This is a genomic window from Globicatella sulfidifaciens DSM 15739 (assembly GCF_900167405.1).
Classification (GTDB): domain Bacteria; phylum Bacillota; class Bacilli; order Lactobacillales; family Aerococcaceae; genus Globicatella; species Globicatella sulfidifaciens.
The window spans coordinates 1-57,671 of record NZ_FUWO01000007.1; the positions used below are offsets into that span (position 1 = coordinate 1).

Genomic DNA, 57,671 nt, shown 5'->3' on the forward strand with positions numbered 1-57,671 from the left:
TGATGGGGTGCCAGTCAACCATCCCTTAGTGTCTTTAAACGGTTGGAGATATGACATCGTTTGTACAACCACCATGTTTAGGACAAACTCTCTGTTTTAACAGAGAATAGTTGATTCTTTAATCTACTACACAAACCTAATTGATATGCTATTGTTATTTTTCTACTTATTATTATTTTGTTGGTCTTTCATTTTTAGCTGTAGTTTAGCATAAGTACGGTTAATGTAAGGAATTAAGAAGTTATTTTCTTTAATCTCTGCAATTAACTGTGCTTTATTACAAAATTCAGCTGCTTTAGTAAAATCATCTGCTATGATTGCATTATCAGCCAATAATAAATACAATGAATCGATGCGTTGTAAATCTTTTGTTTGAGCAGATAGATGAACCGCATTTTCTGCATAAAAATTAGATTCCATTATCTTTAATAGATAGGAGTTTGAACGTGCAAGTCCAAATAGAATTTTAATCTGATAGTGTAAAAAATTTGTTTTATTTTCAACTAATTTTAGTGCTTTTTCAAAATATTCAATCGCCTCATTGTAGTTTTCAAGCGAAAAATAATAATCAGCAACCGAATTTAATAAATTAATATGAAGTTCAAGGTCACCTAGTTCGGGGCGATTTTTATTTTCTAAGATCCTAATCGCCTGTTCACAGTTTGCGATTGCCTCCTCTATGAGATTATAATTATTCGCTAAGATGATGGATTCAATCCATAGTTTATAAGTTGAACTGATTGGAGAAAAGCTTGCGTCATTCACCACTTCTTTAAAGAAATGTTCGAGAGCTAAATATCTTTTTTCTTCAATAAAAGTATTTATTTTTTGTTGAAATTTTGGAATAGAAGCCGTAATATTTTGCCCGACATCATCTACTTCACCAATCAAATAACCAACCGTTACATCAAGTTTTTGCGCTATTTTATGTAAAATTTTAATATCAGAATCGACTTCGTTTTTTTCGATTTTGGAAATCAGTCCCTGACTACAGATGTCTTTCGCAAGGTCTTTTTGTGTCATGTTTTTTTGGAGACGTAGTTTTTTGATTTTTTCCGCATAATTAATATCCATTTTAATCTACCTCTATTTAGTAATTTCAAATGGATTATATCGAAAAAACGCTTTAAATAGCAAGAAATTAGGTTTTTAACAAGGCATAATATTATAAAACAAAATACGGGACTTGCTAGAAATTTATTCATTTCTAGTGAGTCTCGTTTTGGCTGATACAAAATTCGTAGAAAGTACTAGCAACTAGCGTCTTTAGCACCTTATTAATGACCTATTGGGAAGGTGAGTAGGCAAGTCAGATAATATCACCATAATAAACGGCTTAGATTGGTTTTATTTACCTAAAATCTTCTGGGTATTAGCAAAATGCAATTTAGCTGTTTTATCTAATACTTTAGGGCCAAATTGTTTAATTAAACGTCTTCCAATCTGATCAACATTTAAACCCGCACCGGATGGTAGGATGATGTTGTAAGGTTTACCTAATTCAGTTAGCGATTCTAGAAAGGCAGCCCGTGCAATAATAGAAGCACAAGCAACTGCTAGGTGACGACTCTCGCCTTTTTTTTCAAAATAAATTTTATCTTTATATGGATTTGCTTCGTTTTTTAAATATTGATAATAATTTTTTTCGCTAGTGAATTCATCAATTAAAATACCTTGTAATTGATTTTTTTCATTGTCTGATAGTTTGGCTATTAATTTTTGTAAAGTAAAATTATGTAAAGATACTTTGATGGCATTGGCATTACGTGTTTGATTGGCTTCATTGTATTTTTCAGGAGAACATACGGTTAAATGATAAGGCACACATTCTTTAATTTGCCAAGCCAGCTCAATAATTTGTTTATCAGTCAATAATTTTGAATCTTTAACTCCTAGTTCTTTCATTAACGGCTGCTTTTCTTTCGGTAAATAGACGGCACAAACGGTTAAAGCACCAAAATAACTGCCATTCCCTACTTCATCACTCCCAATGATCGTCCAATCAGCAAAATCATGAGGTAAATGACTAGTGGGAGGGGTTTTTGACGAGGGTGTTTTTTGACTGGCAGTTCCCCAAATAGCGGCTTCATTTTCGGCACCATGACCTTGAAAAAGAACTTTACCACTTTGATACGCGGTAATGACAATGCCGTTTTTTTTGGCACGGAAAATACTATAAGGAACTGGAGACTGCATATAATGTTGATAATATGTGGCCATTTCCTTAATTTTTTCAGGACTTAATACGAGTGTTTGACTAGACAATCGAATCCCTCCTTATTTATAAATGCTCTTTTATTATATCATAGGGTTAGTAAAGATTAAATTATATATGAAACTTCTTAGAAAACGTGCAATAAACGCTGTTTTCTGATAAAATGTAGTGTATATATAAGACTACTATAACAGAAGGGAAGAAGATTGTGAGCGAGAAACGTCGTTTTAATGTGACGATTGCTGGGCGACCATATACAATTGTTGGTGAACGTTCAAACGAACACATGGAGGCAGTAGTTGAATTAGTGAATACTCAATTAAGTCAATTATCTGAATTAGCCCCTCAGTTATCTATTATGGATCACAGTATTTTAATGGCAGTCAATGCTGTCAGTGATCAACTCGTAAAAGAAGCTAGAATTATGGAATTAGAAGCAGAGCTTGAACAGTTAAAAGCGGCTTCAACATCATCTAAATTAAATGCTAATATTCCATATCGAAAATAATTTTAAAGAGGAGGCTGTCTGATGTTAACTTTTATAATTTTAATTATCTTAGCCTATAGTTTTTATACCGGATTTAGACGTGGTTTAGTAATGCAATTGGTGCAATTATTAGGTTATGTTATTACTTTTATCTTAGCTACCAAATATTTTGAACCCTTATCTCAATATGTTGAGATGATTATTCCATTTCCATCCGTTCAGCAAAATACTAATTTGATATTTTATGATGAAGCACAAAGTTTCTTAGTAGACCAAGCATTTTATCGCGCTGTTACTTTCGTTGTTATTGGACTAATCGGTTGGTTATTGACGAAGTTTTTAGCCGTGTTTTTCACTAGAATTACATATTATAATGTTTTAAGCATTGTTAATTATATTGGTGGTGGCTTAATCAATCTACTGATTGCTTTTGTCATGATTTATATCTTTTTATTTATTTTATCGTTAATTCCAATTGAGTTTATTCAACAACAGTTTGTTGATAATCCACTCGCTTATCGCATTGTTGCTGATACGCCTTTTCTATCAAAATGGGCGGCAGAAACGTGGTTAACGGTTAATCCTTTTGGATAAACAAATGATAAGGCTGGACAAAACTTTAAAAATTCTATTTAATTCATCTGTTTATTTTATAGCGCAGTGAAGAGTGGTCTCAAACTGTGTCTGAAAGAGGCTGGTCATCAACATAAAAATTCTATTTGGTTCCAGCTGATTATTTTATAGCGTAGTGGTGAGTGGTCAGACGAAGCGAAAATCAATTGATTTTCAACTTCTTGCCCACTCCTTTATTGTCTTTTTGAAGGAGAGTGTCCGATGAGTTCCAATACAAAAATTTATGAAACATTAGAATTTGCTAAAGTACAAGCACAAGTACAACAATATATTCAAACAGAATTAGGAAAAGATAAAGTACAAGCCATGCGGATTAGTGCGGATTTAGATCAACTTGAAGAATGGCAACTAGAAACTGAACAAGCATTAGGCATTTTAACACAACGTAAAGTCATGCCGATACCTCGTTTAAATAATTTAGCACCGGCTTTAAGACGTTTAAAATTAGAAGCTAGTTTAAATGCACTGGAGGTTGCACAAGTAGGTCGCCTGTTAAAAACTATCAAACAATTAATTACTTTTTTTGACGAGTTGGCTGAGGATGATAAAGTTTATCCGGCTTTGTCAAAGTGGGTCGACCAATGCGTTCATTTGCCTCAAATTGAAAAATTAATTGAACAATCGATTACTGAAGAGGGTAATGTACTGTCGACTGCTTCCACTGAGCTAGCTTCAATTCGCCGTCAACAAACACAAACAGAAGAACAAATCCGTAATCAATTAAATCAATTAGTCAAATCAAAAGCGAGTCAACTATCCGATACATTAGTGACCATGCGTAATGATGTGTATGTTTTACCGGTTAAAGCAGAATACCGTAATCAATTTGGCGGCCGTATTCATGACCAAAGTAGTACGGGACAAACGCTCTATATTGAACCACAAGCAGTGATGGTATTAAATCAAAAACGTTCTGAATTATTAGTGGCTGAACGTAAAGAGATTGAGCGTATTTTGATGGAAATTTCAGTCGAATTGATGCCGCATTATGACTCTTTAAAACACAATCAATTAATGGTGAGTGAATTAGACTTTATTCAAGCAAGAGCAGAACATGCTCGTGCGTTCGAGGCAGTAAAGCCGAAATTTTCAGTGGAAAATCATGTAGCGTTGTGGCAAGCGCGTCACCCATTAATTGATGTTAAAGATATTGTAGCAAATGATATCATTATCGGCGAAGAGTATCGTGCTCTGATTATTACGGGACCTAATACCGGTGGGAAAACCATTCTCTTAAAAACACTAGGTTTACTACAAATGATGGCGCAAACGGGATTGCATATTCCAGCTGATCGAGGAAGTCAAGTGGGTGTGTTTGATGATATTTTTGCAGATATTGGAGATGAACAGTCGATCGAGCAAAGTTTATCGACGTTCTCGAGTCACATGACCAATACGGTCCGTATTCTAGAACAAGCGACTTATCAATCACTAGTCCTATTTGACGAATTAGGTTCAGGTACCGATCCGCAAGAAGGGGCGGCTTTGGCGATGGCGATTTTGAATTATTTCCGTAAAGTCGACGCGACAGTCATGGCCACTACACATTATCCAGAACTCAAATTGTATGCACATGATACGCCAAAAACCATTAATGCCAGTATGGAATTTGATGTCACGACATTATCGCCAACTTATCGTCTATTAATTGGTGTGCCAGGCCGTAGTAATGCCTTTGACATATCTCAACGTTTAGGACTACGAGCGGATATTTTAGAAGAAGCACGTGGAGGCATTGACACTGAAACTCAGTCCGTCAATGAAATGGTAGCGAATTTAGAACGGGAGCGTCGCGAAGCTGAATTAGCCCATGAAGAAGCTTTAGAACAACTTGCTTTAGCTGAACAACTTCATAAGGACTTACGAACAGAGTACAATCGTTGGTTAGAGCAAAAAAATCAAATCGTTGAAAAAGCGAAACAAGAAGCGAATGAAAAAGTAGAAGACGCTAAAAACCAAGCAGAAAAAATACTTCAAGAAATTCGTGAGTTACAATTAGAACAAGGTAGTCGTGATAATATTAAGGAACATGTCTTAATAGATAAGAAAAAAGCCTTTGATGATTTGAAAATGCCAGAAAACCTTAAGAAAAATAAAGTACTTCGTCGTGCGAAACGTCAACGCCAATTTCATGAAGGCGATGATGTCGAAGTCATTTCTTATGGACAACGAGGTACCATTGTTGAACAGACAGGTGCCGAAGAATATATTGTCCAAATGGGTATCTTGAAGATGAAAGTAAAAGCTGATGAATTAGAACCACTGGATAAAGTGGAATCGAAAGTAAAAGTGAACGTTCAGCGTAGCGCAGGTCCGAAAGTACAAACCACCTTGGACTTACGTGGCGAACGCTATGAAAATGCCTTACATCGCTTAAGTCAATATTTAGATAGTGCCTTATTATCGCATCACCCAATGGTGACCATCATTCATGGAAAAGGCACAGGGGCCCTCAGACAAGGGGTTCGTGAAGCTTTAAAACGCCATCCACAAGTCGATCATTTTGAATATTCAGCGCCGAATGCTGGCGGCAATGGTTCAACCGTGGTCTATTTTAAATAATTAAGCGAAGTCAAAATTATCACTCAATATTAATAAAATAGCTTATCGATCAATCTTGAGAGACATTTCTCATTAGGTACTCTTTTTCGCTGACGCACATCAATTTCTAATCCATTCAATAGAATAAAAAACGAGCAAGCTCTCAGCAATAAAGAGTATGCTCGTTTATTTTATTGGATTATTTACTTAGTTTAGTACGATTAAATTAAGTTCTTTTCAATGACTAAGTTTAAAAGATTAGTATTCGAGTCATTAATAACACTGCAATAATTATATGGTATGCTGATTGAGACAGAACCTCGTTCGAATTCCCGTCAAAGTACGAAAATTTGTGATGGAACTAGGTGATTATTCTAAGTACGTAAGTTTAGGCTAGAAAAATAGGGTAACTAACTTGAGTGAGATATTGATGTTAGACCAATAGGGTGATTATCCTTCGTAAAATAAATAATCGCTAGCAAATTCAGATTCACTGGTCATCATAATTCCTAAGTTACGATAAGATTCTTCATCAGATTTTGCTGGAATGACCGTACTATGAGCTTGTAATGTTTTTAATTTATCGAGTTGCTTTAAAGCCAAGTCAGCAGTGGGGTTGGTAACGGCTGAAATACTTAATGCAATTAGAATTTCGTGGGTATTTAAAACATGATTACGGCGTTTTAAATATGTACTATTTAAATCGTCAATCGCTTTTAAAATCATTGGTGTTAATAAATGTAAATCATCACTGATATTGGCTAAAGCTTTAATCGTATTAAGAACACACGCAGCCGAAGCCGTCATCATTTCACTGCTTTTACCGGTTATAATGGTCTGATTTGGTAATTCAATGGCTACAACCGGAACGCCTTCTTTTTCCGCTTTTTGCAGTGAGGCCGCAACTACTGGACGATCATCAGTTGTCAATGCCATTTCGTCCATAATTAATTTACTTCTTTGAGCAGTTGCGAGGGTAGCAGTCCCTTTTTTATAAGCGGTTTGAGATTCAAAATAGCGTCGAATAATTTCTTGTTTAGCGGCATCTTCCACGACATTTTGGTCAGTAATCGCAAACCCTACTCGGTTAACGCCCATGTCCGTAGGGGAGTGGTATTCAATTTCGGCACCGCCATTAATACGTGTTAAAATTCTTCTTAACAATGGGAAAGCCTCAATATCTCGGTTGTAATTGACCGTTGTTTCGCCATAATGCTGTAGGTGGAAGGTATCGATCATATTGACATCTTCTAAGTCAACCGTAGCGGCTTCATAAGCGATATTTACTGGATGGTCGAGAGGTAAGTTCCACACAGGGAAAGTTTCGAACTTGGCATAGCCAGCTGAATGACCATGTTGTACTTCATGATAAAGTTGATTTAAGCAAGTAGCTAATTTACCACTATTTGCTCCTGGTGCAGTTACAACAACTAAAGGTTTAGTGGTTTTGATATATTCATTTTGACCATAGCCTTCTTCTGAAACAATAGTATCAATATCCATCGGATAACCTTGAGTATGCCCATGTGTGTAAACTTTAATTCCGCGACGTTCTAACTTAGTTTTTAATTGTTGTGCAGGTGATTGGCCAGTAAAGCGAGTAATGACAATACTGTTGACACTTAAATCCCAATGACGTAAATCATCAATTAATTTTAATAGATCTTGGTCATAGGTAATTCCATAATCGCCACGAACTTTGTTACTTTCAATGTCTCCGGCATAAATACAAATGATAATTTCAGCTTGTTCACGTAAACGGTATAATAGCTTAATTTTACCGTCTGGATCGAAACCAGGTAAAACTCTAGATGCATGATAATCCCCGATTAATTTTCCACCAAACTCGAGGTATAATTTATCATAATGATTAACACGTTCCATAATGTATTGACTTTGTTCATCAAGATACTTTTCACTATCAAATCCAATTTTCATATTATCATTCCTCTCGCTATAACTCATTTAACCATTGTACCAAAATTAATCTAAAATAAAAGTCCTATAGTTGGGTAAAAACGAAAAAATATTTTTGGTTCCATCTATTTTATGTTAGCACTGTGGTTGAGGGGATCAAACAGCTTCTAAAGGCGACGATCATAAACTTGATCAATTCAGCCAATTTATAGTTCGTTTATTTGATAGCGCTGTGCTAGTGTAGTTATTGCTATCCTAACGCGATGTCAATTAACCTCAAATATTATTAAAAAAATATAACATAAGGTTCCAATATGAATTTCAACTTTTTCAAAACTATTCGCTACTAATAGTTGAATCATTTACTGTTGGACGTACTTTTTATTTCATGATGGCATTAAGTGAGAATGATCTCTAATACTTGAAGATTGATGAGGGATCAAGCTTGATTAGTGCTTGAAACTATCCGGTTATTTTGTTAGAATGTAAAACATAATATGAATGCGATGAAGAGAAGAGTAGTCAACGCTTTTTCAGAGAGAAAACAGTCGGTGAAAGTTTTCATAGTTGATGAAGGTAGCTTGGAGCTTTAAAGTGTGAACTAATAGTAGTACTTTACGCAGAAGATACTGTGTTAACAACATGGAGAGACACTCGGATTTGTGTCTGAAATTAGGTGGTACCACGTTATTTAAACGTCCTTTGTTCAACAAGGGGCGCTTTTTTATTTTTAAATAACTAGCATCCAACTTAATCAGTAAATCGCAATGAATGAAAGAAAGGAAGTTTCTTATGAAAAAAGAAATGTCAACCAAATATAATCCGCAAGCGGTAGAAGCGGGAAAATATCAACAATGGGTTGAATCAGGTGTCTTTAAACCTTCTGAAGACCCGAATGCGGAACCCTATTCAATTGTCATCCCACCACCAAATGTCACTGGTAAATTACACTTAGGTCATGCTTGGGATGTAACGTTACAAGATATGATTATCCGACAAAAAAGAATGCAAGGCTATGATACTTTATGGTTACCAGGTATGGACCATGCTGGTATTGCGACTCAAGCTAAAGTAGAAGAAAAATTAGCTAAAGAGGGGATTAGTCGTCATGATTTAGGTCGTGAAAAGTTCATCCAACAAGTATGGGACTGGAAAGAAGAATATGCTAAAACCATCCGTCAACAATGGGGTAAAATGGGCGTTTCTGTTGATTACTCTCGTGAACGTTTTACTTTGGATGAAGGTCTTAATAAAGCTGTCAATCGTGTCTTTGTTGAGTTATACAAAAAAGGCTTAATTTATCGTGGTGAGTATATTATTAACTGGGACCCGAAAGCGATGACTGCTTTGTCAGATATTGAAGTCATTCATAAAGACATTGAAGGAGCATTTTATCATATTAATTATCCGGTTGTGGGTAGTGATGAAGTATTAGAAATTGCGACAACACGTCCAGAAACTATGCTCGGTGATACGGCAGTCGTTGTTCATCCTGAAGATGAGCGTTATCAACATCTAATAGGTAAGACCGTGATGTTACCATTAATGAATCGTGAAATTCCAATTATCGCCGATGATTATGTCGATGTAGAATTTGGAACGGGAGCGATGAAAGTAACACCCGCTCATGATCCAAATGACTTTGAATTAGGCAATCGTCATAACTTGCAACGTCTAAATGTAATGAACTTAGATGGTTCAATGAATGAAAATGCGGGTCAATATGCTGGAATGGACCGCTTTGTTGCACGTAAACAAATCATTAAAGACCTTGAAGAATTAGGATTAATGGTTAAAATTGTAAGCCATCCACATAGTGTCGGACACTCTGAACGTAGTGGAGCGGTTGTGGAACCAATATTATCGACGCAATGGTTTGTTAAAATGAAGCCATTAGCTGAAAGAACCATTCAAAATCAATCTGAAGAGGATGCGGTGTCATTCTTCCCACCACGCTTTAACCAAACATTCTTAACTTGGATGGAAAATGTTCACGACTGGGTTATCTCTCGTCAATTATGGTGGGGACATCAAATTCCTGCTTGGTATCATAAAGAAACCGGCGAAGTTTATGTTGGAGAGGTTGCACCTGAAGATGAAGAGAACTGGGAACGTGATAAAGACGTCTTAGATACTTGGTTTTCTAGTGCTTTATGGCCATTTTCTACCATGGGTTGGCCTGAAGAATCAGCCGATTTTAACCGTTATTTCCCAACTAGCACATTGGTAACCGGATATGACATTATCTTTTTCTGGGTGAGCCGGATGATTTTCCAATCATTAGAGTTTACTGGTCGCCGACCATTTAATAATGTCTTATTACACGGTTTGATTCGTGATAGCGAAGGGCGTAAAATGTCTAAATCACTTGGTAATGGGATTGATCCAATGGACGTCATTGATGAATTTGGAGTCGATGCTTTACGTTGGTTCTTAGCCAATGGTTCGGCTCCGGGACAAGATGTTCGTTATAGTGAAGAAAAATTAGCAGCGGCTTGGAACTTTATTAATAAGATTTGGAATGCGAGTCGTTTTGCTTTGATGAATGTTGGCGAGATGACCATTGAAGATATTAACATTGGTGAAGATTTAACATTGGCAGACCGTTGGATTATGGCACGTTTACAAAATGTGATTGAAGATGTGACGCGTCTTTTTGATAAATTTGAATTCGGAGAAGCAGGTCGAGTACTTTATCATTTTATTTGGGATGATTTTTGTGACTGGTATATTGAAATGACGAAAGAACAGTTACAAGATGATTCACGTGATAATACTACTACCAAATCGATTTTAGTCCATGTTTTAGATAATATTTTAAAATTATCTCACCCAATTATGCCATTCGTTACAGAGGAAATATGGCAACAAATCGCCCCAGCAGGTGAATCAATTGTGGTGGCTAAGTATCCAATAGTGGATGAAAACTATCGTGATGCTCAATCAGAAAAAGCAATGGAACAAGTTATGGAGATTATCCGCGCAGTGCGCATGATTCGCAATGAAATGAATACGCCATTATCTAAGAAAGTGGACCTATTCATCAAAGCGAATGATGAAGCGACAATGGATTTATTAACAGCCAATAAAGCTTATATTGAACGCTTCTGTAATCCTGATGCATTAGAAATTGCCTTAGCTCCGAACGCACCAGAAGAAGTGGTGTCTCAAACATTACCATTTGCACAAATTTTAATGCCGCTAGCAGGCTTAATTAAAATCGAAGATGAAATCAAACGCTTAGAACAAGAAGTAGTGAAACTTGAAAAAGAAGTGGATCGCGTTGTTAAAAAATTAAGTAATCAAGGTTTCGTAGCCAAAGCCCCAGCAGCAGTAGTGGAAGCTGAACGTGCAAAACAAGTTGATTATGAACAACAATTAGCAGCAGTCCAAGAAAGAATCGCGCATCTTCGCCAATTATAGACTAGGCATCATTCAATCAAGTTGATAATCGATAATCAAAAGTACAATGGTTGAGTGCCCTCAAACCGCGTCTTAAAGACTTGTTTGAGACCCACTCTCAACTTCTACGAAGAAGAACAGATGAAGCGAAAATTTATGGATTTTCTAGTTCTGGTTCACTCCTAAAACCGTTTGTTAAACTGTATCAATACTTTTAATAGTATGTTGTATTTTTATGGATACGACATACTATTTTTTATGCCTTAATACAATGGTTTTTTTCACAAAGTTTGATTAAGCGTTAAATGGTATAAAACCTTGATATTAAAGCCTTACACTGGTTATTATAGCAAAATATAAAATTATTTTATGCTATTTTGGAATTATTCTTATTTACCTTAAAACGCACATACTTGTGGTATAATGTGTTCATTATACAAGGAGAATATTATGAAAATATTGTCAACTTATTCTTAGGATTAGTAAGTTTATTAGCAGGTAAGGTAGAAGTTCAAGCGACAGATGTGAAAGTTACTGATAGTTTAGGAACTGAATTGGTCTTTGAGCAGACACCTGAACGGGTAGTCATGTTAGGATATTCAGAATACGATACTTTGAAAGCTTTAGGTCTAGAGGAATTAGTCGTGGGTGCACCTAAAAAGAACGTTCCCGCATATTTAGGTGCATTACCCGAAAAAATCACCGATATCGGTTCTTTAAAAGAGCCAAATTTAGAAACTATTGCCGAATTAGCACCGGATTTAATTATTGCAACGGGGAGAACAGCAGCTTTAGCAGAAGAGTTGAAACAAATTGCGCCTGTATTTGTCAATCGTTTAGATAATGTTAATTTTTGGGAATCCTTTAAATCCACAAACTTAAATTTAGCAACCATTTTTAATCAAACTGAAAAAGCTGAAGCGGTGATAACGAGTCTTGAAGAAAAAGTCGAACAAGTTAAACAGACGGTTGCCGATCAAAATCAAACAACTTTAGTGTTAATGTTAAATGAAGGGAATCTCTCTGCCTTTTCAGCTAATTCTCGCTTTGCTTTAATTTACCAAATATTTGGTTTTAAAGCTGTAGATGATAGTATTGAAGATGGGACTCATGGCCAAGAAGTGAGTTATGAAGGTATTTTAAGCTTAAATCCTGAACGTATTTTTTACTTGGATCGTACGGCAGCTATTGGCGGTGATAAAACTAAAAATGCTGACTTCCTTACAAATGAATTAATCGCGCAAACAACAGCCAGTCAAAATGATGCGATTAATGCTTTAACGAGTGATTTATGGTACTTAACTGGCGGAGGGTTAGAATCATTATCACTGCAAATAGATGAAATTGAAGCCTTCATTCAATAGTATCGTTTCAACTTTGATACGCAATTCAATATAAAGGAAAATATTTAAAGACAAATAGATTTTTTGAATTGAAAGATAGGTTAAGAAGTGAAAAGTTAAATTTTTGCTTCTTGCCTGTTTTCTGTGTTTGGGGAGTGGGCAAGAAGTAGAAAATCAGTTGATTTTCGCTTCGTCTGTCCACCCCCGCACAGTTTGAGGCCACTCAAACACTGAGATTTGAATTAAGTAGATATGCCTGAACAGAATTTAAAAAGTTTTTTGCCCAGCCTCGTTTATTTTAATGTTCATTTGGTAGTCTAATTTTAGCTATAAAATTCTCGAAATATTGATTCGATTTCTGTTTGTAAATGTCGAAATGAATAAAGTAGCAAAACCTTTATCATTTATAACTATTTGGTCATTCGAAATCTACTTTATCGACTTTTTAAATCATTATTGAAGTAATCTTTACCAAGATATGGCATAATATGATTAGGATTTGATTATATCGGCCAGTTATGTAAAAAATAGCTCAAATAACAGATGCTTCAGTAAAAACTAAATTGCTGATTGTTAATATAGCCTTATGATGGCGTAACTTAATGAATCAGGTTAAACACTTCTTGAAATTGGCAAGTGAATGATCAGGTGCATTTTTAATATTGAAATGTTAAGTTGACAATTTTAAATATAATAGGTGAATTTTAAAACTAAATCAATCACTTTTAATGTATGCTGATTTATCACTACTTTTGCTAACTGAGTCAGCGATAGTCATCATGACAAAAGAATGAGTGAGTAAGCAGATAGAAGATTAGGACTTTTTGAGGCATCATTGGCGCGGTTTTATGTGGCATTTTGATGATTTAGTCACAAGATAATGAGATAATCAACAATAATAGAATCAATAGATGGAGTGAAGTGAATGCAAGAAAGAAATAGACGTTTAGGAACGGCACCGATTGGACAATTGTTAGTACAATTTTCAATTCCAGCAATTATCGGGATGGTCGTGAATGCTTTGTATAATATTATCGATCGAATTTTTATTGGTAATGCTCCTGACTTGGGAGCTAATGGGTTAGCAGGAATTACTATCGGTTTTCCTATTATGATATTACAATTATCAATCGGCTTACTTTTTGGGGTTGGAGGCGCTACTTTATTTTCGATACGATTAGGTGAACGCAATGAAAAAGGGGCAACCCAAGCATTAAATACCGCTTTTGTATTGTTAATCTCATCAGGAGCATTATTTATGATGATTGGTACGATGTTTTTAGAGCCATTATTAGTATTATTTGGTGCCAGTGAGACCGTTTTACCTTATTCAGCAGCCTATATGCGCGTTATTTATTTTGGATCTATTTTTCAAATTTTAGGATTAGGGATGAATAATTTTTTACGTGCTGATGGACAGCCGAAATTAGCAATGATGACGATGTTTTTTGGAGCAGGTACAAACATTATCTTAGACCCTATTTTTATTTTTGGTTTGAAGATGGGTATGGCTGGTGCTGCCTGGGCAACGATTATTTCTCAGTTTATTTCCATGAGTTGGACCTTATTTTATTTTATGAATCCTAAAAATACTCATCATATTCGTTTAAACCAATTGAAGTGGAATTGGCAAGATGTCTTGAATATTATGGTATTAGGAATGCCAAACTTTTTAACTAATATTGGGAGTTCGATTCTTAATTTAACCCTTAATAAAACATTATTGATATATGGAGGAGATATTGCTGTTTCCGGAATGGGTATCGTCAACAGTATTACAACTTTCTTGGTGATGCCAGTGATTGGGATTAATCAAGGGGTGCAACCGATTGTTAGTTTTAACTTCGGTGCCAAACAATACTCGCGTATCATTACTGCTGAAAAATTAGCCATAATGGCCGCTACTGTGATTACGACAGGCGGATGGATTCTGACTCGCTTATTCCCAGAGCTTATTATTGGTTTGTTTAATAAGAGTCCTGAATTAATGGCTTTTACTAAACCAGCATTACACGCGTGGTTATTATGTTTACCGGTAGTTGGATTTCAAATATTGGGAGCCAATTTCTTCCAAGCGATTGGTAGTTCAAAAAAAGCGATGTTCTTAACATTGACCAGACAATTGATTTTCTTAATTCCTGCAATTATCATCTTTTCTCAATTATGGGGATTACAAGGGATTGTGTATGCTGCACCTTTTGCAGATGTGTTAGCTTTTATTATTACGGCTTATACTTTTTATAATGGTATTCAATATTTAAAGCATCGACCAAATAGTAAATTTGAGGAGGTTCTATAATGGAAATAATAGCGATTAATGCATTAACCGATAATTATATATGGGTGATCAAAGAAGCTAATGGGGCGATTGTCGTTGATCCTGGAGAGGCTCAACCGGTGCTTGATTTTTTAACAGAGCATCAATTACCTTTAACTGCGGTACTCATTACCCATCATCATGACGATCATACAGGTGGGGTGAAAGAGTTGTTATCAAACTATCCTGACGCACCTGTCTATGGGCCAGTTGAAGTAGAAGGAATGACTTATATAGTCGCTGATGGTCAGCAGTTTGAAATCAATCAACATCAATTTAAAGTTAAAAAAACAGCTGGTCACACGGCAGAACACATTAGCTTTTTAATGGATGATCAACACCTATTTTGTGGTGATGCTTTATTTTCGGCAGGTTGTGGACGAGTCTTCACTCAAGATTATCAAGCGCAATATGATGCACTAAAATATTTTGAATCATTAGCTGATGAAGTCAAAGTCTATGCTGGTCATGAATATACCTTGACTAATTTAAAATTTGCTAATAGCATGGAACCCGATAATTTAGTTTTACAATCAGCTTTACAATTGGTTGAGCAATTGCGGTCGGATAACCTTAAGACCTTACCTTCTACCATTGGTTTAGAGCGAGATATCAATTTATTGATGATGGCGCCTAATTTAGAAAGTTTTATCGAATTAAGAAAGGCAAGAGATAACTTTTAAAGGCGATATTATTTTTTAGCAAAAATGAGGTGATAAATATGGATTTAAAAATGTTTAAGTGGCTCGTTAAAGAGCCAGTGATACCGACGATTATTGAAATTGAAGGGCGATTATTTCCTAAAAATGCCATCCAGACCTTACCACTTTATTATCTGGCATTTGAACAAGATAATCTTGAATTGTATCAAATGAACTCGTTCTTTCAAAAAAAGAATTCTGAGCCACTCCTTTGCTTGAGGTATGATCAAATCGATTCATTTGAACTCGGTATCTCCCAAAAAATGGAAATTGTCTATTCTTCACCTAGTGAAAATACGTATTTAGCTGTTCAAATAGTGTTAAAAGATCAACAAAGCTTAATCTTTGAATGTGAAGATGTCAGTGTTGCAGCTCAACTTCCACCGTTCTTAGAGCAACAACATATCTCTTTAATAGACCCATTAGGCATAGTATTTTATTTTCAGCAAAATGAAAGTTATCATGAGACAGTAAGTAAATTACTTGATACACTCAATGAAAATAGGTAACAATTTTCAAAATTGCGTCTCATACATTTAAAATATTTCATCAACTCATTTATTGTAGTGAATCATTATTAAAACAGCTTTAGTTTGAAAATAATGATTCTTTTTTTACGCTTATATCAGAGAAAACAATGAAAATAGAAAAGGCCATAAACAGATTGTAAACGCTATCAGAAATGTGGTATAATAAGTTATCATCAAATTTTGTAAGTTGGTGAATCCATTATGTAAAAAACACGTAAAACATTATATTTTCATGAGAAAAAAAGCAACTTTCGTTTACATGGTCATAATTTAATATTATAATGAAAATATAGTTTTATTTAAGGGGGATGATTTAAATCGACACTACATTAATTGATAACATGACCGATCATGTTTATTTTTTTAATAACGGCGTTCATCGAGATGCTTATAAATTTTTAGGTAGTAAAAAAACAGTGGTTAACGACCAAACAGGCTATTTATTTTCAGTCTGGGCACCTAATGCTTATAATGTCTTTCTCACTGGGGATTTTAACCATTGGGATCGAACGCAAATGGAACGCTTAGAAGGCGGTGTTTGGAGTGTTTTCGTAGCGAATGCTACTCCAGGGCAGTGTTACAAATATGGTATTGATCACGGGAATGGCTATATTGAATATAAGATGGATCCTTTTGGCTATCGCTTTGAAATTGCACCGAAAGATGCCACTATTATTGAAGATTTGCCAGATTTTAATTGGACTGACGGTCAATGGATGTCTCGTCGGGAACGTGTGAATAAATTTGAACAACCCTTAAATATTTATGAAGTTCATGCAACGAGTTGGAAACAACATCCGGACGGTCGCTATTATACTTTAACTGAGTTAGCTGATAGTTTAATCCCTTATGTAAAAGAGATGGGATATACTCATATCGAATTAATGCCGATTATGGATCATCCACTGGAAGCTTCTTGGGGTTATCAAATTACAGGATATTATGGTCTTTCTGGACGGATGGGGCGTTTCAGTGAATTAAAATATTTTGTTAATTTAGCACACGAAAATGGGATTGGTGTATTTTTAGACTGGGTTCCGGGTCATTTCTGTCGCAATGCCTATGCTTTAGCTTATTTTGATGGGACGCCGACTTTTGAATACCAAGATGTTAATCGAGCAACCAATGTTGGCTGGGGGACTTTAAATTTTGATTTAGGCAAAACACAAGTTCATAGTTTTCTTATTTCGAATGCTATGTTTTGGCTAAAAGAATTTCATATTGATGGTATCAGAGTGGACGCCGTTTCGAATATGATATTTCTTGATTTTGACCAAGGTCCTTGGACACCAAATATTTATGGTGGTAATGAGAACCTTGAAGGGATTGGCTTTTTAAGAAAACTAAATCAAACAGTTCATGAAGAATTTCCAGGCGTTTATATGATGGCTGAGGAAAGTTCTAATCGTGAACATATTACAGGGTCATTGGAAATACCAGATAGTTTAGGTTTTGATTATAAGTGGAATATGGGGTGGATGAACGATACCTTGCGTTTCTTCGAATTACCACCATACGAACGACCTAAAAATTTACAGTTAATTACTTTTGTTTTTATGTATCAATATAAAGAACGCTATATTTTGCCTTATTCACATGATGAAGTCGTTCATGGAAAACATTCACTATTAGGAAAAATTCATGGTACTCGTTACGAACAATTTTCAACCTTAAGATTAATGCAAGGCTATATGGCAGCTCAACCTGGGAAAGTCTTAAACTTCATGGGGAATGAATTAGGACAATATCTCGAATGGCGCTATTATTCTGAATTAGAATGGATTGATTTAACGAGAGAATATAATAGTGAGTATCAGCAATTCGTTAAAGATGTGAATCATTTTGTCCTTGAACATAAAGCAATGCATCAATTAGATCATGAAGAAGCCGGATTAAGAGTATTAGAAGCTGACACTTATGACGATGGGTATTTAACGCTCATCCGACAAGGAAAACAACCACGTGATTTTGTAATTGTTGCTTGTAATTTTGAAAATAAATGGCAAAATAACACGCCGATTGGGGTGCCTTATAAGGGACAATATCAAGTAGCATTAGATTCGGATGAAGCTAAATATGGCGGTCAAAGAACCGAAGAACATCCGATTTATAAAACCAAAGAGGGACCACAAAATGGTGAACCTTTCATGATTGAACTCGATTTGCCACCGTTATCAGTCATTTATTTACAACCGAAAAGAGTCTATGGCGTGAATAAATAAGGAAGGAGCAAGATTACAGAATATGTAAGGCGCCTTTACATAGTAATCAGTGATTTGAATGAAACAAGAAATGTTAGCGATGATCTTGGCAGGGGGCCAAGGAACTCGTTTAGGAGTGCTTACTAAGCAAATCGCCAAACCTGCTGTGCCATTTGGCGGTAAATATCGTATTATCGATTATGCAATGAGTAACTGTGTTAACTCTGGCATTAAACGAGTAGGGGTCGTCACTCAGTACCAACCCCTTGAACTAAATGAGCATATTGGCAATGGATCTGCGTGGGGCTTAACTGGGCGTAATGCTGGAGCGACTATTTTACAACCTTATTCTTCTTCCGATGGTGAAAAATGGTTTAAAGGAACAGCCAATGCTATTTATCAAAATATCTCTTATATTGATTCAATTAATCCAGAATATGTTTTGGTCCTTTCAGGCGACCATATTTATAAAATGGATTATTCTGAAATGCTAGAAAATCATAAAGCGAATAATGCGACTTTAACCGTAGGGGTTATCCCAGTACCTATTAAAGAAGCTTCACGTTTTGGAATTATGAATACGGACCATGCGAATCGTATTATTGAATTTGAAGAAAAACCAAAAGAACCAAAAAGCAATTTAGCGTCTATGGGTATCTATATCTTTAATTGGAAAACATTAAGAAGATATTTAGTGGAAGACCAAGCTAAAGCCCGTGAAATGGAAGATTTTGGTAAAAATGTGATTCCAGCTTATCTAGATAATGGGGAAAATTGTTTTGCTTATCCATTTGAAGGATATTGGAAAGATGTTGGAACAATTGAAAGTTTATGGGAAGCTAATATGGAAACATTATCTCCAGATCACCCGTTAAACCTTTCAAAAGATGACTGGCGTATCTATACTAATAATCCTGTGACACCACCACAATTCATTACAGCAGATGCTAAATTAAATGATTCATTAGTTGTTGACGGTTGTTATGTTGCCGGAGATATCGAACATTCGATTCTATCACTAAATGTTAAAGTAGGTAAAGGATCTAAAGTAAGTGATTCATTAGTTATGTCAGGTGTTACGATTGGTGAAAATTGTACAGTTGAATATGCGATTATTGGTGAGAATGCGGTGATTGCAGATGGTGCTTCAGTGGTAGGGACTAAAGATAAAATTGCTGTTGTAGGGTATGAAGAAGTAATAGGAGGTCCGAAAAACGATGGTGAAGAATAAATTATGTGCGATTGTTAACTTAACAGAAAATGAAGATCAATTAAAACCGTTAACCCATCTTCGCCCGATTGCGGCCCTGCCATTTGCAGGTCGTTACCGGGTAGTGGACTTCTCTTTATCGAGTATTGCTCATGCAGAAATTGATTCCTGTGCGTTATTTATTTCAGAGTCTGGACGTGCGGTATATGACCATATTCGTTCAGGTGACTCATGGAATTTTGACTCACAAATTACCGGTGGGATTTTTACATTTTCTCAACAAAATTGGAAATTACGCCATTTACGAGAGCGTGGTAAGGGTGATTTCTATGATAATCATCGTATCTTTATGAAACGTAGCCATGCAGAGTATGTTTTTGTTTCAGGATCAAAAATGATTAGCAATGTGGATATTCGAGCGGTTTACAAGCATCATATCGATAGCGAAGCCGATATCACAGCAGTTTATAAACCTGTTATTTTAGATAAAGTTCGAGACTATACTGTTGACATGAATCTTAAATTAGATGAATATGGGCAATTGGTAGACGTAGTACCACTAAAAGAAGCGAGTGTGGGTGAGAAAGTCAATATGAGCTTAAATATGTATATTTTAAGTGTTGATAAAATGAACGAGATTATTCAACGAGCAGAAGCGGAAGGCAATTATCAAGAAGTTGATAGTTTAATTGAAGAATGCTTATTGGATTATACTGTCAATGTATATGAATATACTGGTTATTCAGCTAATGTCGAAACGACGGATCGTTTCTATCAAGCGAATATGGATATGTTAGACCGCTCTAAATTCAATTCATTATTCTATACGAGTCAACCAATATTAACCAAGATTAAAAATGGTGTACCAAGCTACTATGATAATGATTCAAAAGTAACGGAATCGATTATTGGTACAGGGGTTAGAATTGATGGTGAAGTGACGCGTTCAGTTATTAATCGTAAGGTATATGTCCACAAGGATGCTGTAGTGAAAGAAAGTCTGATTTTCCAAGGAACAACAATCGGGGAAGGTGCACAAGTGGAATATGCCATTGTTGATAAAGCATGTACGATTAAACCAGGTGCTAAAGTAATTGGGACGCCGGATAATATTAAAGTGATTGGCAAAAATACAGTAGTAGAAGCGTAGGTGTAGTTCATGACAATGAAAGTATTATTCGCTTCGGGAGAAGCAGCACCGTTTTTTAAAACGGGAGGATTAGGTGATGTTGCCTATGCTTTACCTAAAGAACTAGCTAAGCAAGGTGTCGATATTCGCGTTGTATTACCTAATTATGTGCAAATGCCACAAGAATATAAAGAACAATTAGAAGAAAGCCGTCATTTTAGATTTCAATTAGGTGAGAAAAATGTTTATTGCGGAATTAAATCACTGAAATTAGAAGGTGTAACCTATTATTTTATTGACAATTTAAGTTATTTTGATCGTCGTTCATTGTATGGTGAATGGGATGATGGGGAGCGATTTGGCTATTTCTCTACTGCGATTATTGAAATGTTAGAAGTAATTGATTGGATTCCAGATATTGTTCATTGTAATGATTGGCATACAGCAATGGTACCAGTGTTATTAGTGGACCGTTATCATTGGAAAAATCGTTTGCGTCATATTCGTAAAGTTTTCACCATTCATAATTTACGCTTTCAAGGGATATTTGAACCAAGCATTTTACCGAATGTTTTTGGAACAGGTTATAATACCTATACTCATGATGGTTTACAATGGAAAGATTGCGTAAACTTTATGAAAGGAGCGATTAATTTTTCCGATATTGTGACAACGGTAAGTCCCACTTATGCCAAAGAAATTATGACACCAGAATTTGGTGAACAATTAGAAGGCGCCTTACTTTATAATCAATGGAAAGTTCGCGGGATTATTAACGGGATTGATTATGATATTAATAATCCTGAAACAGACCCATTAATTCCTTATCATTTTAATGTTGATGACTTATCAGGTAAAAAAGCGAATAAGCAAGCATTACAAGAAAGTGTTGGTTTACCAGTACGCGACGATGTTCCGATTATTGGGATGGTTTCACGGTTAACGGATCAAAAAGGATTCCAATTAATTGAAGAACGTTTAGAAGAATTACTCAGTCAAGCTGAAGTTCAAATCGTTTTATTGGGTACGGGTGAGGCTCGCTTTGAACATTCGTTTAGATATTTCGAACAAAAATATCCTGATAAAATGAAAAGTTTAATCAAATTTGACTTAAAAACAGCACAATTAATTTATGCTGGTAGTGATATGTTTTTAATGCCAAGTGCCTTTGAGCCATGTGGTCTGTCACAAATGATGTCGATGCGTTATGGTACTTTGCCTATTGTTCATGAAACAGGCGGATTGAAAGATACGGTCCAGCCATATAATCAATATACAGGAGAAGGCACTGGATTTAGCTTTAATGGCTTTAATAGTTGGAACTTATTATCCACAATTTATCGTGCATTAACCGTGTATTATCAGCGACCTGATCATTGGGCTGGTTTAGTTCGTCAAGCGATGGAAAAAGACTTTAGTTGGCAACAACCAACTCAGCAGTATTTAGATATTTATCGTAGCTTATTGAAAGAAGGATGATTAAACTGAAAAGTTTTAAATCATCGCTCAATTTAGAAGTCTTTATTGTCGTGTACGTAGTAAAAACTATATAGATCATGTCAAGATAAACTAGTCGAGTAGTAACGGTAGTTGCTATTCGGCTTTTTTGTCATGAAAATCCTAGTTGTATTGAAGATGGATAAAGTCTACTTGAAGAGATAGAAGGAAGTGTTGCTAAGAAATCAGCTTTTCTAAAGATTATTTTGTACAAATACCGTACTAGACTATGTAGATGGAGGTAGTTAGATTATTGTCGGATGATAAAGTAAAAAGAGAGGATTAAATTTAATTAAATTTGATATGTCAAATCCTACAAGGACTATTAATACTTTAAAAAATCGAAAAAGTGAGCAAGAAGTGAAATCCATACGATTTTCTACTTCTTGCCCACTCAATTACTGAGTTTTTAATTAGCAATCAGTGACTTGACTGCATACCTAACTCATAAAAAGCAGTAGATACAACTTTCCACTCGCGATATTTTTAGCAGATGCAACCTAACAAATTATGATTATTTTGCTGAGCAACCAGAGGTTAAAAACATTGAGACTTAAACTAAAAATAAAAGTTACAATAAGATTACCCTATTTGTTGCACGTAATTTTTATACTAAAAGCTTAAATATTATAATATGGGGTTTCTTTTCTTGCTTTAATATGATGTTTAGCATCATTGGCACGTTTAACCAAATCAGCAAAAATAGCTAAACTTTGTTCATTATTTTTCAGTGCATTCAATTCAGGATGCCATTGTAACCCTAAAATACTCTGATTGTTTTCAAATAATTCAATCGCCTCAACGACTTTATCTTGACTCCAAGCCGATACGGTTAATCCGTCTGCGACATCTTTAATGACTTGGTGATGGAAAGAATTCACATAGTCGCCTGTTTGAAAGATTTTAGCAATATGTGATTTTTCTTTTACAGCGATAGAATGAGTTGGATGATGGGGCTTTGTTTTTTGCACATGTTGAATGGTAATGTCTTTGTTTTCAGATAAATCCTGATAAAGTGATCCGCCTAAAACTACGTTAATTAATTGTAAACCACGACAAATGCCTAAAATCGGTTTTTGTTGTTTCATTGCTTCTTTTAACAATAAGATTTCGCTACGATCACGTTCTGGGGACGTAGGGCCAATGACCATTCGCGGTTCTTCATTATATAATTTAGGTGATACGTCTTCACCACCAGTTAATAATAAGCCATCTACAATAGAAATCAACTCTTCAGCATTATCTGTGTCCATGATGGGTAAGATAATAGGTGAGCCACCTACTTTTTCGATAGCTTTGCTAAAACCCAAAGGCGAATAATTAACATTAAAGGGTTGTGCACTAGATAATAATGAAATATTTCCGGTGATACCGATTACTGGTTTCATGAAGTTCCTCCTTGTAATATATATATAAATATAAAATGTTAAAATTATTCTTTCATTATAACGTATTAAAGCTTTTACGCAACCTTTAAAAAAATTGTAATGAAAATTTGTGAAATAACGGGCTCAGAATAGCTGTTGTTAAATGAAAGTGATGGTTTCATTTACCAAAGTAATAATCGATAAACTTGTATAAATAATCATTATTAATTACAATGAAACTACATTGATAAAATTGAGAGGATGTTACAGATGAAATTAGTTGTTTCGGAAGCAGCTCAGGCATGGTATGCAGAGGAAATGGGGTTAACCCCCACGACTGGTATTCGCTTTTTTGGGAAAGTCTATGGCAATTCACCAGTTCATGAGAATTTTTCTTTAGGGATGGAGGTAGCCGAACCAAGCCGACCTTTAGTCATGACTGAAGTAAAGGGAACTAAATTTTTTATTGAAGAAAGTGATGAATGGTATTTTGATGGTTATGATTTTTATGTAGACTATGATGAAAAATTACAAGAACCAACTTATCATTATGAGCCAGCTGCCGGTTCGCATGCACCGCATGCCGATTATATAGTCGATACGACCACTGGCTCTTCTAAAAAAGACTAAGTTTAAATAAACCGTCATGTAGTAGTAAGCCAATAGATATTGGAATAAATATCATGTGGAATAGAATTACTATTTAAATAAACCGTCAACTAGTAGTGAGCTAATAGATTTGTGAGTATTAGTTTATAGATATCGTGACTTTTTAATATGAATTCAGAGATACCTAGTATTAGTAAAAATAGGTATAATAATTAATAAAAAAGGAGGTTACTATGAAAGTACAAGAGGCAATTAAACAGATCAAGAAGGGAGAGTTTCAACCTAATTATTTATTATTAGGCTCTGAAAGTTATTTACAATCTACTTTTATGTCAAGTTTGACTGCGGCACTCTCAGCAGCGGATGAGTTAGACGTGATGCATATTGATTTGAATGTCGATACTATACAAGCTGTATTAGACGAAGCCGAGTTATATTCTTTTTTTACAGAATACCGTTTGATTATAGTAGAAAATGTGACCTTCTTAAATGCCCATCCTAATCAAAAATTAAGCGATTCTGAACAAAAACAATTAATCGCTTATCTTGATAATCCTAATCCCAATTCGATTGTAGTTTGGCGAGTAAGTGCTGATGAGTTAGATAAACGTAAAAAAATAACGAAAGCATTTAGTACCAAGTCCACGATTGTTGATGTTGCTGCTATTAAAGAACAGGATGTCAAACGCTATTTAAATTCATATATTCAAGAAAATAACTTAAAGATTACCTCTGATGCTTTAAACGAATTATTGAATCGCGTTCAATCCAATTTAAGTACCGCTATGTTGGAAATTGTTAAATTAAAAAGTTATGCCATCAGTGGGAAAGAGGTATCTATCGACGTGGTTCAACAATTAGTACCACGCGTCTTGGAATCGGATGTATTTGAACTAACCAATGCTTTATTAAGCCGAAAAGCAGCAAAGGCTAAGCAAATTTATGATGATTTAATATTGATGAAACATGAACCGATTGCGATTTTGGCCTTGTTAATCTCGCAGTTTCGTTTAATGCTTCAAGTAAAGTTATTATCAAGTACCGGACAATTAGAACAGAATATTGCCAGCCAACTAGGGGTTCATCCGTACCGTGTGAAATTAGCAAGTCAGCTAGCAGTTAAATATTCCCTAAAGGACATCCAAAGATTTTATCAACAATTAATTGAAACGGATTATCAAATGAAGACGGGCATTGGGGATAAAGAGATGTATTTTTATTTATTAATGACTCAATTTATGCAAATGAAATGAAAATAGCCATTGATTTCAAATTAAAACTTGCATTTAAATTAAGAAACGATTAGAATTTACTTATAAATTTAATTGAGGTGATTTGATGAACAAAATTAAAATAGGTATTATTGGATATGGCAATCTGGGTCGTGGAGTAGAATTATCTGTCGCACAACAACCAGATATGGAATTAGTAGGGATTTTTACACGACGTGATCCCCAAACAATTGAGCCACAAGATCCAGTAGTTAAAGTTCATCAAATAAATGAAGCACAACATTTTAAAGATAAAATTGATGTTATGATTTTATGTGGGGGATCTGCAACTGATTTGCCTGAACAAACGCCGGAATTTACTCAATGGTTTAATACCGTCGATAGCTTTGATAATCATGCGGAAATTGCCCAACATTTAGCAAAGGTTAATCAAGTGGCAACAAACGCTGAAAAAGTAAGTGTTATTTCAACGGGCTGGGATCCGGGTTTATTTTCATTAAATCGGGTACTCTTTTCATCGATATTAAGCAATCCACATTTTGATACATTTTGGGGCAAGGGGGTATCGCAAGGTCACTCGGATGCGATTCGTAGAATCGAAGGTGTTCAAGATGCCAAACAATATACGATACCTGTCACAAGTGCCATTGAACACGTACGTTCTGGTCAATCTCAGCCCCTTACAGCACGTCAAAAACATCGTCGAGAGTGTTATGTAGTATTAAAAGAAGGGGCGGATGAGCATCTTGTTAGAGAAGCCATCATCACGATGCCAAATTATTTTGAACCTTATGAGACGACCGTTCACTTTGTAACTCAAAGGGAATTAGATGAGAAACACTCTGGATTACCTCATGGTGGTTTTGTGGTAGCCAGTGGTCAAACAGGTGTCGATAATCAACAAGTGATGGAGTTTAAATTAGATTTGGATTCTAACCCTGAATTTACAGCTAGTGTCTTAACTGCTTATGCAAGAGCGGCTTATCGATTAGCTAATGAGGGGCAATTTGGTGCTAAAACCGTTCTGGACATTCCAATCGCGTTATTATCGTTTGCCAGTCGTGAGGAATTAATTCAATCATTGTTATAATATGAAAAAAAGATTTCTGTGCTTATAGTCTTCATCAAGTGAATTTGATAGAATAGCACAGAAATCTATTTGTTTATGAATGATTACCAAGCTTTATTAGTTAATCCTAGTGATTGGACAATAATAGAAGCTGATTCTTCGATACTACGTTCTGCAGTATTCACGACTAAACACCCTAATTTTTGATAGAGTTCGCTTGAAAACTTTAACTCTTCATTGACTCGTTCCATAGAGGCATATTTAGTACCTGATGGTAATCCATATTCTTTCATACGATTTTCGCGATGTAAATTGACTACGGTATCTGAAGTTGTCAATCCAACTATTTTTTTGGGATCAATTTCAAATAAGACTTTAGGAATAGTGTTTTCAGGGATTAGCGGAAGATTGGCGACTTTATAGCCCATGTTGCCGAGATACATACTTAAAGGGGTTTTACTTGTTCTTGAAATGCCCAGTAAGACAATGTCGGCCTCAATTAAACCATTAGGGTCTTTTCCATCATCATAACGCATACAAAACTCCATTGCGCTCACACGTTCAAAATATTCTTCTGATAAATCGTGTTGAGCACCGACTATTTTACTGGGTCCTTTGGATGTTCGCTTAGTAATCTCATTAAGAACAGGTTTCATTATATTGAAGTATGTTAATTTATGTTGTACGCAATAATTCTCAATATATTCTGCTAACTCGTTATTAACCAAGGTTAATAAGAGGATACCGTTACGCTTTGTCGCTTCTTTTAATATTTCATCTGCAGATTCTTTGTTTGAAATAAACATAAATTTATGCAATACTGTAGTAACAGTAGGAAATTGGGCAATGGCTGCTTTGGCTAATTTACTAGCAGTCTCACCAATCGAATCGGAGATAATATAAAAATCTATTTTGTTATTTGGGTTTTGTTTTTCCATTAGGAACCTCCTGAATGATTATTATTTTAACTATACCATAAATGTGAGGGATTTAAATGAAAAATCATCATCATTGTCGTGATCATGTGCATTATGATGCGCGTGAACAACAATCAGTTAAAGAAATCGTAGCAGATGGCTTAAAAAAATTCAAAGAGGCCGGTTACAAAAAGACCAAAAAACGTGAAGAAATTTTAACTTTTTTCGCAGAAGAAAACCGTTATATTAGCGCACAAGATGTCCATCAACATATGGTCAAAAAATATCCTACGATGAGTTACAATACGACTTATCGTAATCTTTATGATTTCGTTGAAACAGGCTTATTAGAAGGAACAGAATATAATCAAGAACAGATGTTCCGTATCAGTTGTGGAGCGGATCATCATCACCATCATTTTATCTGTACCAATTGTGGTATTGCGATACCATTAGATGCCTGTCCAATGGATCAAGTAACGACCAATTTATCAGATGTTGAAATTGAATGGCATCGATTCGAAATCTTTGGAAAATGCGAAAAATGTAAACACCTAACCAACTAATATTTTCTTTCAATTAGAACAGTATTCTCACTTGATTTTACACAAAGGTTTCATTATTTTGGGAAATTGTGATATTTTTTCAGGAAATAGTTGTAAAGTTTATGAGATTTGATATAATTATAAAAGGACTTATTAGATAAATAATAATCTAAGAAAGGTTACTCAATGCTTGGAGGGAGGGGAATCATATGTCAAAAACAGTAGTTCGTGATAACGAATCATTGGATGACGCTCTTCGTCGCTTCAAACGTAACGTTTCTAAAACAGGTACTTTAAGAGAAGCTCGTAAACGTGAGTTTTACGAAAAACCATCAGTAAGACGTAAGAAAAAATCAGAAGCAGCTCGTAAACGTAAGTTCTAGAAAACGTCTTGAGCGATATAGACAATTTGATATATCAAAAAGATTTAAACACTACTCAGTAATGGGTGGTGTTTTTCTTTTATTGGGAGTGTTATTTTTATTACGATATTTTTTCTATCGATTAAATTGATACCGCTAACAAACATTATAATCTCACTGTTACCGGTATCATTTTGAGATTTTAGCTAGCAAATAAAATTTTAAATTGATATTATTTAAGTAAACGATTACATCTCATGAGAGGTAAATGGAGGTATTAAGAAATGACCGGTAAGAATAACCTTGAGGTAAGACGGGCGAAGTTATCGCAGAAAGTCGAAAAATTTGGAATTCGTCGTTTTAAAGTTGGGACTGCTTCGGTATTAATTGGTGCAGGCTTATTTTTTAATGCGAATTTTGTTTCTGCTCAGACAGTGACGGATGGCACATTGAGTGATTCAGCTGATAGCGCCTTAGTAGCGGATGCTAATGCCACAGAAGCTGAAGTGCCACTAGTGGATACAGCTGTATCATCAGAAGTTAATGCGGATGCTATAGAGGAAACACCAGTAGTAGCGGAATCGAATACTGAGACAGTTGAAGAAGAAGCAGAAACAGAGTTAGCAGAGACATCAGATACAGAGGTTTCAGAGATACCAGAAACAGAGCTAGCAGAGACCACAGAAGCAGAAATTGCTGAAAGTGTCGAAGAGTCTACTCAATTACTTGAAACAACTATAGTAGATACAAACACTGCCGTTGAGGATGAGCCGATCAATGATGCAACGACAGTCAATGAACCTGTTACTTTATTAGCAGAATCAGTTGAAACATCCATTTCAGAAGAAGTGACGGAAGATTCAACACCAGTAACATCTAATTCAGATGAAGCAGTCAATACGATCGCTAGCAATGAAAAGCTAAGTGTAGCAGCTGCAATCAACAACATTGCAACGGATGTTGAACCAATTGAAGAAGGCATGATACGCCTACACTTTGAAAATTTACCTGAAGATAAAATAGGTACTTTAGGTATTTGGTATTGGGGTGGTGTAGAAAACGAATCTGAAGGTTGGCCGAAGGGTGCAACGCTCTTTGATCCTAATAAAAAAGATGAATACGGCTATTATATCGATATTGCTCAATCTGCTAATCCGGCAGACATTGGTTTCTTATTATTAGATACGGCCGGTACTGATGATGAAACGATTAAAATTACGCCAACAGATCAAACGGTTAAATTATTAACCGGTGAAATGAATGAAGCTTGGATTGATGCTGACTTCCAAACAAATAGCTATCAACCACTTAAAGACGAAAATGTTCTTAGAATTAATTATCTTCGTTCAGATAATAATTATGAAAATTTAGGTGTTTGGTCTTGGTTTGATGTAGAAAACGAACCACAAAATTGGCCAACAGAAGCTTTAATGTTTGAACAAGAAGGTCAATATGGTCGCTACGTTGATTTACCTTTATCGAAAGGCCTTGAGTCTAGCATTGGATTTTTAATCGTCAATACAGCGGATGGATCAAAACCTTTAACCGATTTAGCTTTTTCTGATCGTAAAACACATAGTCAAATATTCTTACGTGATAATGATCAAACCGTTTATACCAATCCATACTTTGTTGCTGAAAATAAAGTAGACCCAAGTACAGCGACGCCTGGAGTCCATAATGTTACAGTAGAAGCAAGTGTTAATAAGGAAGTGGAATCCAATCATTTTGCATTATTAGATGTGACCATTACCAATCCTGATAATGCTGAGATTAAGCAAATTATTGCGGATACTTCTGCGTTGGGGACAAGTGCTGAAGTTAAAATTTCTCCTGAATTAAATCGTGTGACGATTACTGCAACACATGATACAAAACCAGGTGAATATCAAATACCGATTCGTGTCTATGATGCCGATAATGGTTACTATGAAACAACAGCCTCAGTAGTCGTTAAAGAGCATGAAAAAGCTGAAGGTGAATTAGATTGGGACGAACAAGTCATCTACTTTATGTTGACTGACCGCTTCTTTGATGGTGATTCAACTAATAATAATCCCTATAATCTACCTTATGAATCAGCAAAAAATCAAGGCGGAGTCTATCGAGGCGGTGATTTTAAGGGAGTCACAGCTAAATTAGATTACTTGAAAGAATTAGGAGTTACATCAATTTGGGTAACGCCAATTGTTGAAAACATTAAGTATAATGTAGGCGGTACTGAGAATGTTGATGAGTTTTATGCTTATCATGGTTATTGGGCAAGTGATTTTGAAGAATTAAACCCACATTTAGGAAGTTTAGCAGATTTTCATGAATTGATTGATGAAGCAGCTGCTAGAGGCATTAACATCTTAGTCGATGTGGTGTTAAATCATCCTGGATATGGATTAAATGAAGGAGAGTCTTTACCAGTAGAAGGATTCCCGACAGCTGAAGATCAAGAGCGCTTTGCTGATTTAATCCGTCAAGAAGAGGGAATGGATCCAGATACTCAACGTAGCTTAAGTGGCCTTCCTGATTTCGAAACGGAACGACATGAAGTAAGAGAACAATTGGTCGCTTGGCAATCACAATGGTTAGAAAAAGCTACTACAAGTAAAGGTAATAGTATTTATGGTTTCCGAGTTGATACTGTGAAAAATGTGGATAATACAACTTGGCAACATTTCAAGAATGTATTAACAGAATTAGATTCAGATTTCCACTTAATTGGCGAATCATGGGGTGCAAATTATACCAATGATAATGACGATTTAGGTGAAGGAAAAATGGATAGTTTGTTAGACTTCGGTTTTAAAGAAATTGCTAAACAATTAGTCAATGGCGATTTAACCGGAGCTCAACAAGAATTAATTAATCGTAATGGGTTTATTACCAATGCGGAGTCTCTTGCACAATTTTTAAGTAGCCATGATGAAGATGGTTTTACCTATTCGTTAGATGGTGATTTAAATAAACAAAAGATTGCTGCTACTATTCAATTAACTGCTAAAGGGTTACCTGTTATTTATTACGGGGAAGAACTTGGTTTAAGTGGTAAAAATAATTGGCCTTATTATGACAATCGTTATCAATTCGATTGGGATAAGGTTGAAGGCAATGATATGCATGAGCATTATACGAAACTATTAGACTTTAGAAATGAACATTCTGAATTAATGGCGCGAGGAGATCGTACAACTTTAGCCGGAAATAATTCTGAAAAATGGTTAATTGCTAAACGGTCTTATAATGATCAAAATGCCTATATTGCAACTAACTTAAACGAAACAGCAACACCTTTAACCATTGAAGTGTCAGGAGAAGACACTGTCTTATTTGATCACTATTCAGGCAACTCTTATAATGCAACACTATCTGAAACAGGTCAGTATGTCGTTAATATTGAAGCCCCAGCGATTAACGATGGCGGAACCTTACTCTTAACGGTGACGAATGGTGACATTATTAATGCCAAATTAGCCTCAGAAGAAGAGCCACCAGTTGAAGAAGGCATGCTACGAATTCACTTTAAGGAATTACCAGATCAAGCACATGATACCTTAGGTTTATGGACTTGGGGTGATGTTGCGACGCCATCTGAACAATTAGGATCATGGCCGACCGGAGCAACTAACTTTGGCGAAGCAAGACAAGATGATTATGGCTACTATCTTGATGTTCGCAAATCAAGTTTAGAGGCTAAAAAGATCAATTACTTAATTAATAATAATAAAGGGGATAACATTACCGGTGATCAAAGCATTGATATTATTTCACCTGCGATGGATGAAGTGTGGATTGATGCTGATTGGGGTGTGAATTATTATAAACCGATTGAAACACCAAATACGGTACGTATTAATTACTATCGTACGGATGGTAACTACGATAATTTAGGTCTTTGGACATGGGGATCTTCTGAAAATCCAGGAGAAAACTGGCCAGATGGTATTGACCTTGACCGTGAAGGTGAATATGGCTATTATGCCGATGTCAAATTAAGTGATTTAGCTGAATTAGGATTTTTAATTGTTGATGAATCAACCGGAGAGAAAGTCCAAGAACAAGATTTTATCTTTAAAGATTTAGAAAATCACAGCCAACTATTCATCCGTGATAATGACCCAAAAATTTATACCAACCCATACTATGTTAGCCAAATTCAACTGAATAGTGCGGAACAATTATCAGAAAATACGATTGAACTTCAATTTTCAAGTACTGAAGGTTTAACTAATGAAGAGTTATTAAATGGCTTAACCGTCACGAGTTCAACGCAACAATCCGTTACCCTTGACTCTGTTGCTATCCAAGAGGGTGGCACTACTGTCTTATTAACAGGTGATTTCGCTATTGCCGATGCACCATTTGGTATTACCTTTGAGGATATTACAGTTAATACACGGACAGGATGGCGTTTAACTGACGAAGTATATGGTTATGATGGCGATTTAGGAATGAAATTAAATGAAACAGGCACTATCGCAGAAATGAATCTTTGGTCACCAAGCGCCCAAGAAGTGAATGTGGTTGTTTATGATAAAGATGATAATAATGCTGTTGTTGGACGAGTTGCGATGACCGCTTCAGATAAAGGCGTTTGGAATGTTAAGTTAGACGCAGGTAAAGATTTAGGGTTAGAAACCTTGACAAATTATCTCTATCATTATGAAATTATTCGTGATGGTAAAAAATATTTAGTATTAGATCCATATGCAAAATCAATGGGAGCATGGGATAATACTAATCCAATGCCAGTACCAGAAGATGTGGTGAGCAAACCAGTTGGAAAAGCTGCTTTTGTAGCGCCAGATCAACTAGGACCTAAATTAGATTTTGCCAATATTGAAGGCTATAAAAAACGTGAAGATGCGATTATTTATGAAGCACATGTTCGTGATTTTACCTCTGATCCTAATATCGCAGATGAATTAACGGCGCAATTTGGAACCTTTGCTGCTTTTGTGGAACGTTTAGATTATTTACAAGATTTAGGCGTAACCCATATTCAATTACTACCTGTAATGAATTATTATAATGTCAATGAGTTAATCAATGACGAACGTTTATTAGAGTATGCGTCAAGCAATTCTAATTATAACTGGGGCTATGATCCACAAAACTATTTTGCATTAACAGGCATGTATTCTGAAGATCCAACTAATCCAAGTAAACGGATTGAAGAGTTTAAGAATTTAGTGAATGAAATTCATAAAAGAGGGATGGGTGTGATTTTAGACGTTGTTTATAATCATACAGCTCAAGTTCACATCTTTGAAGATTTAGAACCCAATTATTATCATTTTATGAAAGCTGACGGTACACCTAAAGAATCATTTGGTGGTGGACGTTTAGGAACCACTCATAAGATGGCTAGAAGAGTTTTAGTTGATTCTATTAAATATTTAGTTGATGAATATAAAGTGGATGGATTCCGTTTCGATATGATGGGGGATCATGATGCGGCCTCTATAGAAGAAGCTTATAATGCAGCTAAAGCGTTAAATCCTAATATTTTAATGTTGGGAGAAGGATGGGTCACATATGAAGGGGATGATGGTTTACCAGAACAACCTGCTGACCAAACGTGGATGCAATTGACTGATAGCGTTGCTTCATTCTCTGATGAAATTCGTAATGAATTAAAATCTGGTTTTGGTAGTGAAGGACAACCACGCTTCTTAACCAATGGTGCGCGTAATTTAGAGTTAATCTTTAACAATATTATTGGACGCCCAAGTAACTTTAAAGCGGATGATCCAGGTGACGTGATTCAATATATCGCTGCCCATGATAACTTAACCTTGTTTGATGTCATCGCACAGTCGATTAAGAAAGATCCAAAAGATCATTCTGACGAAATATTAAGACGCGTCCGCTTAGGAAATAGTATTATTTTAACGTCACAAGGAACACCATTTATCCATTCTGGACAAGAATATGGAAGAACAAAACAATACTTACATCCGGATTATCGTACAACCGTAAGTGATGATTTAATTCCGAATAAAGCAACTTACATGGTTGATGCTGATGGTAACCCATTTGAGTATCCATATTTTATTCATGACTCTTATGATTCAAGTGATGCGATTAACCGTTTCGATTGGGAAAAAGCGACCAATGCTGAAAAATATGCAGAAAATGTGTTAACGCATAACTATACAAGAGGTTTAATTGCAATTAGACGTTCTACCGATGCTTTCAGTCATGATTTAGCAAGTGAAATTGATGAATATGTATCGTTAATTACGGTTCCTAACACAGATCCCAACGCTAGAGTAGAAGCCAATGATTTAATTATTGGTTATCAAGCTAAGGCATCTAATGGAGATATTTATGCTGTATTCATTAATGCGGATGATAAAGAAAGAACGGTTAATTTTGGCGGAGTCTTCAAACATTTAGCTGATGCGAAAGTCATTGCGGACGCTAAGCAAGCTGGAACCAGTGTGATTGAAACACCAGAAGGGGTCGTATTAGATAAAGATTCTATCACCTTAGATGGTTTAACAACTGCTATCTTGTTGATCAAGAAAGCAGAAGAGATACCAGGTCAAGAAGAAGAAACACCAGGTCAAGAAGGAGAAGCACCAGGCCAAGAAGAAGAAACACCAGGTCAAGAAGGAGAAGCACCAGGCCAAGAAGAAGAAACACCTTCTAAAGAAAAAGAAACTGATGCTAAAGCCAAACCGATTGAAAAAGTGGAATATGCAGCTGTTTTACCAAATACTGGTGAAAAAGTAAACACATCCATTTTCACAGCAGCTGCTTTATCGGTACTAGTCGGACTTGGTTTAATTGTCAAAAAAACCGAAGAAGAACAAGAATAGGTAACGAAATGAGCTAGTCGTAAGCGCAGGAATAGGATTGCGAATGCTATGTTTATAGTCACTGAATAAATGAATAAAAATAAAATTAACTATTAATCGCAACGCAACTAGTAGGAAGTGAGCACTCGAAGGGAAAATCATATGATTTTCTTCTTCTAGTTCACTTCTTTTTTGTTAATAACAATAGTAAAAACATTTCTTCACAAATTATATCGAATTTTAATTATGTTTCACAAAATTCGCTTTGAAAATTTAATAAATCTATGAAAAATATAACAGTTTAAAAGTTGTTTTATAACAGAGTAAACAAAAGCCAATGCTTTATTTATGAAAAAGTAAGAGTTTTTATTTAACATATAATTAAAAAAATCAATATGTGGTTCATATCACAAAGTCGATTGAAAGCCTATTATAACAATGATGTAAGCTATATTATACTTGCATTTACGAAGAGTTAGTGATACATTAAATTATGGAAGTAGAGATAATAACAGAAATTCGGGCTGTTTTATTTCGCATTAAAAAAAGGAAGGAAAGTGTACAAGTATGGCAAATAAGAACACTACTGTTTCAATCGAAAAGTTATTAGATCCAAATAACTTCGATTTTAGCACTGTACAAATCATCGATGAAGAGGGTAACGTTGTAAACGAAAACTTATTACCTGATTTATCTGATGAGCAATTAGTTAAGTTAATGGAGGATATGGTTTGGTCACGTATTTTACATGAACGTTCAACAGCGCTAAACCGTCAAGGACGTTTAGGATTCTACGCTCCAACAGCAGGACAAGAAGCTTCTCAATTAGGTTCTATCAATGCATTAGAACGTGAAGACTACATTATGCCAGGTTACCGTGATGTTCCTCAATTAATTAAACACGGTTTACCGTTACATAAAGCATTCTTATGGTCTCGTGGACACGTTGCGGGATCTACTTTTGATCAAGATTTAAATGCTTATCCACCACAAATCATCATTGGTGCTCAATATATTCAAGCTATGGGTGTAGGATTTGGATTAAAACGCGATGGTAAAAATGCAGTCGTTGCGACTTGGACAGGTGACGGTGGTTCATCACAAGGTGACTTCTACGAAGGAATTAACTTTGCTGGTTCTTATAAAGTACCTGCTATCTTCTTCATTCAAAATAATGGTTGGGCAATCTCAACACCACGTTCATTACAAACAGCTGCTCCAACATTAGCTCAAAAAGCTGTTGCGGCAGGTATTCCTGGTATCGTTGTTGACGGTATGGATATTTTAGCTGTTTACGCAGTGACAAAAGCTGCTCGTGAATATGCCTTAGCAGGTAATGGACCAGTTTTAATCGAAACATTATGCTACCGTTTTGGACCTCATACATTATCTGGAGACGATCCAACTCGTTACCAACCAGAAGGTGTTCAAGATGAATGGCAAGCAAAAGACCCATTAATTCGTTTCCGTAAATACTTAGAAAACAAAGGTTTATGGTCTAAAGAAAAAGAAGACGAAGTGATTGAACGTACACAAGAAGAAATTAAAGAAGCTGTTAAATTAGCTGATCAAGAACCAAAACAAAAAGTTTCAGATTTCTTAAAAAATATGTTTGAAACTCCAGACGTGTTCTTACAAGAACAAATCGCAAAATACGAAGCAAAGGAGAATAAATAATGGCTCAATTAACAATGATCCAAGCAATTAATCAAGCATTAGCGACAGAATTGCGTAACGATGACCGTACATTAATTTTCGGTGAAGACGTTGGTAAAAACGGTGGGGTTTTCCGTGCCACTGAAGGTTTACAAGATGAATTCGGTGAGGACCGCGTATTCAACACTCCTTTAGCAGAATCAGGAATTGGTGGTTTAGCGGTTGGGTTAGCTTTAACTGGTTTCCGTCCAATCCCAGAAATCCAATTCTTTGGATTCATATTTGAAGTTATGGACTCTGTTGTGGGTCAAGCAGCACGTACACGTTACCGTTTAGGTAATTCTCGTCAAATGCCAATCACTTTCCGTGCACCATTCGGTGGTGGTGTTCATACACCAGAAATGCACGCTGATAACTTAGAAGGATTATTAGCACAATCACCAGGGATTAAAGTGGTAATTCCTTCAAATCCATATGATGCAAAAGGTTTATTAATCTCTGCAATTCGTGATAATGACCCTGTGTTCTTCTTAGAACATATGAAATTATATCGTTCATTCCGTGAAGAAGTGCCTGAAAAAGAATATACCATTCCTTTAGGAAAAGCGAATATTGTTAAAGAAGGTAATGATGTTTCTGTCATTACTTACGGAGCAATGGTTCGTGAAGCAATCAAAGCTGCTGAAAACTTAGAAAAAGACGGAATTTCAGTTGAAGTTATGGACTTGCGTACGGTATCTCCATTAGACTTAGAAGCAATTTTAGCAACTGTACAAAAAACTAACCGCGTTGTTGTGGTTCAAGAAGCTCAACGTCAAGCGGGTGTTGGTGCACGTGTTATTGCTGAAATTTCTGAACGTGCTATCTTAGACTTAGAAGCACCAATCGGATTTGTTGCAGCACCAGATACAATCTTCCCATTTGGTCAAGCTGAAAAAGATTGGTTACCAAATGCAACAGATATCGAAGAACAAGTACGTAAAACTTACGAATTCTAATTGACATTATGCGAATCGATTGACCAGAGGTAAACCTGTTTTACCTCTTTGGTTAGTCTTAATATGAAAATTAAAAGGAGACAAAAATCATGGCATTTTTATTCAAATTACCTGAACTTGGCGAAGGTATTGTCGAAGGTGAAGTAGCATCTTGGCCAGTAAAAGAAGGCGACGAGATTAAAGAAGATGACGTTTTAGTTGAAATCCAAAACGACAAATCAGTTGAGTCTATTCCTTCTCCAGTATCTGGAAAAATCTTGAAAATTCATGTTCCTGAAGGAACAGTAGCAGTTGTAGGGGATGTATTAGTTGAAATCGATGCACCTGGTCACGAAGATGAAGCACCAGCAACTTCCCCAGCAGCACCAGCAGCGGCTGAAGTAACAGTGGCAGATTCGCAAGCACCAGCAGCGGGCACTTTCCAATTCAAATTACCTGAATTAGGAGAAGGAATTGTCGAAGGTGAAGTAGCATCTTGGCCAGTAAAAGAAGGCGACCATATCAATGAAGACGATGTTTTAGTTGAAATCCAAAACGATAAGTCTGTTGAATCAATCCCATCTCCAGTATCGGGTACCATTACTAAGATTGTGGTTCCTGAAGGAACTGTAGCCGTAGTAGGTGATGTACTAGTTGAAATTGCAGCTGAAGGACATGTCCCAGAATCAACACTAGCAACACCAGCAGCAACTCAAGCGGCTGCATCAGCACCAGCTTCAACAACTGCAAGTGCTCCAGTTGCAGCAGCAGATCCTAATCGTCGTGTATTAGCAATGCCTTCTGTTCGTAAATTAGCACGTGACAAAGGAATTGACATCTCATTAGTACCTGGTACAGGTGCCAATGGTCGTGTAACAAAAGCAGACGTTGAAAACTTTGATGGTTCAGCAGCAGTAGCTACACCAACAGCTCAAGTTGCTTCTACACCATCAACACCGGCTCAAAGTTCTGCCGCTCCTGCACAACAAGCAGCACCAGCGAAACCTTATACATCTAATTTATCAGATTTAGAAACTCGTGAACCAATGACACCAATGCGTAAAGCAATTGCTAAAGCAATGGTAACGTCTAAACATACTGCGCCACATGTTACTCACTTTGATGAAGTGGAAGTATCTGCATTATGGGATCACCGTAAGAAATTTAAAGCAGTGGCAGCTGAACGCGATACTAAATTAACATTCTTACCTTATGCTGTTAAAGCATTAGTGGCTGTTGTTAAGAAATATCCAGCTTTAAATGCTTCGATTGATGACGCAACGAATGAAGTTGTATACAAAAACTACTATAATATCGGTATTGCAACCGATACGGATCGTGGTCTATACGTGCCAGTTATTAAAGACGCTAATACTAAGTCAATGTTTGATATTGCAGATTCTATTACTGATTTAGCTGGAAAAGCTCATGAAGGTAAATTAACTGCCGGTGAAATGAACGGTGGCTCAATCACTATTTCTAACTTAGGTTCAGCAGGTGGTAAATGGTTTACACCAATTATCAACTATCCTGAAGTAGCTATTTTAGGATTTGGTGGTATCGTTCAAGAACCAATCGTTAATGCTGAAGGTGAATTAGCTGTCGGCCGTATGTTAAAATTATCATTAAGCTACGACCACCGTATTATCGATGGTGCAACTGCTCAAAAAGCAATGAACGAGTTCAAACGCTTAATTGCTAACCCAGAATTATTATTAATGGAAGGTTAAGGTGTAAATTATGGTAGTTGGAGATTTCGAAATTGAATTAGAAACAGTCGTAATTGGATCTGGCCCTGGTGGATATGTTGCTGCCATTCGTGCTTCTCAATTAGGACAAAAAGTAGCCATCATTGAAAAAGATTACATTGGTGGTACTTGTTTAAACGTAGGATGTATTCCTTCAAAAGCATTAATCAATGCAGGACACACTTATCATAACGCATTACACGGAGATTTCTTCGGAGTAATGACGAAAGATATTACAGTGGACTTCAAACGTACTCAAGAATGGAAAGACAAAGAAGTTGTTGGTAAATTAACCGGCGGCGTTCGTATGTTATTAAAGAAAAATAAAGTTGAAATCATTGAAGGGGAAGCATTCTTCGTTGATGACCATACTTTACGTGTTATCAAAGGTGATTCAGCACAAACTTATTCATTCAAAAATGCGATTGTTGCAACAGGTAGCCGCCCAATCGAAATCAAAGGATTTAAATTCAGTGAACGTGTGATTGATTCAACAGGTGCGTTAGCATTAACTGAAATTCCTAAAGAAATGGTGGTTATCGGTGGTGGATACATCGGTTCTGAATTAGCAGGTGCCTTCGCAAACTTTGGTACGAAAATTACTATTTTAGAAGGATCAAACCAAATTATTCCGACATTTGAAAAAGACATGGTTCAATTAGTTGAATCAGAGTTCAAGAAAAAAGGTGTTGACGTTATTACCAACGCAATGGCTTTAAACTCTGAAGTTAATGGCGATCGTGTAACGGTTACTTATGAAGTGGGCGGTAAACAACATAAAGTGGAAGCTGACTACTGTTTAGTAACTGTAGGACGTCGTCCAAACACTGATAACTGTGGTTTAGAAGTTGCTGGTGTTGTGATTGGTGAACGTGGTTTAATTAACGTTGATAAACAAGGACGTACCAATAAAGATAATATCTTTGCAATTGGGGACGCTGTTCCTGGTGCGGCTTTAGCGCATAAAGCTTCTTACGAAGCAAAAGTAGCGGCGGAAGCTATTAGTGGACAACCAAGTGCCGTTGATTACGTTGCTATGCCAGCAGTATGTTTCACTGATCCTGAATTAGCTTCAGTGGGTTATACAGTGGAACAAGCTAAAGAAGCTGGTTTAGATGTGAAAGCTTCTAAATTCCCATTAGCAGGTAATGGACGTGCGTTATCATTAAACGCAACTAGCGGATTTGTTCGTTTAGTAACAACTAAAGAAGATAATGTTTTAGTTGGCGCACAAGTAGCAGGGGCTAACGCTTCTGATTTAATTGCTGAATTAACACTTGCGGTTGAAGGTGGATTAAATGCCGAAGATTTAGCATTAACCATTCACTCACATCCATCATTAGCAGAAACTGTTATGGATGCAGCTGAATTAGCTTTAGGTCACCCAATCCATATTTAATTATTTAAATAAGATTGCAAGCCGAGATTTATTCTCGGCTTTTTATATTGCGAATAACATTTGCGGAATAATATTAAACATATTTGTAAAAAATATCGAATAAGCGTTATAATATGAATATTGAGGTGAAAAAACATGAGTCTTAAGCAATATACCAAACCTTATAGTAACACGTATCAACTAACAGAAAAAGATGCCCAGTATCCTGGCTCAAAACAAGCGGATTTGACCAAAGTATTAACGTTAGTGTTAACGACATCGGATGATCATGATCAAGCAGTCAAACAGACACTAAATGCTGATGATTATATCATTAATGATCAGCAAACATGGGTTATTACCCAAAATCGGATGGTGATTCATCAATGGCCAGAGATTAGTCAAGAAATTAAAATAAGTACGTATGTGATAGAGGCAAATCGCTTTTTCATCACACGAAAATTTGTGGTGGAAGCTGACGATATAGAATTAATGACTTTATTTTTTCAATTTGCAGCTATTGATTTTACCTCACGTAAGATGGTGAGACTAAATTATGAAACATTACCTGAATTGTTAAAATTAAACGCCGAAATTAAAGTGAATTTTAGCCGATTAAAAGTACCTAAAATTGCGCAAAAAGTAAGTGAAATGGCCTTGAAAATTCTACCAAACGATATTGATGGCAATCAACACGTGAATAACTTAGTCTATTTACGATGGGCATATAATGCAATAAGAGAGCGTTTATCAGCATCAGGTCATGAATTAACCATTGTAGAGGTTAAATTTGGCAATGAAGTATTATGGGGACATGAGCCGAAATTGTTAAATTACCAATCAAAACCAAATGAATTTGTACAAACGGATCAAATCATATATAATAAAACATTGGATAAAGAAGCGTGTCACATAAGAATGACATGGAAGAAGGAGAAATAAACATAAATGATTACATTAAAATCAGAACGTGAAATTGAAGCAATGAAAAAATCTGGAGAGTTACTAGCTTCCATTCATGTTGCACTAAGAGATTTCATTAAACCTGGTGTAACGACGGCTGAAATAGATAAGTTTGTTCAAGCAAAAATTGAAGGAGCCGGCGCAGTAGCAGCTCAAATTGGTTATGAAGGGTACGAATTTGCAACTTGTACAAGTGTAAATGATGAAATTTGTCATGGCTTCCCTTCAAATTATAAGTTAAAATCAGGAGATATTGTCAAAGTAGACTTTTGTGTCGATTTGGATGGTGCTATTTCAGATAGTTGTTGGTGTTATGCTGTAGGAGAAATTAGTGATGAACATCAACGCTTAATGGAAGTGACGAAAGAAGCGCTGTATCGTGGGATTGCCCAAGCTAAAGTTGGTAATCGCATTGGCGATATTGGGCATGCTATTCAATCGTATGCGGAAGGCGAAGGCTTTGGGGTCGTGCGTGATTTTATTGGACATGGTATTGGCCCAACGATTCATGAAGATCCACAAGTTCCACATTATGGCTTGCCTGGAAAAGGTCTTCGACTAAAAGAAGGGATGACCATTACCATTGAACCAATGATTACGACCGGTACTTGGAAAATGAAAATGGATAATAATGGTTGGACAGCCCGTACGCGCGATGGCGGTTATTGTGCGCAATATGAACATTCCTTAGTCATTACAGCGGACGGTCCCGTATTATTAACCGAACAACCTGAATAAGACTAAATCAAGTTCAAATAAAATAATATTCTTTAAAAAGAGGTTAGGCATCAACTTAATAATTTAAGTCAAGTTAAGATTGGTTAATTAAAAACACAGTGCTTAAGTGGCATCAAGCTGCATCTTAATGATTTGTTTTAGACCTACTCCTTTTTGCGGGGGTGGACAGACGAAGCAAAAATTATTAAATTTTCTACTTCTGGTCCACTCTCAGTATTAGCTTTAGCTAGAGTAACATTGAGGGATTGAAGCAATAGCAATTAAATGTTTTTAAATGATGCTTCAAATTCATTTTCCTTTGAAATTTTAATCGGGATAATACCAATTTAAGTGAATACTTGTTTTGTGCTAATTAACTATATTATTACGCGAATTTAGACTGGATAAAATTTAAATGAATGCTCCTTGTTTATTTAACAAGTGCGTTCATTTAAATTTTATCCATCTTTTTTTATTAAATTAATTATGATAAACATAATTAGAACTAGATTAAAAATATCATTAATAAAATGAAATAATGATAAAATTAGAAAAACATTGGTTTAATAAGCTTTCACTAATAAAAAGATATTGGAAAATACATGTTTTCACATTTTTTTAATTTATTTTTAACTTTATGCTTGATTTTATCGTTTACATGAGTTAATATAACATTATAAAGTTTTATTTATAAATTTTTTGGAGGGAACATTATGAGAAATTCTTTAAGAAAACTAGCCGGTTTAACATTATCGGCATTAACACTTGGCTCTGTTGTTGCTAATTCTTCACTTACCCTTGTTTCTGCGCAATCGAACGTTGAATTAGAAACAGCCGTAAAAAATGATGCTGAAGAAATTGAAGGCGGTACTTTACGTTATGCATTAGTAGGAGATCCATTTGCGGGTGTTTTAAATAACATGTTATATGATGGTAATCCAGATGCAACGATTATTGGGTTCTTTAACGAAGGATTGTATGGTTATGATGAAAACTTTACAATTGATGATTCAGGTTTTGCTAAAGTTGATTTTGATGTTGAAAATAAACAAGTAACCATTACCATTCCTGAAGGACAAAAATGGGATGATGGTGAAGATTTAACGATTGATGATGTTATCTTCCCTTATTATGTAGTCGGTCACCCAGACTATCAAGGTATTCGTTATGGAGAAGATTTTGAAAATGTTGTAGGTATGAAGGATTACCATGAAGGTAAGTCAGAAGAAATCAGTGGTTTAGAACGCGTAGATGATCACACCTTAAAAGTTACTTATGAAAACTTCCCTAACTCAATGTTACAAGCAGGTGGTGGAATATCATCTTATATCGAACCAGAACATGTCTTTAAAGATATTCCAATTGGTGAATTATTAGATTCAGAACCAGTACGTACGAAACCAGTTGGTTTTGGTCCATTCCGAGTAACCTCTATTACACCGGGTGAAGCTGTTACTTACGAAGCAAACGAATATTATTGGAGAGGTCGTACGAAAATTGATGGTGTTCAATTAGAAGTAGTTAACCAATCAACAGCTATTGCGGAAATGCAAGCAGGTAATTACGATATCGCTTCTTTACCAGCTGACTCTTATGACTCATATAAAGATTCTGAAAACTTTACGGTCTTAGGGGACGTGCAAAATGCTTATACTTATATTGGATTTAAGTTAGGAAAATTAGATGGAGACGAAAACGTTCCTGATGAATCATTAGTTGTATCGGATAAAGCAATTCGTCAAGCAATGGCCTATGCAGTTGATAATGATGCTATCGGGGAAAGATTCTACCAAGGTTTACGTTGGAGAGCAAATGCGCCAATTACACCAAACTTTAAAGATTACTATAATGCTGAATTACCTGGATATACTTATGACCCAGAAAAAGCAAAACAAATCTTAGCTGATGCAGGTTATACTGATGCAGATGGTGATGGATTCATTGAAGATAAAAATGGTGAACCATTCACTTTAGGATTTGCTTCAATGTCTGGTGGCGAAACCGCACAACCATTAGCAGAATACTACATGCAAGCTTGGGCAGAAGTGGGGATCGATGTTCAATTAGTTGATGGACAATTAATGGAATTTAACTCATTCTATGATGCTCTTAAAGCAGATGATCCAAAAATTCAAGTTTACCAAGGTGCATGGGGAACTGGTGGTGATCCAAACCCAACTGGATTATACGGACGCACTGCATCATTTAACTACACTCGTTGGGCTACGGAAGAGAATGATAAGTTATTAGCAGCTATCAACTCTGATGATTCATTTGATGATGAATTCCGTAAACAAGCTTTCAATGATTGGCAAGCTTACTTCATGGAAGAATTACCAGCGATCCCAACATTATTCAGATATAGTGTGGTAGGGGTTAACAACCGTGTTAAAAACTACGATATCAAAGTCGGATCAGATTTAACTTGGGTTGACGTAGCTCTTACAGCAGACGCACCATATTAACATAATGTTGCCTCCAACAGGGGACTCGTAAGAGTCCTCTATTTTTTATGAGTTATTTTCTTACTATCTAAGTGTATTGAGTAATTTTTTGAAAAAGGGTACTATTAAAAATAATAATACTATTAAAATGGTTGGAAACCTCTAATTGAATTTCTTGATTTTATCATAAACTTACGCTATCATGAAACTTGTAAGATTATTTTACTTATTTTGGAGGGATAGTATGAAAAAATCTTTAACAAAAAATTTTGCTGTAGGAGCTTCTGCTTTAGCAATTAGTTCAATTGCAGCTAATTCAATGGTACCGTTTGTTTCTGCTCAAACGAATGTACAATTGAATACGACTTTTGAAAATAATGAGGAGTCAATTGAAGGTGGCGTTTTACGTTATGCTTTAGTTTCTGAATCTCCTTTCGCCGGTGTATTAAACTCAATGTTTTATGATGGCGCACCAGATGGGTCTATTATCGATTTCTTCGATGAAGGATTATATGGTTATGATGAAAACTTTACCATTGATGATTCTGGTTTTGCTAAAATTGATTTTGATGTTGAAAATAAACAAGTAACCATTACCATTCCTGAAGGACAAAAATGGGATGATGGTGAAGATTTAACGATTGATGATGTTATCTTCCCTTATTATGTAGTCGGTCACCCAGACTATCAAGGTATTCGTTATGGAGAAGATTTTGAAAATGTTGTAGGTATGAAGGATTACCATGAAGGTAAGTCAGAAGAAATCAGTGGTTTAGAACGCGTAGATGATCACACCTTAAAAGTTACTTATGAAAACTTCCCTAATTCAATGCTTCAAGCGGGTGGTGGGATTTCAAGCTACATTCAACCAAAACATGTCTTCGAAGGTATCGAAGTGAAAGATATGTTAGATTCAGAGCCAGTACGCCAAAAACCAGTAGGATATGGTCCATTTAAAGTTACATCGATCATTCCAGGTGAAGCTGTTACTTTAGAAGCGAATGAATATTACTGGAAAGGCCGTCCAAAATTAGACGGAGTTCAAGTTGAAGTGGTTAACTCATCAACTTCAGTCGCTGAAATGCAAGCAGGTAACTATGATATTGCTGAGTTACCTACTGACCAATATGAAACTTATAAAGATGCTGAAAACTTCCAAGTTTTAGGAACAATTGGTAATAGTTATACTTATATTGGCTTTAAATTAGGAACATTTGAAAACGATGAAGTAGTCCCTGATGATTCTGTCGTAGTAGCAGATAAAGCAATTCGTCAAGCAATGGCTTATGCGATTGATAACGATGCTATTGGTGAAAGATTCTACCATGGTTTACGTTGGAGAGCAACTTCACCAGTAACTCCTAACTTTACTGCTTACTTCAATGATGAAATTGAAGGATACAACTATGACCCAGAAAAAGCTAAACAAATCTTAGCGGATGCAGGTTATACAGATGCAGACGGTGATGGCTTTATCGAAGATAAAAATGGAGAACCATTTACATTAGGATTTGCATCGATGGCAGGTGGCGAAACAGCTCAACCATTAGCTGAGTACTACATGCAAGCTTGGGCTGAAATCGGTATTAATGTCCAATTAGTTGACGGCCAATTAATGGAATTTAATTCATTCTACGATGCTATTAAAGCAGATGATCCAAAAATCCAAATCTTCCAAGGGGCATGGGGTACAGGTGGCGATCCAAACCCAACAGGACTATTTGGACGTAATGCTTCATTTAACTACCCACGTTGGGCAACAGAAGAAAATGATAAGTTATTAGAAGTAATTAATTCTGATGAATCATTCGATGAAGAATTCCGTAAAAAAGCTTTCAATGATTGGCAAGCATACTTTATGGAAGAATTACCTCTTATGCCAACATTATACCGTTATTCAGTAGTAGCAGTTAATAATCGTGTTAAAGGCTATGATATTCAAATTGGTGCAGATACACCATGGTATGATGTAACATTAACATCAGAAAATCCATATTAACACTGAATCAATGAATGTGAAGACTGGACAGAAAATGAAATTCTGTCTGGTCTTTTGTCTTTTTATCTTATTGCATTGTGATTGAATCGTATAAAATGGTGCCCTTTAGCTTTTATTTTAACCAGGTTATATTCTTACTCCCAAGCAACGACGAATAAAGCGGAATTAAGATTATCGGTACTTAATCATAAGATTTATGAAGAAAGAAGTGAAGTTTTTTATACGAAATCATGAATAATAATCAGCTTTTTTGTGTAATTTATTGAGTTTAGTTGCAACCAACGAAAAAATTAGTTAAAGTGAAACTAACGATAATGAATGGAGAATGTCTCATGCAATTTGATAAAAATAAAGTAAAAAGCTTGAATGATCCCCGATTAATTTCATCAGAACAAATTTTTGATGGACACATACTTCAGCTTTATGTTAATCAATTAAAGTTAGAAAATGGCGCCATTGTTGAACGCGAAATTATTCACCATTTGCCAGCTGTGTGTATTTTGGCAACTGATGAAGATAAAGTGGTCTTAGTGAAACAATTCAGACCAGCGGTTGTAGCAGACATCTATGAAATTCCAGCAGGAATATTAGATTTCCAATCGGAATCATTAGAACAAGCTATTGATGGAGCGAAAAGAGAATTAGAAGAAGAAACGGGCTATCAAGCAGAGCAGTGGCAAGAAGTTAATTCTTTTTATGTATCACCAGGATATTTAGATGAAAAGATTACTTTATTTCATGCAACAGGTTTAAACAAAGTTGAAAATCCACTACCACAGGATGAAAATGAAAATGTTACAATACACGAGTTTACTAAAGCTGATATTCGTCAAATGATGTCACAAGGCAAAATAGTCGATGTTAAAACGCTTTATGCTTTACAATATTGGTTAGCACAATAACAAATGGAAGTGATCAACATGTTTTTTAAACGCAAGCAACAACAAAATATTAACAACGAAGAACATTCACCAACCCGAACTAATGATTATTCTAATCAACTGTATCAAAATGAGCCAGATGAGAACGATTGGGATTTTTCTAAAAATTATCATCAAGTTAGGGAAGATGAAAATCAAACATTGTATGACGATTCTTTAAGACAGAACCATTATTATCCAGATAATAATGATGAGAATCGATACATGGGCAATCATTATATGGCACCAGATGATGGCGAAGATAATGAACAATCTTATAATAATTCTTCGATGACGCAAGATGATCACTATCAAGTGTATTATCAGGAAGAAGGTTATGAACCGATTGCCTCATCAACTAACACACATTATTCTGATGAATTGGCGCAAGATAATCCAGAGGTTAGAGGAAAACGAGCGAAGTACCATGCGAAAATCGATCAGTTTTTAACCAATGGTATCATCATAGTTGGTGTATTATTGTTAGCTGTATTATTAATTGCCTTTTTAGGCTAAACTATTTTTGAGGAGTAAACAGATGAAAATTGGAATTATTGGCGCAATGGAAGAAGAAATTCGTCTTATTAAAGCAAATTTATCAAAATTAAAAGAAATTCCCCATCATCAAGTAACCTTTTATCAAGGTTATTTGGAAAATCGAGAAGTGATTTTAGTTCAATCAGGTATTGGAAAAGTCAACGCAACCATTACGACTGTTCTATTAGTTCAACAGTTTAATGTTGATTTAATTATTAATACTGGGACGGCTGGAGGCGTGCATAAAGGCTTGAAAGTTGGGGATATCGTAATAGCGGATAGTTTAACTTATCACGATGTCGATGTTACCGGTTTTGGATATGAAAAAGGTCAAATGGCTGGTATGCCGGCATTGTATTATCCTGATTTACAATATAGCCAATTAGCCAAAGAGGTTTGTCGTCAATTAGAAATTGAACCAATCTTTGGACAAGTCGTTTCAGGTGATCAATTTGTTAATAGCCATGAAAAAGTGGCGCAAATTGCCATTGATTTTCCTAAAGCAAAAGCTTGTGAAATGGAATCAACTGCCATTGCCCAAACCGCTCATGTATTGAAAGTGCCATTTGTCATTATCCGAGCAATTAGTGATGCTGGTGATGATGATGCAGCTATTTCATTCGATGAATTTGTGGTAGTAGCAGGTAAAGCTTCCGCACAAATTGTAATGAATTTAGTAATAAATATTGAATAAAGTAGCACAAATCTTAATAAATTTGATCAAGGTATTGTCGCTTAATATAGAGCGCAGTGGTTTAGGGGATTCAATTTGTGTCTTAGAGAGGCAGGGCCTTAACTTGCTAAACTAAGCCAAATTATTGGTCGTTAATGTAGATCACAGTGGTTGAGCGGTGTCAACTTTCGGCTTAAATGTGTTAGGCATCAACTTTTCCCCACAGCCATCTCCAGGGGGGAGGCAGATGATGTGAAAATCATTCAATTTTCTACTTCTGTTCCATTCCCAACTGTGCGAGGGTAGGTAGACGAAGTGAAAATTATCTAATTAGCTAAATTTTACCCACTCACTTGCAAAAAAATTAAAATAATTACTAATCAAGCATTGCAATCTAGTCACTATTTATGATACAATAACACTTGTGTAAAATAATGCAGCGTGAAAAAAGAAAGCGCGTCAACAGTTCAACCCTTATTAGGTCAATGAGTAACCGCGGCTGCAAAGGCGAAAATTGAAGTTGAAATGCACGCATTCGATTTTTCAAAAGGATTATTTTACTCCAAAACAACATAATTGGAGGAATTTATAATGTCAAGATATACAGGTCCAACATGGAGATTATCACGTCGTTTAGGTATTTCTTTAACAGAAACTGGTAAAGAAATCGCAAAACGTAACTATGCACCAGGTCAACACGGTAACCAAAGAAAGAAAATTTCTGAATATGGTTTACAATTACAAGAAAAACAAAAATTACGTCATATGTACGGCATGTCTGAACGTCAATTCTACACTTTATTCAAAAAAGCAGGTAAAATTAAAGAAGGTAAACATGGTGAAAACTTCATGTCATTACTTGAAACTCGTTTAGACAACTTAGTTTACCGTTTAGGTTTTGCTAACACTCGTCGTCAAGCTCGTCAATTAGTTAACCATGGTCACGTGACTGTTGATGGCAAACGTGTTGATATTCCATCTTACTTAGTGACACCAGGTCAAGTAATTGGATTAAAAGAATCTTCACAAGATTTAGCTTTAGTTAAAGAAAACTTAGAAAATACTGTTAGCCGTTTAGAATTTGTTTCATTTGATGCAGACAAATTAGAAGGTACTTTAACACGTTTACCACAACGTGCTGAGTTATCGGCTGAAATCGACGAATCATTCGTTGTTGAATACTATAACAAATTAGGTTAATATTATATGCCCCGAAAGTCTGTTATATCAGGCTTTCAGGGTCTTTTTTTATGCATTTGATAAAGAAATGATAAAGCAATTGCTAAAAGTTAACGTAATTAGCAAATTTTTGAGCCATATTTTCTTCTTGTTTTTTAGTAAAATGAGCATACACTTTTGTTGTGATTTCAAGAGAACTATGCCCAAGTCGGTTTTGTATTTCTTGCATATTAAAACCAGCTTCAAACATAAGAGAACATGCTGTATGTCGAAATCCATGTAACTTAATACATTTAAAATTATTAGTTTCGCAAATAGACTTCAAACGGTGATTAATTGTCATTTTAGAAAGTAATTCATTGTTAATAGGGTTAGTAAATAAAAATTGATCTTCATTGTTTGAATTATGACCGAATCTAAATAATTCTTTTCTTTGTTCTAATTGCCAACGTTTTATGGCTTTGATGGTGTTATCATCTAAGCTTATAACTCGAAGGCTTTTTTTAGTTTTAGGCTCTTGAATCAAAACACGCTGTTTAATACCATAAGCAACAGTCTTATTTACTGATAATGTTTTGTTTTTGAAATCTATGTCTTTATATTGCAAGGCCATCAATTCGCCTTTTCTTATGCCTGTAAAGGCTAGAATTCGAAAAATGGCATAATACATTATGTCATCCTCAACAAGCTTCAGGAACTCAATTAATTCCTCTTTTGTATAATACAAATCTTCTTCATTGGTGGTATCTGGTTTCGCTTTAGGCAATTTAACATGCTTAAATGGATTATCTTTGATAGCCCCACTAACCACAGCATAATCGAAAATTTGCGTCATATAACAATAGTATTTGCGATAGGTAGCATATTTATCATACCAATCATTAACTATCTTCTGCGCTGTTTTAATCGTGAATTTTGATAACTTCATTTTACCGTATTTTTCTAATATTCCTTTTTTAACGATTGAAGTAACAACATTCAATGAACTTTCCCTAACTGTAAGTCGATATTGTTCATACCAGCCTTCATAGGCATCCATTACAGTTAGATTGCTACCAGTATTCTTGCCATGCTGTTGATAATTAGCTATGGCTAAGCGTTGAGCCTTTGTTGCTTCACGATGTGTTTTAAAACCTCTTTTCGTGGCAAATAATTGCTTTCCAGTTATTGGATCAGTACCAAGATAACATGTGTACATGTAGTATTTTTTATTATCTGATTTTTTTGTGTATTCTTTAATCATTTATATTTTCCTTTCGTATCCACGACCAAGTGTTTTTGAAAGGTTAATGAATTTAATATATATATTGCGGATTTTTAATAAGTTTGAACCATGCATCATAGGTTAATTTTAAGTTAGTATTCCAATCGTGATTAAGATGGATAACATTAATTAGTTTTTCATTTGTGATATTATGCAAGTTGTCAACTTCTTTATTATTAATCTCAATAATAAGATTATCATATTGAGATACATCAAAATTTATATCAGAAACAGTTAAATCTTTTTTATTAACTAACACATAAATAACATTATTATAAATATAAAATTTGTACTTAGGGTTAGTTTCTAATTCTTCAATTTTTTCTTCTTTATACTCTATAGAAGCACCTAGTGACCCATTTATACTAAGTGCTTCTTCAGGTTCTAGTTCGCCTTTTGATAGCAAGTAATTATTGTAGTCGATTTCTGATTGAATTGAAATAATTTCTTTTTTTAATCCATCAATAAGTGTTGTTTTATTATTTATAAAACTCTCTGTTTCATTAGAATTTTCCCTTGCCTTAATAGTTTCAATTATTAGGTTTCTAAATTCATCCAATTCTTCTCCTGTATCAAAAGTCATTATTTCTTCTTTTACTCCATACAATAATTCATAAACAGTTGTTTCTAGTTTATTTGCTAATTTTTGAACAGTTTGGACACTAGGATTTTTTCTATTATTCTCTAAATCACCTAAATATGATCTAGAAATATTAAGAAGATTAGCAAAATCCTCCTGGTTCATTTTTTTGCTTGTTCTAATTTTTTTTAAGTTTTCACCTAGGCTCAATATTACACCTCCTCTTTACTATATAATACAATTAATGACGCCGATTGTAAATAACTATTGACGCCGATAGAATAAAAATGTATACTGTAAATATAAAGACGCCGATAGTGTCAGAAGTAAAGGAGGTGTATTAATGGAACTAAATTATAATAAATTCGTTCAAAGTATGAGTGAGGCAATGATAATTGGTAGAAAAAGAAAAAAACTAAATCAATCAGAAGTAGCAAAGTTATTAGGAATATCAAGGGGACATTATTCCGATTTGGAAAATGGGAAAACTATCCCAAGTTTGGTTGTTGCTTTAAAAATAAATGAAATATTTCCTTTTTTTTCTCTTATAAATGACGCCGATAGAGTCAGTAAAGATTTATCATAAACTAAAATTATCGTTACTGAAGGAGAGGTATTATGAAAAATAAAAATATACACAAAATTATAATTTCACTTTGTACTGTAACATTATTGATTTTGTCTATTTCTAAAATGCTAACGGCTATTTCCGATAGATATGAATCTGTCAATTACTGCTATATGTTAATGTATGGACGAATCGAAGAAGAAAGGGGTGATATTGAATGTTGGAAAGAGTAGAGCAGCCACAATTACAAGTGATTTTACCTAAGGAAATCGAACAACAGATTTATCAAGTGTATTTAAGTATAGCAAGTAAAGCAGTTGATGATGTTACTAAGAATATAACGGTCAATCGTCGTTATTTAAATAAAAAGCAATTAGCTAAGTATTTTCAATGTAGTCCGTTAGTAATTGATGATTGGGTAAAGAACGGGCTTAAATCGTTTAATAAAGGACGAGAAATTATGTTTGATATGCATGATGTAGAAGAATTTTTAGAAACATTAAAGTATTAAAAATAACCACGACCAAGTGTAGACACAAAAAAAGCATTCGAAAGACGGCAATCTCTCAAATGCTAGGGTAGTTATATATACCTTAACTATCCTCTATTGTACCATATTATATGAAAAGAGGAAATGAGAATGGAAAAAGAAAAAGCAACTGAACTAGGTAACAAACTGGCGAATCATCTTAAAATAATGGAACTGTATCAACAACAAATTGATGCATTGTCATTTGAATCTAGTGATAGTTTTCAACGAATTGCTCGAGCAGAGTTAATTAAAAAGTTCTTAGATACTCAATTTGAGTACAACCAAACGATAATGGAAGATTTAACAGATATTTACATGTTATTGATGGGTCACCAACAATAAAAATGAATCAATTCAAATTGGAGGTGATAGTTTGAACTATGATAATATTGATGCTAAATATTTAACAGATGAACTGAATGTTATAAAACAAAACATTGATAATGTAAGTCGAACAAAGAATTTAGCAACAATAAAAGATATATTAAATAAAATATTCTTTGTCGATATAAATGATATGTTCCAAGTTGCAGAAAATATTGGGGAAGCCTATGTAAGTAGATTTAGAAGGGAACCCGATATTTATAGTAATGTTCCTTTATCATACATTATCGAACCAAAAGAACTTGGTGCTTTCTTCGGTATCTTGTATACGAAAAAGGATAAAGACGGAAACGAGACTAAGCACAGCAAGACTGAATACTTTAATAATTATGCTAGGTTTTTCATTGACTTAGCTTCAAATAAGGTTATTTATTCAAAAAAAATAAAAACTTTTGTCGTTGTTAAGGAACATAGTTTTAAGCCATTAAAACATGATAATTTTAATGAATATTACCCCGTTGGTAAAAATTTCGCTTTCCACATTGATGATTTTTTCGATGTAGCCTTAGAACTTTATTCAGATCATATGCAAATGAGACATTCATACCAATTGTTAGAATATTCAATTTCGGGCAAAGATTGGCGCTTTGATTGCGAACGGTTAGTAATGAAGCACGAGCCACCAAAAGAAAATGAATTGTTCTTTGAATACTTTGATGTTGCAAATGATGATCTAAATATTACATTCGCTGATAGCATGCTTACTAATATTGCGAATGAAAGTGAGAGCCTTAATAACATTAGATTGTTACATGCTTATATATTGTTGAGGAAAATGAAGTTAATTCCATCTGAAAAGTGGTTCTTACTTAAGGACTTCGGACGAACTGGAAAGGGACTATATATGAGGACTTTAAATGAAATTTTTAAAGTTAACCCCGTCAATATGGATGCTCTTGTTAACAATCAAGGCGCTTCAACAGAAAATGCTTGGCTTTCATTCATGGGCGCTGATGTAGCCCACGCTAACGAATCGGGTTCAATTGATACTAAAGGCATGCGAGTGTTAAGGAAAATCGCAACAGGTGAAATAATAACAGGAAGATCATTAGGAAAAAATGCCGTAAGTTTTAAAAATGAATCTGTATTAGTTTTAGACACAAACGAAAACGTGGATATAGGCGATATTACTGCGAATACCTCTAGAACTGTAAAAATAGCCTTTAAAGACCGTCCAAAGAATGAATCGAGTAAAGATAGGCATGAATACTTTAAACCGTATTGGGACTTTATTGAGCCGAATAATGAGTTATCTTTAATTGCTTCCGTTTCCTTTCTAATAAATAGTTTAAACTATCTTAACGAAATAGGTGGGAAGTTTATATTTAAAGATACGGTGCTAAAAAATTATGCAAGTGCTGAAGATTTAACGGAAACACAACGAATTATTATATTAACTATTGCGCAACATGGTTTTATACTTGCCAAAGACGAGATTCTTAAAGCGGCTATCTATGAAGATTATGGCAACTTAAGATTTAAAGAAGCTAAAGAGGATATGAAGAAAATTGGTGTGGCGATCAATAAACCGAAATGGGTAGATGGATTGACTTGTAGGGTACACAAAATAGGTGATAAAAAAATATTCGATGCTGCCTTAAAAATGTTAGAAGAATACGATAGTCAAAATAAATAAATCATTACTCTTAATAAGAGTAAGTGGCGGAAATCCTTACTCTTATTAATTTTTCGCAAGAGTAAGCCTTACATAAAATTACATTTAAAAATACGCTTAAAAGATTGATATATCAATATCTTACTCTTATTACTATAACCTCTAAGACTACTGTATTTTATTTTTAAAGAATGGCTTTAAATCAACGTTTTCTATTTTTTTTATAAAATTCTTCTTTAGGGGTATCGAATTAAGCGTAAGGTCATAAAATAGCTAAATAATTGCAAGTCAATAAATGGCAAATAGGGGTGGAAAAATGAATGGATATGAACTAGCTATAGAGCTATCGGAATATGGTTTACAAGTAATACCACTAGACAAACAAAAGAAGCCAATTGTTTCATTTAAAGATAAAACCATTGATCAAGAATTTATCAATCGCAATATAGAATCTTATTCAAAAGTATCAGCACTAGGAATGTTAACTCGTGGGGTGTGGTGTATCGATATTGATTTGCACGGTGTCAATGGGTTTGAATCATTAAAGCGAAACCCGTACTATGATGAATTGGTTGAAAATGCCAAAAATACGCTAGTACAAAGCACTCCGAGTGGTGGGAAACATATTATATTCAAGAAGCGAAACGGCATTGAATACAGCCAAAAAATTGGGTATTTAGACGGTGTAGATATTAAGGCGCACTATAACAATTACTTTGTTTTTGGTGGAAGTGTTACTAAAAAAGGTAAATATGAAATTACGAATCTATTTGAGCCAAACTTTTATGATGGTGAATTTGAGAACCACATTTTTTCAATACGAGGTAATTTTGAAGAACAGAAGTTTAATAAATATTCAGTTGCAGCAACATTGGTTAATTATGACTTTTCACATTTAACAGGTTCAGGAGGGCTAGGTAAGAAAGCTTACGAGCGAATTATTAAAGGTGAATCGATTGAAAGGAACAATGATTTGTATCTTGCTTCAAGTTATGCAAAGCAATGCGGCAAGCCAATTGAACCGTTAAAAAAATTAATCGGTAGCGTTAAGAACGGTGATGTGTTTACTGAATCTGAATGGATAGCGACAGTTGAAAGTGCAAACTAAACAGGAGGAATAAGATATGGAAAAAGAAATTAAGCTAGAAGAAGTTCATAAAGAATTAAAGGAATTAAGAAAAGAAATGGTGAAACTGAACAAAAGAATCGATCTTGAGAGTAACAAGCTTTATAACGTGATTGATAATGTTGAGTTTCAACTAATCAATAAAATAGAAGAAAACCACATGGATTTAGAATTTCAAATAGCATCAGTCTTATAAAATGGCAGCCTTAATTAAAGAGAATCTAAATAAAGGAGTAGTTAGAAGTGAGAAAAGAATACGAATTGAAGTTTAAGACGGTAGGAACTGATTCAAAAGAAATAATCGAGTTGTCGCATTATCAGGAAGTTTATACAGATAAGGATTCGGCTGTTTTAGAAACAGAAGTGGACTCAATTCATTTTGATGAAGTAATATCAGCAATCGCTCATGATTTTGAATATGATCCGATTTTTGAACATTATCTTCACATGGGTTGTTACGATTTCCCCGATATTTCTTTTGAGTTGATGGAAGAAGATAAGTTAACGAGAGTAACCATTAAATTTTACGCAATCTAGAATTGTAAATCACAGTAGAAAAAGGAGTTTTAATAATGGATCAACCAATGGCAAATCAAGCAAATTTTTGTGTAGTAGCAGCAGATAATTCATTGTCACCACAAATTAATCAAGGGGATGAAGTGTTTCTTGTTGATGCTACTGAATGGGCAGTTGGCGATATAGTGGCAGTTAGGGATTTAGACAACAATATAATGAGATTGAAGAAATTAGCAGCTAAAGATTTATCCGATAACCAGTTATTTGAAGGCAAAGCGATTGGAGTTTACAAACCGTTATAAATCAGTGGAAAAGATAAGGGGTAGTTAAAATGAAAAAGCAGATTATTTCAGAAGATTCAAAATCACTTACAGCCTTAGTTTTACATGAGTTGAACTTTCAGTTTTTGAAGGGGTATCAACCAACGTACATTGATAGAAATGGTTATTGCGTAACGTTATATTTCAAAAAAATAAAATTAAAAGAAGGTGCGATTTAATGCAAAAATTAATGGAAAGTTTTATCAAATACAGAAAACATCCAATGTTTGAAAATGTTAGTGATGAATGTTTATTTCTCATCCTACAATTGCTATGGATTGAAGAACAAATGAAACCAGCTGTTGGCTTTGAACGAAGTATTGATTAGGAGATTCATATGGAAGATAGACTAATTGAACGGTTAAATAGTTTTGATAAACGCTTGGATGAACTTGAAAACGAAGTACAAAGACTAACTAATTTATTGAATGAGTTTGAACATGCAACTTTACAGATGGTTGATGAGAAAATAGAAAGTGCTATGATTGGCACAGTTTCTGAAGATGATATTGATAATTTAGAGTGGGACTTGCGAGTTTGGACGGAGGGGCTAA

At 35.1% G+C, this 57,671-nt stretch carries 49 protein-coding genes and 1 other annotated feature (1 of these 50 running past the window's edge); of the genes, 42 read left to right on the forward strand and 7 right to left on the reverse strand.

Translation table 11 applies throughout. The annotated features are described in order from the left end of the window. Positions 1 to 162: 162 nt before the first annotated feature. Both B5D12_RS04845 and rnhC read right to left on the reverse strand, forming a co-directional pair. The gene (locus B5D12_RS04845) at positions 163 to 1,074 is read right to left on the reverse strand and encodes a helix-turn-helix domain-containing protein (RefSeq protein WP_078755741.1); all 912 of its coding nucleotides are present in this window, start codon (positions 1,072 to 1,074) and stop codon (positions 163 to 165) included. A gap of 273 nt (positions 1,075 to 1,347) precedes the next feature. Then, positions 1,348 to 2,265: a ribonuclease HIII gene (gene rnhC / locus B5D12_RS04850; protein ID WP_078755742.1), complete on the reverse strand. Its 918-nt coding sequence runs from the start codon at positions 2,263 to 2,265 to the stop codon at positions 1,348 to 1,350. A gap of 158 nt (positions 2,266 to 2,423) precedes the next feature. On the opposite strand from rnhC, the gene B5D12_RS04855 reads away from it, so the two are divergent. The 3 genes from B5D12_RS04855 (at position 2,424) to B5D12_RS04865 (ending at position 5,897) form a co-directional block, all read left to right on the forward strand. Further along, on the forward strand, positions 2,424 to 2,723 hold the full coding sequence (locus B5D12_RS04855; protein ID WP_078755743.1) for a cell division protein ZapA: 300 nt from the start codon (positions 2,424 to 2,426) through the stop codon (positions 2,721 to 2,723). Positions 2,724 to 2,744: 21 nt separating this feature from the next. Continuing rightward, on the forward strand, positions 2,745 to 3,296 hold the full coding sequence (locus tag B5D12_RS04860) for a CvpA family protein (RefSeq protein ID WP_078755744.1): 552 nt from the start codon (positions 2,745 to 2,747) through the stop codon (positions 3,294 to 3,296). A 240-nt stretch (positions 3,297 to 3,536) separates the two neighbouring features. Further along, a complete protein-coding gene (locus B5D12_RS04865) occupies positions 3,537 to 5,897 on the forward strand; it encodes an endonuclease MutS2 (protein ID WP_078755745.1) in 2,361 nt (786 codons plus the stop codon). A 429-nt stretch (positions 5,898 to 6,326) separates the two neighbouring features. Here B5D12_RS04865 and B5D12_RS04870 read toward each other — a convergent pair whose 3' ends face one another. Next, positions 6,327 to 7,814: a DUF1846 domain-containing protein gene (locus B5D12_RS04870; protein WP_078755746.1), complete on the reverse strand. Its 1,488-nt coding sequence runs from the start codon at positions 7,812 to 7,814 to the stop codon at positions 6,327 to 6,329. A gap of 476 nt (positions 7,815 to 8,290) precedes the next feature. Continuing rightward, positions 8,291 to 8,499, forward strand: a binding site (T-box leader). A gap of 86 nt (positions 8,500 to 8,585) precedes the next feature. Between B5D12_RS04870 and B5D12_RS04875 the strand changes: the two genes are divergently transcribed. The 9 genes from B5D12_RS04875 to glgA all read left to right on the forward strand — a co-directional run bounded on the left by B5D12_RS04875 (position 8,586) and on the right by glgA (position 22,105). Then, entirely contained in the window at positions 8,586 to 11,216 is a 2,631-nt protein-coding gene (locus B5D12_RS04875; RefSeq protein ID WP_078755747.1) for a valine--tRNA ligase, read from the forward strand. Positions 11,217 to 11,620: 404 nt separating this feature from the next. Then, the gene (locus B5D12_RS04880; protein WP_078755748.1) at positions 11,621 to 12,559 is read left to right on the forward strand and encodes a siderophore ABC transporter substrate-binding protein; all 939 of its coding nucleotides are present in this window, start codon (positions 11,621 to 11,623) and stop codon (positions 12,557 to 12,559) included. Between the two features lie 904 nt (positions 12,560 to 13,463). After that, complete coding sequence (locus B5D12_RS04885) at positions 13,464 to 14,837, forward strand: MATE family efflux transporter (protein WP_078755749.1); 1,374 nt, start codon at positions 13,464 to 13,466, stop codon at positions 14,835 to 14,837. Beyond that, entirely contained in the window at positions 14,837 to 15,538 is a 702-nt protein-coding gene (gene gloB, locus B5D12_RS04890; RefSeq protein WP_078755750.1) for a hydroxyacylglutathione hydrolase, read from the forward strand. The genes B5D12_RS04885 and gloB overlap by 1 nt, the downstream gene beginning before the upstream one ends. Positions 15,539 to 15,576: 38 nt before the next feature. Further along, positions 15,577 to 16,065, forward strand: coding sequence for a hypothetical protein (locus B5D12_RS04895; protein WP_078755751.1), 489 nt, complete (start codon positions 15,577 to 15,579; stop codon positions 16,063 to 16,065). 362 nt (positions 16,066 to 16,427) lie between these two features. Next, complete coding sequence (glgB, locus tag B5D12_RS04900; protein WP_078755752.1) at positions 16,428 to 18,308, forward strand: 1,4-alpha-glucan branching protein GlgB; 1,881 nt, start codon at positions 16,428 to 16,430, stop codon at positions 18,306 to 18,308. Positions 18,309 to 18,366: 58 nt separating this feature from the next. Further along, entirely contained in the window at positions 18,367 to 19,518 is a 1,152-nt protein-coding gene (locus B5D12_RS04905) for a glucose-1-phosphate adenylyltransferase (RefSeq protein ID WP_078755753.1), read from the forward strand. Then, a complete protein-coding gene (glgD, locus tag B5D12_RS04910; protein WP_078755754.1) occupies positions 19,505 to 20,647 on the forward strand; it encodes a glucose-1-phosphate adenylyltransferase subunit GlgD in 1,143 nt (380 codons plus the stop codon). The genes B5D12_RS04905 and glgD overlap by 14 nt, the downstream gene beginning before the upstream one ends. 15 nt (positions 20,648 to 20,662) lie before the next feature. Beyond that, positions 20,663 to 22,105 (forward strand): glycogen synthase GlgA, encoded by a 1,443-nt coding sequence (glgA, locus tag B5D12_RS04915; protein WP_078755828.1) that lies wholly within the window; start codon positions 20,663 to 20,665, stop codon positions 22,103 to 22,105. A gap of 638 nt (positions 22,106 to 22,743) precedes the next feature. Here the strand turns inward: glgA and B5D12_RS04920 are convergent. Further along, the gene (locus B5D12_RS04920; RefSeq protein ID WP_066126853.1) at positions 22,744 to 23,511 is read right to left on the reverse strand and encodes a gamma-glutamyl-gamma-aminobutyrate hydrolase family protein; all 768 of its coding nucleotides are present in this window, start codon (positions 23,509 to 23,511) and stop codon (positions 22,744 to 22,746) included. Between the two features lie 249 nt (positions 23,512 to 23,760). Here B5D12_RS04920 and B5D12_RS04925 point away from each other — a divergent pair, with 249 nt between their 5' ends. The 3 genes from B5D12_RS04925 (at position 23,761) to B5D12_RS04935 (ending at position 26,421) form a co-directional block, all read left to right on the forward strand. After that, complete coding sequence (locus tag B5D12_RS04925) at positions 23,761 to 24,120, forward strand: HesB/YadR/YfhF family protein (RefSeq protein WP_078755755.1); 360 nt, start codon at positions 23,761 to 23,763, stop codon at positions 24,118 to 24,120. 212 nt (positions 24,121 to 24,332) lie between these two features. Continuing rightward, the gene (holA, locus tag B5D12_RS04930; protein WP_078755756.1) at positions 24,333 to 25,352 is read left to right on the forward strand and encodes a DNA polymerase III subunit delta; all 1,020 of its coding nucleotides are present in this window, start codon (positions 24,333 to 24,335) and stop codon (positions 25,350 to 25,352) included. Between the two features lie 85 nt (positions 25,353 to 25,437). Then, positions 25,438 to 26,421 (forward strand): diaminopimelate dehydrogenase, encoded by a 984-nt coding sequence (locus B5D12_RS04935; protein WP_078755757.1) that lies wholly within the window; start codon positions 25,438 to 25,440, stop codon positions 26,419 to 26,421. An 83-nt stretch (positions 26,422 to 26,504) separates the two neighbouring features. Here the strand turns inward: B5D12_RS04935 and B5D12_RS04940 are convergent, their stop codons facing one another. Then, positions 26,505 to 27,338: a pyruvate, water dikinase regulatory protein gene (locus B5D12_RS04940; RefSeq protein WP_078755758.1), complete on the reverse strand. Its 834-nt coding sequence runs from the start codon at positions 27,336 to 27,338 to the stop codon at positions 26,505 to 26,507. A gap of 56 nt (positions 27,339 to 27,394) precedes the next feature. Here B5D12_RS04940 and B5D12_RS04945 point away from each other — a divergent pair, with 56 nt between their 5' ends. The 15 genes from B5D12_RS04945 to rpsD all read left to right on the forward strand — a co-directional run bounded on the left by B5D12_RS04945 (position 27,395) and on the right by rpsD (position 50,233). Then, on the forward strand, positions 27,395 to 27,883 hold the full coding sequence (locus B5D12_RS04945) for a Fur family transcriptional regulator (RefSeq protein ID WP_078755759.1): 489 nt from the start codon (positions 27,395 to 27,397) through the stop codon (positions 27,881 to 27,883). A gap of 188 nt (positions 27,884 to 28,071) precedes the next feature. Further along, a complete protein-coding gene (rpsU, locus tag B5D12_RS04950) occupies positions 28,072 to 28,245 on the forward strand; it encodes a 30S ribosomal protein S21 (RefSeq protein ID WP_066126806.1) in 174 nt (57 codons plus the stop codon). Between the two features lie 263 nt (positions 28,246 to 28,508). After that, entirely contained in the window at positions 28,509 to 35,042 is a 6,534-nt protein-coding gene (locus tag B5D12_RS04955; protein WP_078755760.1) for a pullulanase, read from the forward strand. 546 nt (positions 35,043 to 35,588) lie between these two features. Then, positions 35,589 to 36,698, forward strand: a complete 1,110-nt coding sequence (gene pdhA / locus B5D12_RS04960; protein WP_078755761.1) for a pyruvate dehydrogenase (acetyl-transferring) E1 component subunit alpha — start codon at positions 35,589 to 35,591, stop codon at positions 36,696 to 36,698. Next, on the forward strand, positions 36,698 to 37,675 hold the full coding sequence (locus B5D12_RS04965) for an alpha-ketoacid dehydrogenase subunit beta (protein ID WP_078755762.1): 978 nt from the start codon (positions 36,698 to 36,700) through the stop codon (positions 37,673 to 37,675). The genes pdhA and B5D12_RS04965 overlap by 1 nt, the downstream gene beginning before the upstream one ends. A gap of 89 nt (positions 37,676 to 37,764) precedes the next feature. Beyond that, the gene (locus B5D12_RS04970; RefSeq protein WP_078755763.1) at positions 37,765 to 39,384 is read left to right on the forward strand and encodes a 2-oxo acid dehydrogenase subunit E2; all 1,620 of its coding nucleotides are present in this window, start codon (positions 37,765 to 37,767) and stop codon (positions 39,382 to 39,384) included. A gap of 10 nt (positions 39,385 to 39,394) precedes the next feature. After that, entirely contained in the window at positions 39,395 to 40,801 is a 1,407-nt protein-coding gene (gene lpdA, locus B5D12_RS04975) for a dihydrolipoyl dehydrogenase (RefSeq protein ID WP_078755764.1), read from the forward strand. Positions 40,802 to 40,936: 135 nt separating this feature from the next. Then, positions 40,937 to 41,722: an acyl-ACP thioesterase domain-containing protein gene (locus B5D12_RS04980; RefSeq protein ID WP_078755765.1), complete on the forward strand. Its 786-nt coding sequence runs from the start codon at positions 40,937 to 40,939 to the stop codon at positions 41,720 to 41,722. A 6-nt stretch (positions 41,723 to 41,728) separates the two neighbouring features. Beyond that, entirely contained in the window at positions 41,729 to 42,481 is a 753-nt protein-coding gene (map, locus tag B5D12_RS04985; protein WP_078755766.1) for a type I methionyl aminopeptidase, read from the forward strand. A gap of 692 nt (positions 42,482 to 43,173) precedes the next feature. Continuing rightward, positions 43,174 to 44,925 carry an oligopeptide ABC transporter substrate-binding protein gene (locus tag B5D12_RS04990; protein ID WP_078755767.1) on the forward strand — a complete coding sequence of 584 codons (1,752 nt, stop codon included), beginning with the start codon at positions 43,174 to 43,176 and terminating at the stop codon, positions 44,923 to 44,925. A gap of 223 nt (positions 44,926 to 45,148) precedes the next feature. Next, positions 45,149 to 46,903, forward strand: a complete 1,755-nt coding sequence (locus tag B5D12_RS04995; protein WP_078755768.1) for an oligopeptide ABC transporter substrate-binding protein — start codon at positions 45,149 to 45,151, stop codon at positions 46,901 to 46,903. Between the two features lie 332 nt (positions 46,904 to 47,235). Next, on the forward strand, positions 47,236 to 47,805 hold the full coding sequence (locus B5D12_RS05000) for an NUDIX hydrolase (RefSeq protein ID WP_078755769.1): 570 nt from the start codon (positions 47,236 to 47,238) through the stop codon (positions 47,803 to 47,805). An 18-nt stretch (positions 47,806 to 47,823) separates the two neighbouring features. After that, positions 47,824 to 48,339 carry a hypothetical protein gene (locus B5D12_RS05005; RefSeq protein WP_078755770.1) on the forward strand — a complete coding sequence of 172 codons (516 nt, stop codon included), beginning with the start codon at positions 47,824 to 47,826 and terminating at the stop codon, positions 48,337 to 48,339. A 22-nt stretch (positions 48,340 to 48,361) separates the two neighbouring features. Next, positions 48,362 to 49,054 carry a 5'-methylthioadenosine/adenosylhomocysteine nucleosidase gene (locus tag B5D12_RS05010; protein ID WP_078755771.1) on the forward strand — a complete coding sequence of 231 codons (693 nt, stop codon included), beginning with the start codon at positions 48,362 to 48,364 and terminating at the stop codon, positions 49,052 to 49,054. 570 nt (positions 49,055 to 49,624) lie between these two features. Then, entirely contained in the window at positions 49,625 to 50,233 is a 609-nt protein-coding gene (rpsD, locus tag B5D12_RS05015; RefSeq protein WP_066125221.1) for a 30S ribosomal protein S4, read from the forward strand. An 82-nt stretch (positions 50,234 to 50,315) separates the two neighbouring features. Here the strand turns inward: rpsD and B5D12_RS05020 are convergent, their stop codons facing one another. Continuing rightward, positions 50,316 to 51,455 (reverse strand): tyrosine-type recombinase/integrase, encoded by a 1,140-nt coding sequence (locus tag B5D12_RS05020; RefSeq protein ID WP_078755772.1) that lies wholly within the window; start codon positions 51,453 to 51,455, stop codon positions 50,316 to 50,318. Positions 51,456 to 51,507: 52 nt separating this feature from the next. Next, positions 51,508 to 52,266 carry a helix-turn-helix domain-containing protein gene (locus tag B5D12_RS05025; protein WP_078755773.1) on the reverse strand — a complete coding sequence of 253 codons (759 nt, stop codon included), beginning with the start codon at positions 52,264 to 52,266 and terminating at the stop codon, positions 51,508 to 51,510. A 133-nt stretch (positions 52,267 to 52,399) separates the two neighbouring features. Between B5D12_RS05025 and B5D12_RS05030 the strand changes: the two genes are divergently transcribed. The 12 genes from B5D12_RS05030 to B5D12_RS05075 all read left to right on the forward strand — a co-directional run. Then, positions 52,400 to 52,642 (forward strand): helix-turn-helix transcriptional regulator, encoded by a 243-nt coding sequence (locus B5D12_RS05030; RefSeq protein WP_078755774.1) that lies wholly within the window; start codon positions 52,400 to 52,402, stop codon positions 52,640 to 52,642. Between the two features lie 32 nt (positions 52,643 to 52,674). Beyond that, positions 52,675 to 52,857, forward strand: coding sequence for a hypothetical protein (locus B5D12_RS05035; RefSeq protein ID WP_078755775.1), 183 nt, complete (start codon positions 52,675 to 52,677; stop codon positions 52,855 to 52,857). Then, the gene (locus B5D12_RS05040) at positions 52,842 to 53,135 is read left to right on the forward strand and encodes a helix-turn-helix domain-containing protein (protein WP_078755776.1); all 294 of its coding nucleotides are present in this window, start codon (positions 52,842 to 52,844) and stop codon (positions 53,133 to 53,135) included. Before B5D12_RS05035 ends, B5D12_RS05040 begins: the two co-directional genes overlap by 16 nt. Positions 53,136 to 53,264: 129 nt before the next feature. After that, on the forward strand, positions 53,265 to 53,498 hold the full coding sequence (locus tag B5D12_RS05045; RefSeq protein WP_078755777.1) for a hypothetical protein: 234 nt from the start codon (positions 53,265 to 53,267) through the stop codon (positions 53,496 to 53,498). 31 nt (positions 53,499 to 53,529) lie between these two features. Then, complete coding sequence (locus tag B5D12_RS05050; protein ID WP_078755778.1) at positions 53,530 to 55,176, forward strand: hypothetical protein; 1,647 nt, start codon at positions 53,530 to 53,532, stop codon at positions 55,174 to 55,176. Between the two features lie 295 nt (positions 55,177 to 55,471). Continuing rightward, complete coding sequence (locus B5D12_RS05055; RefSeq protein ID WP_078755779.1) at positions 55,472 to 56,263, forward strand: bifunctional DNA primase/polymerase; 792 nt, start codon at positions 55,472 to 55,474, stop codon at positions 56,261 to 56,263. A 16-nt stretch (positions 56,264 to 56,279) separates the two neighbouring features. Next, positions 56,280 to 56,477, forward strand: a complete 198-nt coding sequence (locus B5D12_RS05060) for a hypothetical protein (protein ID WP_078755780.1) — start codon at positions 56,280 to 56,282, stop codon at positions 56,475 to 56,477. Positions 56,478 to 56,524: 47 nt separating this feature from the next. Continuing rightward, on the forward strand, positions 56,525 to 56,818 hold the full coding sequence (locus B5D12_RS05065; protein ID WP_078755781.1) for a hypothetical protein: 294 nt from the start codon (positions 56,525 to 56,527) through the stop codon (positions 56,816 to 56,818). Between the two features lie 35 nt (positions 56,819 to 56,853). Further along, a complete protein-coding gene (locus B5D12_RS05070) occupies positions 56,854 to 57,099 on the forward strand; it encodes a S24/S26 family peptidase (RefSeq protein ID WP_078755782.1) in 246 nt (81 codons plus the stop codon). 29 nt (positions 57,100 to 57,128) lie between these two features. Beyond that, positions 57,129 to 57,296 carry a hypothetical protein gene (locus B5D12_RS10175; protein ID WP_159443863.1) on the forward strand — a complete coding sequence of 56 codons (168 nt, stop codon included), beginning with the start codon at positions 57,129 to 57,131 and terminating at the stop codon, positions 57,294 to 57,296. Then, positions 57,296 to 57,445, forward strand: coding sequence for a hypothetical protein (locus tag B5D12_RS10180; RefSeq protein WP_159443864.1), 150 nt, complete (start codon positions 57,296 to 57,298; stop codon positions 57,443 to 57,445). Before B5D12_RS10175 ends, B5D12_RS10180 begins: the two co-directional genes overlap by 1 nt. Before the next feature lie 9 nt (positions 57,446 to 57,454). Further along, positions 57,455 to 57,671 carry the 5' portion of a hypothetical protein gene (locus tag B5D12_RS05075; RefSeq protein WP_078755783.1) on the forward strand. It continues 26 nt past the right edge of the window, so only the first 217 of its 243 coding nucleotides appear in the window; the start codon lies at positions 57,455 to 57,457; the stop codon falls past the right edge of the window.

Bases quoted from the DNA above. Each gene is read 5' to 3' on its own strand.
- B5D12_RS04920 (WP_066126853.1), bottom strand. From the start codon at position 23,511: ATGAAACCAGTAATCGGTATCACCGGAAATATTTCATTATTATCTAGT.
- B5D12_RS10175 (WP_159443863.1), top strand. From the start codon at position 57,129: ATGAAAAAGCAGATTATTTCAGAAGATTCAAAATCACTTACAGCCTTA.
- B5D12_RS04970 (WP_078755763.1), top strand. From the start codon at position 37,765: ATGGCATTTTTATTCAAATTACCTGAACTTGGCGAAGGTATTGTCGAA.
- B5D12_RS04980 (WP_078755765.1), top strand. From the start codon at position 40,937: ATGAGTCTTAAGCAATATACCAAACCTTATAGTAACACGTATCAACTA.
- B5D12_RS05040 (WP_078755776.1), top strand. From the start codon at position 52,842: ATGTTGGAAAGAGTAGAGCAGCCACAATTACAAGTGATTTTACCTAAG.
- B5D12_RS05055 (WP_078755779.1), top strand. From the start codon at position 55,472: ATGAATGGATATGAACTAGCTATAGAGCTATCGGAATATGGTTTACAA.
- glgB (WP_078755752.1), top strand. From the start codon at position 16,428: ATGACCGATCATGTTTATTTTTTTAATAACGGCGTTCATCGAGATGCT.
- pdhA (WP_078755761.1), top strand. From the start codon at position 35,589: ATGGCAAATAAGAACACTACTGTTTCAATCGAAAAGTTATTAGATCCA.
- B5D12_RS05035 (WP_078755775.1), top strand. From the start codon at position 52,675: ATGAAAAATAAAAATATACACAAAATTATAATTTCACTTTGTACTGTA.
- B5D12_RS04875 (WP_078755747.1), top strand. From the start codon at position 8,586: ATGAAAAAAGAAATGTCAACCAAATATAATCCGCAAGCGGTAGAAGCG.
- B5D12_RS04945 (WP_078755759.1), top strand. From the start codon at position 27,395: ATGAAAAATCATCATCATTGTCGTGATCATGTGCATTATGATGCGCGT.
- B5D12_RS04845 (WP_078755741.1), bottom strand. From the start codon at position 1,074: ATGGATATTAATTATGCGGAAAAAATCAAAAAACTACGTCTCCAAAAA.
- holA (WP_078755756.1), top strand. From the start codon at position 24,333: ATGAAAGTACAAGAGGCAATTAAACAGATCAAGAAGGGAGAGTTTCAA.
- lpdA (WP_078755764.1), top strand. From the start codon at position 39,395: ATGGTAGTTGGAGATTTCGAAATTGAATTAGAAACAGTCGTAATTGGA.
- B5D12_RS04935 (WP_078755757.1), top strand. From the start codon at position 25,438: ATGAACAAAATTAAAATAGGTATTATTGGATATGGCAATCTGGGTCGT.
- B5D12_RS04860 (WP_078755744.1), top strand. From the start codon at position 2,745: ATGTTAACTTTTATAATTTTAATTATCTTAGCCTATAGTTTTTATACC.
- B5D12_RS05060 (WP_078755780.1), top strand. From the start codon at position 56,280: ATGGAAAAAGAAATTAAGCTAGAAGAAGTTCATAAAGAATTAAAGGAA.
- rpsU (WP_066126806.1), top strand. From the start codon at position 28,072: ATGTCAAAAACAGTAGTTCGTGATAACGAATCATTGGATGACGCTCTT.
- B5D12_RS05070 (WP_078755782.1), top strand. From the start codon at position 56,854: ATGGATCAACCAATGGCAAATCAAGCAAATTTTTGTGTAGTAGCAGCA.
- B5D12_RS04995 (WP_078755768.1), top strand. From the start codon at position 45,149: ATGAAAAAATCTTTAACAAAAAATTTTGCTGTAGGAGCTTCTGCTTTA.
- B5D12_RS05020 (WP_078755772.1), bottom strand. From the start codon at position 51,455: ATGATTAAAGAATACACAAAAAAATCAGATAATAAAAAATACTACATG.
- B5D12_RS05010 (WP_078755771.1), top strand. From the start codon at position 48,362: ATGAAAATTGGAATTATTGGCGCAATGGAAGAAGAAATTCGTCTTATT.
- B5D12_RS04870 (WP_078755746.1), bottom strand. From the start codon at position 7,814: ATGAAAATTGGATTTGATAGTGAAAAGTATCTTGATGAACAAAGTCAA.
- B5D12_RS04955 (WP_078755760.1), top strand. From the start codon at position 28,509: ATGACCGGTAAGAATAACCTTGAGGTAAGACGGGCGAAGTTATCGCAG.
- B5D12_RS10180 (WP_159443864.1), top strand. From the start codon at position 57,296: ATGCAAAAATTAATGGAAAGTTTTATCAAATACAGAAAACATCCAATG.
- map (WP_078755766.1), top strand. From the start codon at position 41,729: ATGATTACATTAAAATCAGAACGTGAAATTGAAGCAATGAAAAAATCT.
- glgD (WP_078755754.1), top strand. From the start codon at position 19,505: ATGGTGAAGAATAAATTATGTGCGATTGTTAACTTAACAGAAAATGAA.
- B5D12_RS04895 (WP_078755751.1), top strand. From the start codon at position 15,577: ATGGATTTAAAAATGTTTAAGTGGCTCGTTAAAGAGCCAGTGATACCG.
- B5D12_RS04965 (WP_078755762.1), top strand. From the start codon at position 36,698: ATGGCTCAATTAACAATGATCCAAGCAATTAATCAAGCATTAGCGACA.
- B5D12_RS05030 (WP_078755774.1), top strand. From the start codon at position 52,400: ATGGAACTAAATTATAATAAATTCGTTCAAAGTATGAGTGAGGCAATG.
- B5D12_RS05000 (WP_078755769.1), top strand. From the start codon at position 47,236: ATGCAATTTGATAAAAATAAAGTAAAAAGCTTGAATGATCCCCGATTA.
- B5D12_RS04885 (WP_078755749.1), top strand. From the start codon at position 13,464: ATGCAAGAAAGAAATAGACGTTTAGGAACGGCACCGATTGGACAATTG.
- rpsD (WP_066125221.1), top strand. From the start codon at position 49,625: ATGTCAAGATATACAGGTCCAACATGGAGATTATCACGTCGTTTAGGT.
- B5D12_RS04925 (WP_078755755.1), top strand. From the start codon at position 23,761: ATGAAATTAGTTGTTTCGGAAGCAGCTCAGGCATGGTATGCAGAGGAA.
- B5D12_RS05045 (WP_078755777.1), top strand. From the start codon at position 53,265: ATGGAAAAAGAAAAAGCAACTGAACTAGGTAACAAACTGGCGAATCAT.
- B5D12_RS04865 (WP_078755745.1), top strand. From the start codon at position 3,537: ATGAGTTCCAATACAAAAATTTATGAAACATTAGAATTTGCTAAAGTA.
- B5D12_RS05005 (WP_078755770.1), top strand. From the start codon at position 47,824: ATGTTTTTTAAACGCAAGCAACAACAAAATATTAACAACGAAGAACAT.
- B5D12_RS04990 (WP_078755767.1), top strand. From the start codon at position 43,174: ATGAGAAATTCTTTAAGAAAACTAGCCGGTTTAACATTATCGGCATTA.
- B5D12_RS04905 (WP_078755753.1), top strand. From the start codon at position 18,367: ATGAAACAAGAAATGTTAGCGATGATCTTGGCAGGGGGCCAAGGAACT.
- glgA (WP_078755828.1), top strand. From the start codon at position 20,663: ATGAAAGTATTATTCGCTTCGGGAGAAGCAGCACCGTTTTTTAAAACG.
- gloB (WP_078755750.1), top strand. From the start codon at position 14,837: ATGGAAATAATAGCGATTAATGCATTAACCGATAATTATATATGGGTG.
- B5D12_RS04940 (WP_078755758.1), bottom strand. From the start codon at position 27,338: ATGGAAAAACAAAACCCAAATAACAAAATAGATTTTTATATTATCTCC.